We start from the raw sequence: 56,396 nt of genomic DNA on the forward strand, positions 1-56,396 counted from the left end.
GGCGATCGGCGCGCTTGCCGATGACGGCCGGATCACCGCGCACGGCAAGGCGCTCGCGGCGATCCCATTGCCGGTACCGCTCGCGCATATGCTGCTCGACGCGGCGCGCGCGGGCGAGGCCGAGATGGCGGGGCGGCTCGCGGTGCTGCTCACCGAGCCGGGCCTCGGCGGGCGCGGTGTCGATGTCGACACGCGGCTGTCGCGCTGGCGCGGACAGCGGAACGAGCGCAGCGAAGGCGCGTGGCGCCTCGCGCGGCGCCTCGCGACCATCGGCGAGAAGCTGGCGGCGGGGGCGGGCGAGGCCGCGCCGCGCTCGATCGGCGGCTGGATCGCGACCGCCTGGCCCGACCGCGTCGCGCGGCAGCGCGCGGGGCAGCGCGGCGAATATCTGAGCGTCGGCGGGCGCGCCTATCGGATCGATGCGGTCGACCCGCTCGCCGGCAGCGAATGGCTCGCGATCGCCGATGCGCAGGGCCACGCCGCGGGCGTGCGCATCCTCGCGGCGGCGCCGATCGGGCAGGAAGAGATCGAGAAGCTGTTCGCCGACCGCATCGCGGCGCGTTCGGCGAGCAGCTACGACAGCGCGAACGATCGCGTCGATCACCGCCGCGAGCGGCGTCTCGGCGCGATCGCGCTGACGAGTGGGCAGGCGGCGCGCAGCGAGAAGGCCGAGGATGATGTCGCGGTGCGAATGGCGGCGGTGCGCGACAAGGGGCTGGGGCTGATCGGTTGGGGCCCCGCGTCGCAGGCGCTGCGCCAGCGTGCGTCCTTCGCGGGGCTCGACATATTGTCGATCAACGCGCTCGGTGACAGCCTCGAAATCTGGCTCGAACCGTTGCTTTCCGGCTGCCGGGGCCTGCGCGACATCGGCGACCGCAAGCTGGCCGACGCGCTCATGGGGCTGCTCGACTGGCCGGCGCGCCAATTGCTCGAAAAACACGCCCCCGCCGACTATGCGACCCCCGCGGGCAGCCGCCACCCGATCGACTATGGCGCCGACGGCGGCCCGACGGCCAGCGTGCGGGTGCAGGAGCTGTTCGGGCTCGCGCGCCATCCGGTGATTGGCGATCCGCCCGTGCCGCTGATCCTCGCGCTGACCTCCCCCGCGCACCGGCCGATCCAGACGACGCGCGACATCGCATCCTTCTGGGGCGGCAGCTGGCACGATGTCGCGCGCGAGATGCGCGGGCGCTATCCCAAGCACAGCTGGCCCGACGATCCGGCGAACGCGCGCCCGACCTTGCTCACCAAAGCCGCGCAGGCGCGGCGCGATGCGCAATAGACCCCTTTCGGTGTCGCGAGCTTGGCGCTAAGGCGGCGGCACAGACCCCGATTGCACAGGACGACCCCGATGAAAGCGCGTATCTTCCAGAAGCCCAAGAATGCCATGCAGTCGGGGCGTGCGGGGACCGGCCGCTGGATGCTCGAATTCGCACCCGCCGAGGCGCGCAAGGCCGATCCGCTGATGGGCTGGGCGGGCAGCGGCGATACGCAGCGCCAGCTCCGCCTCGGCTTCGCGAGCCGCGAAGAGGCGGTCGCTTACGCCGAAAAGAACGGCATCGAGGTCGAGATCACCGCGACGCCCGTCCGGACGCTGAAAATCCAGGCTTACGCCGACAATTTCCGCTGACAGAAGGACGGCCCCGAAGGGCCGTCGAATTCATTTCATTCCGCGTCGGGCTGCAGCAGCTTGTGCAGGTGGACGACGACATATTTCATTTCGGCGTCGTCGACAGTCCGCTGCGCGGCGCTGCGCCATGCCTTTTCGGCCGATTTATAGTCGGGGTAGAGGCCGACGACATCGAGATTGCCGAGGTCGACGAAGTCGAGGCCCTGCGGATCGCTGACGCGTCCGCCGAAGACGAGATGCAATTTGCTCATGACTGCTTTCCTTGCGGATAAACGCTGGTAGGGGAGAAGGCGCGGCCCCTACCAGTGCTTTGCCGTCACGGCAAGTGCAGCTCACTCCTCGTCTTTGCGGACACCCTTGGGCAGCAGCGAGCCGAGCAGCGCGCCGATCGCGACCGCACCTGCAACCAGCGCGAGCGGCTGTTTTTCGGCGACGTCCTTGAGCTTGCTGTTGGCGCGCTTGGCCTGCGCCTTGCCCTTTTCAAAGGCTTCGCCCGCGGCTTCGCGCGCGACGCCGGCTTGTTCGCTGGCCTTGGCCGCGAAATCGCCGGTCGCCGCGCGCGCGCGGCCATAGCCGTCCTGAATCCGGGCCTTCGCCGCTTCGGCGGTCAGGCGCGCGTTTTCGGCGGTTTTCTCCGCAAGTTCACTCGCTTTGGCACGCGTTTCGCGAGCGGTTTCACCGAACGGCTTCATGATCATCTTCCTCCAGAGTTTCGATTTCATCCTCGTCCGCCGCTTCGTCCGGGGCACGAAAATGATCGGCGACCTCATTCGCCAGGTCCTGAATCTTGCGCGTCAGTTTCGGCGCATGTTCCTTGATCGGCTCGCGCAGCAACCACAGCGCCCCCGCCGCCGCGGCGATGGCGATCGGCCAGCGATTGTCGCGAACCTCTTGCCGCACGGCATGCGCGGCATCGTCGACCTTTTCGCCGATCCGGTATTTGCCGCGATCGACGAGCGCCGACGGCCGGAGCGCCTCCTTCGCGACGTCGAGCCGGCGGTAGAGTTCGCCGCGCTGGAGCATCGAGCGCCGCGCCGCGGCGATCAGGCGGTTACGCATCCGCGGCATCGTCGATCCTCTCGTTGGTCAGGTCGCTGCGGAGCGCGGTGCGAATGTCGGCGTAGCTCTTTTGCGCGCGCCAGCCGGCGAAGCCCGCCACGGCGAGCAATAGGGCCACGACGATCAGGGTCGCGACGAACGGCCCGACATGCGGCGCGAGCGCAAGGATCGCGCCGAAAGCGAGCGCGAGCATCGCGATTCCCAAAGCCGAGGCGGCAACCGCGCCCCAACCTGCGGTCCATGACGCGCCGTGCAGCGCCAGCTCGGTGCGCGCTTCGAGCAGGGCAAGCTCCGCCTTTGCCGTCGCCGACAGATTGTCGACGACGTCGCCGACAATCTTTTCGAGCGGAACGGGGGGTGGGGCGAGCGGGCGCTCGTCCGGCGCATAGCCATGACTTATGCCGTCGAAGCGGCGCTCATCGGACGTTGGCGGAATGTTCGGATCGGAAGATGACAAGCTGCTGTCAATCGTTGGAGTTGCCCTTGAGCATGCGCGCGAGCACGAAGCCGATCACCGTGGCGGCGCCGACGGCAATCGCCGGGTTCTTCTTGACCATGTCGCGCGTCGAGGCGGCGAGCTCGTCGAGATCCTTCTTGTCGAGCGTCGTCGCGAGGCCGGCAACGGTCGTCGCGGCCGAGCGGGCATAGTCGCCATATTGCTTGCCGAACTTGCTGTCGACGGTGCCGGCGCTGTCCTCGAGCATCTTGGCGAGGCTGCCGACGGCTTCGGCCGCCTTGTCCTTGCCCTTGGTCGCGGCGTCGCGCGCCTTGGCCGAGGCCTGGTTCTTGAACGCCGTCGCGTCATCCTTCAGCGAAGCGGCCTTTTTCGACGCTTCGGATTTGATGGTGTCGCGCGTCGCGGCGATCTGGTCGCGGATCGGATGTTCCTTGGCGGCCTTCACGGTTGCGGGCTTGCGGGCGGGCGCGGCCTTGGTGGCGGCGGCCTTCGCGGGGGCCTTGGGACGGGGAGCTGCGGCTTTCTTCGTCGCGGGAGTAGCGGCTTTGGCCATCATTTAGTCCTCTTCTGTCGTGTCGGGCGCCGCGCGAGCGGGCAGCCTCTCTTGGTCCTGCAAGATATATAGCAAGGCGCGCCCAATGGTTCCATCCCCGCGCAAAATTCCTATGCAGCGGTTGCACTAAGGGCAGGGCGCCGATAACAGGCGGGCGCTCTCTCAACCTGCTCCGTTCGGGGCGCCCTGCAGGACAGTTTCCATGACCGCCATCATCGACATCCACGGCCGCGAAATCCTCGACAGCCGCGGCAATCCCACCGTCGAAGTCGATGTGTTGCTGGAGGACGGCAGCTTCGGCCGCGCCGCGGTTCCCTCGGGCGCTTCGACCGGCGCGCACGAAGCGGTCGAGCTGCGCGACGGTGACAAGGCGCGCTATCTCGGCAAGGGCGTGACCAAGGCGGTCGCGGCGGTGAACGGCGACATCGCCGAGGCGCTGATCGGTCTCGATGCAGAGGATCAGCGCGAGATCGACATGGCGATGATCGACCTCGACGGCACACCGAACAAGAGCCGCCTCGGCGCCAACGCGATCCTCGGCGTCAGCCTCGCCGCCGCCAAGGCTGCCGCGGACGCGCGCGGGCTGCCGCTCTATCGCTATGTCGGCGGCGTCTCGGCGCGCACCTTGCCGGTGCCGATGATGAATATCATCAACGGCGGCGAACATGCCGACAATCCGATCGACGTGCAGGAATTCATGATCATGCCCGTCGGCGCCGGCAGCATCGCGGAAGCCGTGCGCTGGGGCAGCGAAATCTTCCACACGCTTAAGAAGGGGCTGTCGGCCAAGGGCCTCGCGACCGCGGTGGGCGATGAGGGCGGCTTCGCGCCGAACCTCGCCTCGACGCGCGCCGCGCTCGACTTCATCGCCGCCTCGGTCGACGAGGCGGGCTTCAAGCTCGGCACCGACGTCGTGCTCGCGCTCGATTGCGCCGCGACCGAATTCTTCAAGAAGGGCAAATATGAGATCAGCGGCGAGGGTCTTTCGCTGAGCCCCGAACAGATGGCCGAATATCTCGCCGCGCTCGTCAACGACTATCCGATCAAGTCGATCGAGGACGGCATGAGCGAAGATGATTTCACCGGCTGGAAGGCGCTCACCGACCTGGTCGGCGACAAGTGCCAGCTCGTCGGCGACGATCTGTTCGTCACCAACCCGGCGCGGCTGGAGCAGGGCATCAAGGACGGCCTCGCCAACTCGCTGCTCGTCAAGGTCAACCAGATCGGCACGCTCAGTGAAACGCTCGACGCGGTCGATATGGCGCACCGCGCCCGCTACACCGCCGTCATGTCGCACCGCTCGGGCGAAACCGAGGATTCGACGATCGCCGACCTCGCGGTCGCGACCAACTGCGGCCAGATCAAGACCGGCAGCCTCGCGCGCTCGGACCGGCTTGCCAAGTATAACCAGTTGATTCGTATCGAAGAAGAACTGGGCGATATGGCGCGCTATCCGGGGGTGGCGATTTTTTCTTAACATGGATCATAGCCGGACCCGAATTGCTTAGGTCGGTGGGCCGGAACCTGCTACACTGCCCCTGACGGTTGCGGTTTTCCACCAGATCGGCTTTTCGTGGTCCCGGCTCAATGCCCGCAGTCCCTCCGTTTCATACGGTCAGCCGATCGAATATGCCGAGAACCGGGTCGCACCGGCTCCTGTCATCCAAGGTATTCGATATGCGCTCCTTTCATATTTTGCTTGAGGGTGAGCCCTCGGGCGAACCCACGCGTATCGATTTCGAGGCGGAAAACCCCGATTTCGCATTGCAGATTGCGCAGGGCCAAGCGGCGGGCCGCAGTATCGAGCTGTGGGAAGGCGCGATGCGGCTCGGCACCTTCTGCAAATCGGCCCCGCATCTCTGGCGCTTGTCTTGATGCGACGAACGGTTGAAAACCGGCATCGGACGCCTTGACGCCACGAATCAACTCTGATTCAAGAGCCGGAATGACGCAGCGCCACAAATTCCGCAAATCGATGAGCCGGGCCACCGGTCCGGCCATTGCGGTGATGGTCGTGCTGGCGATGATCGGCTACATTATCTTCGGTCCGACCGGGCTTTACGCCTGGGGCGAATATGGCCAGTCGGTCGAAAAGAAGCGCGTCATATTGAGCGAGCTGACGAAGAAGCAGAAAGATCTTCAGAACCGCGTCAACCTGCTCGATCGCGGCCGGGTCGATCCCGACCTTGCCGAGGAATATGTGCGCGAGAAGCTGGGCGCCTATCACCCCGACGAATATATCATTCCGATGGAGCCCGACGCGAAGCCCTGAGCCGCTTTTTCTGCGGCTTTGTCATGTTTCTGCTGCATACGTAGGTTGAGGCCGACCCCTGCCATGGTGGGCGTTGCCAAGTGCTGCGCGGCTCTCCTATAGGGAGCCTTGCCGTAACGGCTAAATGCAAAGGAACCCGTCTTGGCCAAAGCACCTGCGCGCACCTCCCCCGCGCCGAAAAAGACTGCATCCACCCCGGCCCCCGCGACCAATCGCGAGATGCCGCGCGATCCCGTCCCCTATGACGCGTCGCCCGAGGAGCTGGAGAAATTCTACCGCGAAATGCTGCTCATCCGCCGCTTCGAAGAGAAGGCGGGCCAGCTTTACGGTCTCGGCCTGATCGGCGGTTTCTGCCACCTCTATATCGGCCAGGAAGCCGTGGCGGTCGGCCTGCAGTCGGCGCTCGACGGCGATAAGGACAGCGTGATCACCGGTTATCGCGACCATGGCCACATGCTTGCCTATGGCATCGATCCCAAGGTCATCATGGCCGAACTGACGGGGCGCCAGGCCGGCATTTCGAAGGGCAAGGGCGGCTCGATGCATATGTTCAGCGTCGAGCATAAATTCTATGGCGGCCACGGCATCGTCGGCGCGCAGGTGTCGCTCGGCACCGGCCTTGCCTTCGCGCACAAATATCGCGGCGACGGCGGCGTGGCGATGGCCTATTTCGGCGACGGCGCCGCGAACCAGGGCCAGGTTTACGAAAGCTTCAACATGGCCGAGCTGTGGAAGCTGCCGATCATCTTCGTGATCGAAAACAACCAGTACGCCATGGGCACGTCGGTCAACCGCGCGTCGGCCGAGGACCAGCTCTATCGCCGCGGCGAAAGCTTCCGCATTCCGGGCATGCAGGTCGACGGCATGGATGTGCTCGCGGTGCGCGGCGCGGCCGAAGCGGCGCTCGAATGGGTGCGCGCGGGCAAGGGCCCGGTGCTGATGGAACTCAAGACCTATCGCTATCGCGGCCACTCGATGTCCGACCCCGCCAAATATCGCAGTCGCGAGGAAGTGCAGGCGGTGCGCGACAAGTCGGACGCGATCGAGCACCTCAAGAAACTGATGACCGATGCCGGTGTCAGCGAGGACAAGATCAAGGATATCGACAAGGAAATCCGCCAGGTTGTTGCGGAATCGGCCGACTTTGCCGAAAGCGCGCCCGAACCCGAACTGTCCGAACTATATACCGACGTGCTGGTGGAGCAATATTGAGATGGCCATCGAATTGAAGATGCCGGCGCTGTCGCCGACGATGGAAGAAGGCACGCTCGCCAAGTGGCTCGTCAAGGAAGGCGACACGGTGAAGTCGGGCGACATCCTCGCCGAGATCGAAACCGACAAGGCGACGATGGAATTTGAAGCCATTGATGAGGGCACGATCGGCCAGATCCTGGTCGCCGAGGGCACCGACAATGTGAAAGTCGGCACCGTGATCGCGACGATCACCAGCGAGGGTGAGGAAGCGGCGGCGCCTGCCGCGGCTCCGGCGCCCGCCGCGGCCGAGGAACCCAAGGCCGAAGCTCCTGCTCCGGCTCCCGCTCCGACCCCCGCACTCGCTGCCGAGAAACCCGCCGCTACCGAACGCGCCTCCGACCCCGCGATTCCCGAGGGCACCGCGATGGTGAAGCTCACCGTCCGCGAAGCCTTGCGCGACGCGATGGCCGAGGAAATGCGGGCGGACGACCGCGTCTTCGTGATGGGCGAGGAAGTCGCCGAATATCAGGGCGCGTACAAGGTCACGCAGGGTCTGCTGCAGGAATTCGGCGCACAGCGCGTCGTCGACACCCCGATCACCGAATATGGTTTCGCCGGCCTCGGCGCGGGCGCGGCGATGGGCGGTCTGAAGCCGATCATCGAGTTCATGACCTTCAACTTCGCGATGCAGGCGATCGACCACATCATCAACTCGGCGGCGAAGACCAACTATATGTCGGGCGGCCAGATGCGCTGTCCGATCGTGTTCCGCGGTCCCAACGGCGCCGCGGCACGCGTCGGCGCGCAGCATAGCCAGAATTACGGCCCCTGGTATGCCAGCGTCCCGGGGCTGATCGTGATCGCGCCCTACGACGCCGCCGACGCCAAGGGGCTGATGAAGGCGGCGATCCGGACCGAGGATCCCGTCGTCTTCCTCGAAAACGAGCTGCTCTATGGCCGCAGTTTCGAGGTTCCCGAGATCGAGGATTTCGTCCTGCCGATCGGCAAGGCGCGGATCATGCGTCAGGGCAGCGACGTCACCGTCGTCAGTTACTCGATCGGCGCCGGGCTCGCGCTCGAAGCCGCCGACCAGCTGGCGGGCGAGGGCATCGACGCCGAGGTGATCGACCTGCGCACGCTGCGCCCGCTCGACACCGCGACGGTGCTCGCCAGCCTCAAGAAGACGAACCATCTCGTGGTCGTGGAGGAAGGCTGGCCGGTTTGCTCGATCGCCAGCGAACTCGCGATGATCGCGATGGAGCATGGCTTCGACGACCTCGACGCGCCCGTCATGCGCGTGTGCAACGAGGATGTGCCGCTGCCCTATGCGAACAATCTCGAAAAGGCCGCGCTCGTCGACACGCCGCGCGTCGTGAAGGCGGTGAAGGCGGTCCTCAATCGTTAATCCGTCGCCCCCGCGAAGGCGGGGGCCGTTATCGGCCTTGCCCTTCCATGCCGAGTAAACCGACATCGGCCCCCGCCTTCGCGGGGGCGACGGTTGAGCAGAGCGCCTACCCCGACATGCGCGATCCGCGCGTCATGGTTGCGGTGCCTCGCGAGAGGCGCGCGGCCATGGCGGCGCTGTGGGGCCTCGCCGCGCGGCTGACCAAGCTGCTGCTCGACGCGCGCGAGCCGCTGATCGGCCAGATCAAGCTCGCCTGGTGGCGCGACATGGCGGCGATGATCGCGAACGCCCCGGCGGCGTTGCCCAAGGGCGAGCCCCTGCTCGCCGAGCTTCAGGCAAGCTGGGCGGGGCAGGGCGGGCTCGACGCGCTCGTCGATGCGGCGGAGGCGATGCTGCTCGCCGAAAGCGATGCCGAGCGGCGTGGCGCGTCCGAAAGCTTTGGCGCACACCTGTTTGCGCTGTCCGGCGGCACGCAGGCCGGCGGCGGGCGCTGGGGCCTGCTTTGGGGCGCCGGCGTCGTCGAAGCCGAACCCGAAGCAAGGGAGTTGCTGGGCGATGCCCGTAATTCAGCAGCGCCGGCGCGCCGCGATTTCGGCGGAAGCCGCGCGCTTCTGATGCTCGATCGCTGGGCTGCGGCGATCGCCAGCCATGACGGCGAACGGAATCCGCGCGTCGAAGGACTTCTCCTCCTGCGCATCGGGCTTTTCGGCCGCTGACGACGAAAAACGCGCCGGGGGTGGAAATGATGTCCCCGACCCTCTATCTTGGCGGCAACAAATAGGGTCGCAGGGGACATTGCATGTTCAACGGGCTGGTCGCCTATCTCGATTCGATCAAAGCGCGCGATCCCGCACCGCGGTCGCGCTGGGAAATATTGCTCTACCCGGGGCTGCTCGCGGTCGGCATGCACCGCGTCGCGCATTGGCTTTTCGAGGCGCGGCTGTTCTTCCTCGCGCGTTTCATCAATCACCTGTCGCGCTTCCTGACCGCGATCGACATCCATCCGGGTGCGACGATCGGGCAGCATCTCTTTATCGATCACGGCTTCGGCGTCGTGATCGGCGAGACCGCCGAGATCGGCGACAATGTCTCCATCTATCAGGGCGTGACGCTCGGCGGGACCGATCCCGCGAACGGCATCGGCGGCAAGCGCCACCCGACGCTCGCCAATGACGTGATCGTCGGTTCGGGGGCGCAGATCCTGGGCCCCGTCACGGTCCACGCGCGCGCCCGCGTCGGCGCCAATGCGGTGGTGACCAAGGACGTGCCAGAGGGCGCGGTGATGGTCGGCATTCCGGCGCGCTCGACCCTGCTCGATGCGACCGAATATGCCCGCGAATTCGTGCCCTATGGCACGCCGTGCAGCGAGACCTTCGACCCCGCGACGCAAAAGGTCGAACTGCTGCAATGCCAGCTCGATCAGATGCAGAAGCAGCTCGCGGCGCTGCTCGAAGAACGCGAGCTTGCCGCCGCCGATGACGAAGCGCTGCGGCGCAAAGGGAGCCGGAACCGGGCCTGATGGGGACCGTTACGCCTTTGCCGCTCGGGAATGGTCGGACGGCACCGCTGCAGACAGGCTTCGAGCGCCCCGAATTGATGCGCATCCTCGACCTTTACGGCCGCATGGTCGCGGCGGGGCATTGGCGCGATTATGCGATGGATTTCCACCGCGACGCCGCCATTTTCTCGGCCTTCCGCCGCGCCGCCGAGCGGCCCGAATATCGCATCGAAAAGCGCCCCGCCTTGCGGAGCCGGCAGGGCATGTGGGCCCTTGTCTCCGAAGCCGGGGCGATATTGAAACGCGGGGACGAGCTTTCGAATGTGCTCGCTCCGGTCGAACGCAAGCTGATGAAGCTGGTCGGAGACTAAGCGCCGCTGTTCCGGAAACGGCGAGTGTGGATCAGGCCTCTCTCTGGTCGCCTGACCCACACCCGTTCCTCCCGTAGGGGAGCTCTGATCAGGCTGTCGCGAGGCGCCGCAGCCTTTTGTCGTCACCCAGCAGCACCGTCGGACTGCCATGCGCCTTGCGGCGTGCGACCCAGTCGCGCAGCAGTTCGGCGCAGCTATGATCGAGCCCCGACAGCTGGCCGCAGTCGATCGTGACCGCCCTGTCGCGCGGGATCGAACCCAGCGTGTCTTCCAGCTTGGGAAGCTGGACGAAGGTTGCCGAGCCCGACAGGCTGACGCGCGTCCCTTCCGCATTGTCCGAATGATCCACCTTGAGCCGCAGGCGGCGGACATGGGGGATGAGTTCGACGAGCGAGAAGAGGATGCCGACGATCACGCCGGTTAGCAGGTCGACCGCGACCACCAGCACGAGCGTCGTTGCCCAGATGACCACGGGCAGCACGCCATGATGCTTGAGCAGCTCGCGGGCATGGTCGAGCTTGACCAGCCGCCAGCCGGTCACGACAAGCACCGCGCCGAGCGTCGCCATCGGCATCGCACGCATCACCGACGGCAGCAGCGCGACGAAGGCGAGGATCCAGACACCGTGCATGATCGTCGAGCGACGCGACACGGCGCCGGCCTGGACGTTCGCCGAGCTGCGGACGATGACGCCCGTCATCGGCAGCGCGCCGACGCCGCCACACAGCATGTTGCCGACGCCCTGCGCGCGCAGTTCCTTGTTGAAATCGCTGCGCGGACCATCGTGCATCTTGTCGACCGCCGCCGCCGACAGCAAAGTCTCGGCACTGGCGATGAACGCGACCGCGATGGCGGCGGCAATGATTTCGGGCGTCAGCCAGCTGGCGAAGGCCGTCGGCGGGGTGATCGCGGAGAGGATCGAATCGGGCACTTCGACGCGCGCCACATTCATGTTCAGGACCAGCGCGATCACCGTGCCCGCGACGACGCCGAGCAGCGCGCCGGGGACGAGGTGCATCGAGGCCGGACGCCACTTTTCCCACGCGAGCATGACGCCGATCGTGATGCCGGCGATCAGTAGCGCGAGTTCGGCGCCGCCGGGACTGCTCGCGTTGATGCCCAGCAGGCGGCCCGGCATCGCGGCGATATTTTCAAGACCGCTTGCGAGAGGCTTGGCGTCGAACAGGACGTGGAACTGGCCGATGACGATCAACACGCCGATGCCCGCGAGCATGCCGTGGACGACCGCGGGCGAAATCGCGCGGAACCAGCCGCCGAGTTTCGCCACGCCCGCGATAAGCTGGACGGCGCCCGCGATGAGCAGGATGGGGCCGAGCGCCTCCATCCCCTGCGTGCGGACGAGTTCGAACACGATCACCGCGAGGCCAGCGGCGGGGCCGCTGACCTGGAGGGGAGAACCGGCGATCATGCCGACGACGATCCCGCCGATGATGCCTGTCATCAGGCCTTTTTCGGGCGGGAGGCCGGATGCGACGGCGATGCCCATGCACAGCGGCATCGCGACGAGAAACACGACGATCGACGCCGCGAAATCGCGCGAAAAGCCGCTGGCCGAGCTGGCGGGGAGAGCCTGGCTCGCCATGTTCAGGCCGCCTGCGCCGGGCGCTGGTGCATCGCGAGGCGCTGCGCCGCGGCGAGCGCGACGGGCAGGGGCTCGTTGGCGCGGATCGGAACGAACTGCCCGCTGGCGCCGTCGAGACCCATTACCTCGCCGAGGTGAATGTCGACGAACCAGCCGTGCAGCGAAATCTCGCCGCGCGCGATACCCGCGGCGACCGACGGATGGGTGCGCAGGTGCGCAAGCTGGACGACGATATTCTCGAGGCTCGCGGCGCGGACGAGGCCGGCATCGTCGAGGTCGGCATAGCCCGACCGCACGACATGTTCAGCGGCATGGCTATGGCGCAGCCAGGCGGCGACATTCGGCATGCCTTCCATCATGTGCGGGTTCATCAGCGCCTTCATCGCGCCGCAGTCCGAATGGCCGCAGACGATGATGTCGCGCACGCCGAGCGCCGCGACGGCATATTCGACCGTCGACGACACGCCGCCATTTTGCGTCGCAAAGGGCGGGACGATGTTGCCGGCGTTGCGGCAGACGAACATGTCTCCGGGTTCGGCCTGCATGACATGTTCGGGCGCCACGCGGCTGTCCGCGCAGGAGATCATCAGCGCCTTCGGGCTCTGGCCGTCGGCGACAAGCTTGGCGAACAGGTCGTTGCGGCTGGGGAAGACGCGCTTTTCGAAATCGAACACGCGTCCGATCAGATCGTTCATGAAACCACTCCTTGCTGGTTGGTTTCACGCACATGGCGATCGAACTTTGCTGCGGTGCAGCGTTAATGTAACGAAATGTTGCTCAGGCGGCGGGCAGACGCAGGCGTGCGGCCAAACCCCCGAGATGGCTCTGCCCAAGCTCCAGCGAGCCGCCGTGCATCCGGGCAATGCGGTCGACGATCGACAGGCCGAGCCCGAAACCCCCGGTGTCGCGCGCCCGCGCGCTGTCGAGCCGCGCGAACGGCTGCACCGCTTCTTCGCGCAGATGTTCGGGGATGCCGGGGCCGTCGTCGGCGACCTCAATTTCGATCCTTCGGTCGCCGCTGCGCAGCCGTACCTCGATCTCGTTCCCGAAGCGCAGCGCATTGCCGACGAGGTTGAGGAGCGCGCGCTTGATCGCGATGCCATGCACCGAAAGCACCAGATGATCGGGCCCGGCATAGCGGACGCGATGCCCACGGTCGCTCGCCTCGTCGGCGGCGGTCGCGCACATCACCGCGATGTCGGTCGGCGCCACGGGTTCGGTCGGATCGTCGATATCGCCCGAGAGATAAGCGAGCAGCGAGTCGATCATGCGCTCCATCTCGCCGATATCCTGCTCCATCGCGAGCGAGACCGACGGATCCGCGACGCTGTCGGCGCGCAGCCGCAGCCGCGCCAGCGGCGTGCGGAAGTCATGCCCGACCGCCGCCAGCGCCTGGGTGCGATCGGCGATCATCGCGGTGATACGGTGCTGCATGTCGTTGAAAGCGTCGATGACCTTCCGGACCTCCGCAGGACCGCGCAACGGGACGTCAACGAAATCGCGCTTGCCGAGCGTCTCGGCCGCGCGCGTCAAATCGCGCATAGGGCGGAGCGTATGGCGGATGAGCAAGCTGGCGAGCAGCACGAGCGCGATCGCCGGAACCAGCGTCTGCAAGGTGCGGAACAATGTCAGGTCGAGCTTGCGGACATGGTCGCGTGCGCTGAAACTCACCCAGCTCCCGTCGTTCAGCCGGATCGCGCCCGAAATCGTGCTGTGGAGTCCCGGCGACTGGAGATAGAGGCGCAGGTCGCGTTCCTGTATTTCGGGTTCCCAGTCGAGGATCTGCCGCGTGATCTGGTTGAGCTTGGGCGACACCGGCGGCGGATTGACCAGCCGTTCCTGCCAGACGAGATGATAGCGGGTGGTCGTCAGTTCGGACGCCACCGTGTCGCGCTGCGACCGCGGCGCTTCCTCGATCAGCTTGCCCGACAGGACGAGATGTTCGGCAAGCCGCCGCGCCTTGTCGCCGTTGATCGAAAACTGGCTCGCGCGTTCGTATAGGAACATGCTCGCGGCACTTTCGAGCAGCACCGCGGCGAACAGGATCGCGACGATCTGTCCGAACAGGCCGAACCCGCGCTTTTCGAACAGGCTCAAAGCCGCTCCACGGGGACGTTGAGCATATAGCCGATGCCGCGGACGGTCATGATCGGTGCCGGCTTGCCGGAGCTCGACAATTTGCGCCGCAGGCGGCTGATGAGCACGTCGATGCTGCGGTCCGAGCTGTCGCCCAGCCGGGTGCGCGACAATTCGATCAGCCGTTCGCGCGCGATGACGCGCTGGGCATTGTCGCACAGGCTGACGAGCAGGTCGAACTCGGCGCCGGTCAGTTCGACCGCGGCGCCATCGGGCGAGGTCAGCTGACGCCGGGGCAGATCGGCGGTCCAGTCGTTGAAGCGGATCAGGCCGCGCTCGCGGTCCGCCACCGGCCGCTCGATCGCGTGGCGCCGCAGCACGGCGCGTACGCGCGCGACGAGTTCGCGAACCCCGAACGGCTTCGCGAGATAATCGTCGGCGCCGAGCTCGAGCCCGACGATTCGGTCGGTCTCGGTCCCTTTCGCCGACAGGAAGATGATCGGAACGTCGCTCGTCCGCCGGACTTCGCGGCAGATGTCGATCCCCGACGTGCCGGGCAGCATGATGTCGAGGAGCAGCAGGTCGGCGGGCGCCGCCCGCAGTGCGTCCCACATCTGCGGCGCGGTGCCGGCGGTGCGGACGATATAACCATGTTCCTGGAGCGCGCGCGCGGTCAGGGTTCGGATCGGAGGATCATCCTCCACCATCAAGATATTCGGCGGTGTCATCGCTTCACCTGGGAGAGGGGCACATTCCTTGACCCGGACCCGCCCGTCCGTGCCGTGTTGCTGGGGTGCAGGAACGCCTTGCCGTTGCGGCGTAGGCGAAAGCACGGTCCACAGGATGCTGAGCCCTGCGGATCCGCGCTTCTCTTACCGTGCCTCACCGTTCAGGCAAGGGGGCGAATCGTTTCTCGGCACTGGCGACCGAAACGGGGACGATAAAAAGGGCCCCGGCCGTTTGGCCGGGGCCCTAGAAAACCGGCTCGCAAGGTGGAAGCCGGTGTGCTGCGGGTTCTTCCTATCCCTGCGCCGCGACGCCGGCGGTACGGACGGTCGCGGGCAGCTGGTTCGCCAGATCGTCGGGCAGCACGCCGACGACGACCGCGCGTGCATTCTGCCAGAAGGCCGAAAGCAGCAGCAGCGCCGATCCGATGACGAAGGCGGTCAGCGCGACATTGAGCTCGACCGCGCCGAAGGTGCGGAACAGCTGCGTCATCGCGAAGAGCACATAGGCGAGCGCCGAGACGAGCAGCGCGCGGCGGTCGATAGCGAGTGCGATGAGACCGAAGACGATATAGACGCCGATCACCAGCACCGCGGCGCCGCTGCCGATGTCGCTGCCGTCGGTGACGCCGAGCAGATGGAACACCGGATGCGCAATCATCGGCGCGGCGAGCAGGTGGAGCCAGAAGGCGACGTCGCTGCGGCGCGTCTGGCGCACCCGGTCGCTGCGGTCCCACCACATGGCGAGCGCGAAGACGCCGATCCCGGCGATGAGCACGAGGATCATCGGCAGCGTGCCATCGGGGCTGGGCATTCCGGTGATCGCGAGCACGAGGGCCACGGCCGTGGCGGCGAGCGCGGCGGTGCCGGCGGCGACGGTGATCGGCACCATGAAGCGTTTCCAGTGCGCCCAGGTCGCCGCGGCGGTGATCAGCGCCATCGCGCCGACCAGGATCGCGCCGACGGTTTCGCTGGGGCTATGCCCGAAAATAACCTCGCCATGGCGGACGAGGAAACCGACCATCGTCGCGAAGACCCCGCCCGAAAAGGCGAGGACGAGCACGATGCTGGGGAGCGCCATGCGGCGTTTGCGGGTAAAATATTCGGCGAGGAACCAGGCCGACGCCGCGACGAAGGCGCCGCCGAGCGCGGTGTGGATCGACGCGCCGATCCACCCGACCGCGACGAGCAGGATGACCGCCGCGATGCTGACGAAAATATCGTTGAAGCCGGTGATGAGGCGGAATGATTCCTCGTCCGCTCCGGGGGTGGCGCGAACCGACGCGATATGCGACCGGAACGCCGTTGCAGCCTCCGGTGTCAGAACCTTCGCATCGACCGCGGCTTGCAGGTCGCTTTCACTATACATCGGGGTCGTCCTTCTGTCCGATCCCCTTGCCCCAAAGTGCTTTTAGCAGGACTGTGTTAGTGTTGCAATACGATAAATCAGGCGAAGATATGCGCCGAGGTCAGCCGTTCCTGCTGCGCGCGCGTGGTTCGGTCGACCAGTCGATAGGCGAGCGGATAGAGCGCCAGGCTGACCACAGATGAAAGTATTTCGAGCTCAAGCACACTACGGAATTCCTCCGCCGTATCGGCCTTCAGGCTGAGCCGGAATACATAGTTGGCTACGATCGAGGTGATGATCCAGCAAGCCCACCAGAGGGTGAGAAAGCCGTTGCCGCGATCGAGGTCGCCCGTCTCGTTGCCGTGGCTGGCGTTCCAAATCTGGCGCATCGCGCCAAAGGGTTTGAAGAAGTTGGCGATCGGAACGAAATGCCAGCCGACGGCCCAGCCGGGCGTATAGCGGAAACCCGGAACCGACGCCGCGTCGACATTGGCCGCGGCGCGATAGATCCACATCCCGAAAACGACATAGGTAAGGATCAGGATCAGCCAGTTGGCGAGCAGAACCGCGGCGTAAAGACCCTCGGCATTGTCCAGATCGGCATTGTCCAGGTTGATCAGTCCCTGGAGTTCAGCGATCTCGCCGACGAGCATCGCGATCAGCGACAACAGGCCCGCTACCAGCAGCGCCTTCACGATCTTCGCCCGTCGCGCCAAAAGGTCGATGCCTTCGGCCAGCCCCATTTCGGCCATGTCATTCCCCCGCATGGGGCGCGCCGCCCCCGGCGCCCCTCATGCGGGAGTGTATCAGGCTCAGCCCAGCGCCATCAATGCCTTCATGACGTTCATCGACTGTTCGCTGCCTGACTGCGGCACGGTCTCGCCATTGCGGTCGATGATCTTCTCCCACGCGGCCGCGACGCCCTCGGGAGTGCGTTCGCCTTCGGGGAGCGCGACGCCGGGGGTCATGGTGACATAGGCGGCGTGGAACGCGCCCGCGCCCGCGCCGACGATCATGTTGGTCGGCGCATCCTCGCTGACCAGATAGAGCGCGGCGGGGACGACATTCTCGGGCGTGAACTTCTCGAACAGCTCGGCCGGGAAAATGTCTTCGGTCATGCGCGTGCCCGCGACGGGCGCGATCGTGTTGCAGCGGATATTATATTTCGCGCCTTCGAGGTGGAGTGTCTTGGTCAGCCCCGCGAGCCCCAGCTTCGCCGCGCCGTAATTCGCCTGCCCGAAATTGCCGTAAAGGCCGGTCGACGAGGCGGTCATCAGGATGCGGCCATAGGCCTGCTCACGCATCAGGTCCCAGCATGCCTTGGTGACGTTGGCGCTGCCGCTGACATGCACCTTCAGCACCAGGTCGAAATCGGCGGGCTCCATCTTGGCGAAGCTCTTGTCGCGCAGGATGCCGGCGTTGTTGATCAGGACGTGGACGCCGCCCCATTCTTCCTTCGCCTTGGCGACCATTTCGACCATCTGCTCATATTCGGTGACGCTGCCGCCGTTGGACATGGCGGTGCCGCCGGCGGCGCGGATTTCCTCGACGACCTGCAGCGCGGCGTCCGAATGGCCGGTGCCGTCGCGCGATCCGCCGAGGTCGTTGACGACGACTTTGGCGCCGCGCCGGGCGAGTTCGAGCGCATAGGCGCGGCCAAGGCCGCCGCCGGCGCCGGTGACAATGGCAACGCGGCCGTCAAATTTGATCGTCATGATGGTCTCCCGGAAAAGGGGTGAAGGGTTGTCAATGAAAACGCGACCGTCCTTAGCCGTTCGTTCGGGGCAGGCAAGGGGGATGACCACGCCGGAAAAAAGAGCTTTGTCGCCAAATTGTCATTTTGGTGACGCCGGATTGTCATATACCAGCAATATTAGCGCCACGAACCCGTGACCCTTTCCCAATGGAGCTTCGTTCATGCGCCGTGCCCTCACCACCGCCCTGCTGGCGACGTCGATGTTCAGCCTGCCGGGGGTGGCACATGCGCAGGCGATGACCGCCGAGGAAGCCGCGGCGCTGCGGGCCGAACTTGCGGCTTTGAAAGCGCAGGTCCAGACGCTCGAAGCGCGGCTCGATGCGGCGACCGCCGAGCCTGCGCCCGCTCCGCTTCCCACGCCGACGCCGCCATCGGTCACCGCCAAGCCCGCGACCGAGATAAGCTGGAAGGGGGCACCCGAATTGAAGACCGCCGATGGCTGGAGTTTCAAACCGCGCGGCCGCATGCAGTTCGACATGGCGGGCATCGACGCGCCCGCGGGCGTGCTGGGAACGCGTGGCGGTTTGACGAGCGAAATCCGCCGGGTGTTTCTGGGCGTCGATGGCAAGATTCCGGGCGGTTTTTCGTACCGGCTGGAAGCCGATTTCGCCGGTGGTTCGGCCGAACTGACCGACGTATACCTGACTTATGGCAAAGGACCATGGTCGGTCACGATGGGGCACGTCAGACACTTTACCTCGCTCGAAGACGTGACGAGCGATTTGTTCACCAGCTTTACCGAGCGTGCCGCCTTTGTGCCGGCCTTTGGTTTTGAACGCCGCGTTGGCGTGGGAGCCCAATATAAGGGAAAGCAGCTCCTCGCACAGGCGGGCGTCTTTGGTGACGATGCCAACAGTCTTCTGGACGATAAGAACAACAGCATCAGCGCCGACGGGCGCCTGGTGTGGATGCCCAAGTTCGGCAAAACCCAGCTTCATCTGGGCGGGTCGGTCCATTTTCGCGATTTCAACGACCTGTCGTCGACCGCGCGCTATCGCGCCCGGCCCTTTGTCCACACGACCGACGTGCGTCTGGTCGATACCGGCGACATCAGCGCCACGGGAGAGAACGGCTATGGGCTGGAGGCTGCGTTGGTGTCGGGGCCGTTCCATGCGTCGGGCGAAGCCTTCTGGCAGACGATGAAGCGCCCCGGCCTTGCCGACCCGACCTTCTTCGGCGGCTATGCGGAAGTCGGCATGTTGCTGACCCCCGGCGACAGCCGCAGTTACAAGGATGGATCGTTCGACCGGCTAAGGCCGTCGAAACCGATCACCGAAGGCGGGATTGGGGCGATCGAGATCAATGCGCGCTACGATTACCTCGACCTCAACGACGGTGCGATTGTCGGCGGACGCCAGCGCATCGCATTGCTGGGGGTGATGTGGGCGCCGATCGACTATGTCCGCGTGATCGCCAACTATGGCCGGGTCCAGATCGACGACGCCGCGATCGCCAGCGCAACGGGCGACCGCGATTATTCGGCAGACGTGTTCGGGCTGCGGACCCAACTCGACTTCTGAGCATCGGCGGCTTTGGGGTGGGAAGCTACCATCTTCCAATCTCGTCATCCCGCACTTGATCCGGGATCCACCGCCGCGCCGAAGTCATGGACCCCGGATCAAGTCCGGGGTGACGATGAAAGACAGGTCAGCCCGCTCCGATCAAACGCTCTTTCCCGCATCCAGCGCATAACCCGCCGAGCGCACCGTGCGGATGATGTCGCTCGTGCCCGGCAGGTTGATCGCCTTGCGCAGCCGCCGGATATGGACGTCGACGGTCCTGAGCTCGATGTCGCTGTCCTGACCCCAGACGCTGTCGAGCAATTGCCCGCGCGAGAAGACGCGGCCCGGATGCTCCATGAAATGGCGGAGCAGGCGGAATTCGGTCGGCCCCATCGCGACGATCTGGCCACCCCGCACCACCTTGTGCGCGACCGAGTCGAGTTCGATGTCGGCATAGGTCAGCATCTCGCCGGCGAGCGCGGGGCGCAGGCGGCGGAGCACCGCCGACACGCGCGCCACCAGCTCGCGCGGGCTGAACGGTTTGGTGACATAATCGTCGGCGCCGGTTTCGAGGCCGCGGATGCGGTCCTCTTCCTCGCCGCGTGCGGTGAGCATGATGATCGGGACATTCGCCGATTTGGGATTGCGGCGGAGGCGCCGGCAAACCTCGATCCCCGGCAGGCTCTCGATCATCCAGTCGAGCAGGACGATATCGGGAACGCGTTCCTCGACGAGGATCAGCGCCTGTTCGCCGTCGGGGGTCTGGCGGACCGAAAAGCCCTCGCGCGCGAAATGCCAGACGATGAGCTCGGCGATCGCCTCGTCATCCTCGATCAGCAGAAGGTCGGGCTGCGGCATCAGCCTTGCTCCTGCTCCGCGGCGCCATCTTCGGGCTGTTCGCCGCGCTCGCGTTCCTCCATCCGCTCGCCGGTGACGACATAATGGACCATCTCGGCGATGTTGGTCGCATGGTCGCCCATGCGTTCGAGGTTCTTGGCGACGAACAGCAAATGCGCGCTTTCCGAGATATATTTCGGATTTTCCATCATGAAGGTGACGAGCGTGCGAAAGATGCTGTTGTAGAAATCGTCGACATTCTTGTCGCGCACCGTCACGCGCACCGCGAGTTCGGCGTCGCGCGCGGCGAAGCTGTCGAGCGCGTCGTGGATCAGCTCGACGACGATCGACGACATCGAGGTGAGGAGCGGGATCGCCTCGATCGACCGCGTCTGGTCCATCAGCGCAACGCGCTTGGCGATGTTCTTCGCATAGTCGCCGATGCGTTCGACGACCGACACGATCTTCAGCGCCGCGATCATCTCGCGCAAATCGTCGGCCATCGGGGCGCGGAGCGCAATCGTCTGCACCGCGAGCTGCTCGACTTCGGCTTCCAGCGCGTCGATCTTCTTGTCGTCGCGCACGACTTGCGCCGCGAGGTCGAGGTCGCCCTTGCTGAGCGCGGTCATCGCCTGGAGCAGCGCCTGTTCGGCGCGCCCGCCCATCTCGCTGATCAGCCCGCGCAGGCGGTTGAGGTCCTCGTCGAAGGCTTTGACCGTATGATCATTCGTTAGTGCCATCGTTTTCGTCCTAATGCGCTACGGATCAACCGTAGCGGCCCGTGATATAGTCCTTGGTGCGTTCCTGCCGCGGGTTGGTGAAGATGTCGGTGGTCTTGCCGTACTCGACCAACGTCCCGAGGTGGAAAAAGGCGGTGCGCTGCGACACGCGGGCCGCCTGCTGCATATTGTGCGTGACGATCACGATCGCATATTTGCCGCGCAGCTCGTGGATCAGCTCCTCGATTTTCGCGGTGGCGATCGGGTCGAGCGCCGAACAGGGCTCGTCCATCAAAATGACTTCGGGGTCGACCGCGATCGCGCGCGCGATGCACAGGCGCTGCTGCTGGCCGCCCGACAGCGCGGTGCCGCTTTCGCCCAGCCGGTCCTTGACCTCGTCCCACAGGCCGGCGCGCACCAGCGCGCGCTCGACGATGACGTCGAGCTCGGCCTTCGACGGCGCGAGGCCGTGGATGCGCGGACCGTAACCGACATTGTCATAGATCGACTTGGGAAAGGGGTTCGGTTTCTGGAACACCATGCCGACGCGCGCGCGGAGCTGCACGACGTCCATCGACGGCGCGTAAATATCCTCGCCGTCAAGCTCGATCCGCCCCGTGACCTTCGCGCTCGCGACGGTGTCGTTCATGCGGTTCAGCGAGCGCAGAAAGGTCGACTTGCCGCAGCCCGACGGGCCGATGAACGCGGTGACGAGGTCGGTGCCGACGTCGATCGACACATCGTTGATCGCCTGTTTCTCGCCGTAAAAGACGTTGACGCCCTGCGCGCGCATCTTGGGGTCGGCGATAGTGAGATCGTCTTGGGTCATATTCACCAGCGTTTTTCGAATTTGTTGCGAAGATAGATCGCAAAGGCGTTCATCGACAGGAGCACGATAAGCAGCACGATGATCGCGGCGGAGGTTTTCTCGACAAAGCCCCGGTCGACTTCGTCCGACCAGAGGAAGATCTGCATCGGCAGCACGGTCGAGGGCGAGCAGATGCCGCCGGGCACGTCGCCGATAAAGGCGCGCATCCCGACGAGGAGCAGCGGCGCGGTCTCACCCAGCGCGCGCGCCATGCCGATGATCGTGCCGGTGAGGATTCCGGGCAGCGCGAGCGGCAAGACATGATGGAACACCACCTGCACGGGGCTCGCGCCCACGCCCAGCGCAGCATCGCGGATCGACGGCGGCACCGACTTGATCGCGTTGCGGCTGGCGATCACGATCACCGGCATCGTCATCAGCGCGAGCGTCAGCCCGCCGACGAGCGGGCTCGCCTGACACAGGCCGAACCAGTTGATGAACACCGCGAGCGCGAGCAGGCCGAAGATGATCGAGGGCACCGCGGCCAGGTTGTTGATCGACACTTCGATGAGGTCGGTCCAGCGGTTCTTCGGTGCATATTCTTCCAGATAGAGCGCCGCGAGCACGCCGGTCGGAAAGGCGATCAGAAAGGCGATGAAGATCGTCAGCACCGATCCCTTCAATGCACCCCAGATCCCCGCGACCGCGGGGTCGGTGGCGTCAGCATTCTTGAAGAAGGCCCAGTGGATGCCGGTCGACAGCTTGCCGTCCTTCTCCAGCGCATCGACCCGCGCGCCGAGCGCGCCCTTGCCGCCATCCTTCGCGGCCATATCGACTTCGCTCGACGCGGGCAGTTCGAACAGCGTCTCGCCGTCGAGCAATTCGGGATCGGCCTTGATCGCGCTGCGCACTTCCTTCCACGCATTTTCGCTGATCAGCGCCGACCCGCCGTCGCCCAGCGCCTCGTCGGCGGCAAAGGCGACGATGTCGGCCAGCCCCGCGTTCGCGATCACCTGATCGGCGTCGGCATCGCCCAGCCGCGCTTTGTCGATCGTCAGCGGCATCGCCTTGAAATCAACCGGCACCGCGACATGCGTATAGGTAAAGCCGCGCGCGCCGTTGCCGACCATCACGAACAGCAGGAAGGCGAGGAACGCCCCCGATAGCAGCACCGCGCCCAGCCCCATCAGCTTGAAGCGGCGCTCGGCGGCGTAGCGGCCCGCGATGCGCTTCTGCATCGCCGCGCCCTTCCAGTCGGTGGGGGAAGTTTCCCTATTCATATGCTTCCCGATATTTCTTGACGATGCGCAGCGCGACGATGTTGAGCAGCAGCGTGACGAGGAAGAGCACGAGCCCGAGCGCGAAGGCTGCGAGCGTCTTGGCGCTGTCGAACTCCTGATCGCCGGTGAGCAATTTCACGATCTGCGCGGTTACGGTGGTGACGCTGGCAAAGGGGTTGGCGGTCATATTCGCCGACAGGCCCGCCGCCATCACCACGATCATCGTCTCGCCGATCGCGCGGCTGACCGCGAGCAATATGCCACCCATCACGCCCGGAAGCGCGGCGGGGATCAGCACCTGACGGATCGTCTCGTTCGGCGTTGCCCCCAAGGCAAGGCTGCCGTCGCGCATCGCCTGCGGCACCGCGTTGATGCTGTCGTCGGCCATCGAGGAGACGAAGGGGATGATCATCACCCCCATCACGATCCCCGCGGCGAGCGCGCTTTCGGTCGAGGCGTTGGGAATGCCCAGCATCACCGCGAACTCGCGCAGCGCCGGCGCCACCGTCAGCGCGGCGAAATAGCCGTAAACGACCGTCGGTACGCCCGCGAGGATCTCGAGCAAGGGCTTCACCCATTTGCGCACCGCGGGCGCGGCATATTGGGTGAGGTAGACCGCGGTCATCATCCCGATCGGGATCGCGACGATCATCGCGATGATCGCGCCGATCAGCACGGTGCCCCAGAACAGCGGAATGCCGCCGAAGGTGTCGGGCTGCGGCGCGCCGCTCGTCGGCGCCCACGTCGTCCCGACCAGCAATTCGGCGGGCGAGACGAGGCGGAAGAAACGGATCGATTCAAAGAGCAGCGACAGCACGATGCCGAAGGTCGTCAGGATCGCGACGAGCGATGCGAGCAGCAACAGCATCATCACGATCTTTTCGACGCGGCTCCGCGCGCGGAAATCGGGGCGGATGCGCGTGAAGGCATAAAGCCCGCCCGCGAGCGCCAGCGCCAGCATCGCCGCGATGCCGATCCACGCATATTTGTGGCTCGCTTGCGAATAGGGCTTCACCAGCGGCGCCGCGGCGGGCAGCCGCACCTCGGCCTGCCGCCCTTGCGCGACATTGCGCGCGTCGGACAATATCGCGCCGCGCTCGAACCCGAATTCGGGCAGGCTCTGCGCCGCTTCGGTCGTCAGCACCTGATTGGTGATCAGCGCGGGCGACACCGACGACCAGACGGCAAGGAACAGCGCCGCGGGCGCGAACAGCCACAGCGCGACATACCAGCCATGATATTGCGGGCGCGAGTGCAGCTTCGCCTGCGCGCGCCCGGCGAGCAGGTTCGACCGCGCCCGGCCGGCGAGCCAGCCGATCAGGGCAAGGCCTGCGATCAAAAGCAAAAGGGCGGCGGCGTTGAAGGTCACATGCGTCTCTTAACCTGTCCCCAATTCCATTCGCCCTGAGCTTGTCGAAGCCTGTCCTGAGCGACTGACAAGTCAGTCGAAGGGGGCCGTTCTTGTCTTCAACCGAAGAGGAAAAAGGACGGTGCTTCGACAAGCTCAGCACGAACGGGGAAGGGGAGTCCAACGTCAGAAAAAACGGCGGCCGGACAGGGCGAACCCGCCCGGCCACCAGCGGGAGGAAACTTACTTCAGTTCCGCACCATCCAGCGCGGTCATATTCTTGCCGTTCGCCGCCGCGGTGTCGGCGATCGCTTTCGGCGACACGATCAGCCCCTTGGCGTTGAGGTAACCGCCGTCGGCCGCGCCCTTCAGGAACTCGGCGACATATTCGGCGAGCCCGGGGACGACACCGACATGCGCCTTCTTCACATAGATGTAGAGCGGGCGCGAACCGGGATAGCTGCCGTCGGCGATCGCCGCATAGGTCGGCGCGACGCCCTGCACCGGAACCGCCTTGATCTTGTCCTTGTTCGCATCGAGATAGCTGAAGCCAAAGATGCCGAGGCTGGTCGGGTTCTTGTCGAGCTTCGAGATGATGAGGTTATCATTCTCGCCCTGCTCGACATAATAGGGCGAACCGCGCAGCGTCGTGCACACCGCCTCATGCTTGTCCTTGTCGCTGTCCTTCAGCGCCTTCATTTCGGCATTGGCGTCGCAGCCGGTGCCGAGGATCAGCTCCTTGAACGCGTCATAAGTGCCGCTCGTCGACGGCGGACCAAAGACCGAGATCGCGACCGCGGGCAGCGCCGGGTTCACGTCCTTCCACGTCTTCGCGGTGTTGGGCTTGCCATAGGGGTTCGCCGCGAGCGCCTTATAGACGTCTTCCTCGGTCAGCTCGAAACCCGGACCGCGCGCCGCCTCACCCAGCGCGATGCCATCGATGCCGATCTGGACTTCGACGATGTCCTTCACGCCGTTCGCGACGCAGCTGTCATATTCCTTCTTCTTCATGCGGCGCGATGCGTTCGCGATGTCGGGCGTGTCGCCGCCAACGCCGGCGCAAAAGCGCTCGAAGCCGCCGCCGGTGCCTGTGCTGTCGATCTTCGGCGTCTTGTTGCCCGTCGCCTCGGCGAACTTCTCGCCAACCGTGGTGGCAAAGGGGTAGACGGTCGAGGACCCGACCGCGCTGATATAAGCGCGCGCACCGCCGCCCGAAGACGCCTGATCCTGACACGCGGACAGCGCCAGCGCGCATGTGGCGGCGCCAGCGACGCCGAGCATCTTGGTAGCGAATTTCTGCAGCATCGAAAAATCCTGTCGAGGGTCGTTACCGAACCAAGCCGCCACCCCCGCGGCGACTCGCTGGGTGCCCAATGGGGGTTTTGTGTGACGTGTTTGTGACAGGGGGTGTCATGGAAGTGTCATGATCCGGCCGTGTCGAATGCCCTAGCATCTTTTACGGGTGGACGATGTCTTCCAAGAGCGAATTGACGAAGGTGTTTCTTGATACTTTCGCGTTCTTGCCGAGTATCCCTGCTCTATACCAACGCTCCACATTGGCTACCGGGACTACGTAGATCGGCACACTTGGAAATAAAGTAATGTCGGAAAGAATGTAGCCTCGAATGTTCTGGAGCTTAGCGAGGAATCCTGCTTCCTCAAAATAGCGGCCTTTCCCAACCTGGGCCGATGGATTGAAATAGACACCACCCCTTGTGATCGAACGCACCTCCCAAAGTCCTCCGTCCGGCGCGCGCAAATCATATCCAGCGCCCTCGGTCGGTGCCAGATCCCAACCTTCATGTGCCCATTTCAATCTACGTTCTATGATGAATGACGCACGACGACCATCGGTCATGAATTCATGGACATCTTCTGGCTGCACGCCAAACGCCTGCGCGAGTTGTGCGCAGTCAAATTCGATTTCAAACATATTGTCCATATAGCCCTCCGCTCAGAAGGGCGGATTAGGACTGATCACGGGAAGAGTCGAATCACCTTTGTCTTTAATGACGCTGCAAAAGGACAATTCGGTTTGTGTTAGTCCCCTTATTGTTGTTTCCGACGCCCCAGCAATTCGCTGTCTTCGTAAACTCTTGCTGGTTGATCATCACGCCGAGCCGCTTAAATGGCAGCCCTTCGGCAGCCTCCCAAACGAGGCGCTCCAAGAGGACCTTTCCGTTTCGGACCTCACCAACCTCAAACGCGACCAAGCCTTTCGACTTCAAAACGCGCGCCTGTTCGATCAAAACGGATCGCACCATGTTGCGCCATGCCAATTCGCCTTTGTGCATCGAAATCGAAATAGCTTCGACGTCAATTCCCGCGAACCAGCACCGCAACCAGTTGTCATCAGCATATTGGACGACGTCAAGGAAAGGCGGTGACGTGACGGTCAGGGCGACCGACGCATCGGCGATGGTAGGCAAATATTCCGCTTGGCCACATAACAGATCAAAGTCGCAAATTGGGGATGGCGGGCAATCTCGTAGCAGCGATCGCGACTTTTTGAGAATCAACGCCGTAATGTCACGCACAACAGGCGTTTGGTTCCGTTTTTCATTGATCTTCAGTTGCGATGATATGCTGACCGCCTGATTAGGTGGCAACGAGTAAACAGAGAAAAATCCGTTGGAGTGACCGGTCAACCGATTGATCGCGACCATTCGAATCCAATCCCAAACTGGATCAGGGCAATGATTATCCAACGGAGCAACCTGCAATAAATGTTCCCTGAGAACGCAGATGTGCCGGAGAGTCTGGGGATGATAAAAGGCCAACAGATCGTCGCGAACTTCACAAGGGACGGACCAGTTGATTGATCGAAGCGCGGCCGCCACTTCGGAAAGCGGCGGCACTCGCAATCTGGGACGGGTCAGCAGCCTTGACAACGGATTCACATCGTTGCCGAGAGGTCGGCGGCCCATCAACGCGGCTTGAACCGGGGTGGTTCCGCGACCCATGAACGGATCTAGAACATGATCGCCGGCTGCCGTAGCGCGACTAATGAAGAATTCTGGTAGTTGGGGCTTGAAGCAGGCTCGATAGCTTACCTCATGGATCGAATGAGCCTTTCGTTGACCCGACGTCCAGAACTCGTTGATCAGATACGGGATGCCCGCTTCATCGATCCGCTCGGTTCGTGCACCAAAGTCGGCGAACGACGAAATCTGGTCGATGATATTGCCCGATCGTTGCGGTTCCTGAACGTCGATAGGAAACAGATCGTCAAAATGTGCGAGTGCTCTCAATGCGAGGGGATGCTCCATAGGCTCTCTCCATAACTGCTCCATGTCTAGAACATTGAGAGAACGAAACTTCAATCATTTTGAATGATATGCCATCCAAACTGGATGAATAAAACTAACATGCGACATCCGTTTACGTCCACCAACTTGTGAAAGAAAAGGCAAGACGATGATCCTCATCACCGGCCACGCCATCCTCACCCCCGAGCATCGCGAGCGCATGATCGCGCTCGGCGCCGAGCATAGCGCGCGGTCCCGCATCGAACCGGGGTGTCTGACGCATCATTGCCATGTCGATGTCGAAAACGACCTGCGCCTCGTCTTCGTCGAGGAATAGGAGAGTGTCGATGCGGTCCGCGCCCATTTCGCGCTGCCCGCATCGCGCGCCTTCGTCGCGGAGATGCGTGCGCTCTCGCCCGAGCCGCCCGCGATCCGCATCCATGCCGCCGAGGATATCACCGCGACGCTGATGGGGTAAATCTCCCCTCCCATTTATGGGAGGGGTCGGGGGAGGGCATGTCCCAATCGCGCGTGGGCGGAATGCTCTACAGCCCCTCCCCAAACCCCTCCCGCAAGCGGGAGGGCTTCGAGAAAAAAGCGCTGTCCTACATTATCGCGCCGTGCCAGCGTGCCCGCCGCTCTTTCGCATCGTCGGCAACCGCAAGTCCGTGCCAGCGTCCCTCGCGCACACACGGTCGGGGGCATCAACCTCGTCGATTTCCGCTCGGCGGGTATCATTATACCGGAGGGGAATGACAAGTTTGACAACTTTGGAATGATATTGCGTGCGCGCGCCATCGCGGGATGGAGCCGACCCGGCGAATGTTGATCGCGATCGACCCGCCGTCGGCGGTGTCGCGCCCGGTCCGGCGGGGATCACTGGACCGCGGTGGTCTTGGCGACGACGCGCCACCCGGCATCGGTGCGATAGAGCAGCAGCTGGTCGATATAGAGATCGCCGCCGAAATGCAGTTCATAGGTGACCGCGCTCATCGACGGCGTCGCGTCGTGGCGGTCGAGGATGCGCCCGGTGGCGGCCGGATCGGGCCGCGCCGCCCAGTCGCCGAGCACCTCGGCGAAGCGCCGGCACCCGATCGGTGCCGCGCCGTCGCGCGCCAGCGTGCAAAACTGCCCGTCGGGCAGGAACAGCGCCTCCAGCACCTCGACGCGCCCGCTGCGCAGTCCGCCGACATAAGCCTCAAGCGCCGCTTCGGGCGAAGCCGGTGCGGCGGGGGGCGGGGGCTCCGCCGCGGCCAGCGCCGCGAGGATGGGAAGGGCAAGGTGCACAGGATCGAGGGGCATCGCATGAAACTCCCGCTGTCGTGCGCCGTCTGTAACCTGCCGCGCGCTATTTCTCCAGCAGCGGCGCCAGATATTGCCCGGTGAAGCTGCGCTTCGCCTTCACCACCTGTTCGGGCGTCCCCGCGGCGACGATTTCGCCGCCCTTGACCCCGCCTTCGGGGCCGAGGTCGACGATCCAGTCGGCGGTCTTGATGACGTCGAGATTATGCTCGATCACCACGACGCTGTTGCCTTGCTCGACGAGTTGTTGCAGCACTTCGAGCAGCTTGCGCACATCCTCGAAATGCAGGCCCGTGGTCGGCTCGTCGAGGATGTAGAGCGTCTGTCCGGTCGAGCGCCGCGACAGCTCCTTGGCGAGCTTCACCCGCTGCGCCTCGCCGCCCGACAGCGTCGTCGCCTGTTGCCCGACCTTGATATAACCGAGCCCGACGCGGACGAGCATCGCCATCTTGTCGCGGATCGCGGGCACCGCCTTGAAGAAGTCCGCCGCATCCTCGACCGTCATGTCGAGCACGTCGGCGATGCTCATCCCCTTGAACTTCACCTCGAGCGTTTCGCGGTTGTAGCGTTTGCCGTGGCACGTCTCGCACGTCACATAGACGTCGGGCAGGAAGTGCATCTCGATCTTGATCAGCCCGTCGCCGGTGCAGGTTTCGCAGCGACCGCCCTTGACGTTGAAGCTGAAACGCCCGGGCTTGTACCCGCGCGCCTGGCTTTCGGGCAGCCCCGCGAACCAGTCGCGGATGATCGTGAAGGCGCCCGTGTATGTCGCGGGGTTCGAGCGCGGGGTGCGGCCGATCGGCGACTGGTCGATGTCGATCACCTTGTCGCAATGTTCGAGCCCGGTGAGGCTGTCGTGCGGCCCCGCGATCATGCGCGCGCCGTTGAGCGTCCGCGCCGCGCTGGCGTAGAGCGTGTCGATGATCAGGCTCGACTTGCCGCTGCCCGACAGGCCGGTGACGCAGGTGAAGGTGCCGAGCGGGATCTTCGCGGTGACATTCTGCAGATTGTTCGCCCGCGCGCCCTTGAGCACGAGGTCGAAGCCGTTGCCGGGGCGGCGGTGCTTGGGCACCTCGATCTTCTTTGCGCCGGTCAGATACGCCGCGGTCAGGCTCTTCGTGTTCGCGAGCACTTCGCCCAGCGTCCCCTCGGCGACGATCTCGCCGCCGTGAACGCCCGCGCCGGGGCCCATGTCGACGACATAATCGGCGTGGCGGATAGCATCCTCGTCGTGCTCGACGACGATGACGGTGTTGCCGAGGTCGCGGAGGCGCTTCAGCGTCGCGAGCAGCCGGTCGTTGTCGCGCTGGTGCAGCCCGATGCTCGGCTCGTCGAGGACGTAGAGCACGCCCGAAAGGCCGCTGCCGATCTGCGAGGCGAGGCGGATGCGCTGGCTCTCGCCGCCGCTGAGCGTGCCGCTGGTGCGGTTGAGATTGAGATAGTCGAGCCCGACATTGTTGAGGAAACCGAGGCGTTCGTTGATCTCTTTCAGGATCGCTTTCGCAATCTGTCGCTGCGTGTCGTTCAGCTTCGCGTCGAGCGTGCTGAACCAGCCGAGGGCGTCGGCGACCGACCGCTGCGCCGACAGGCTGATATTCTCGCCCGCGATCTTCACCGCGAGCGGTTCGGGGCGCAGCCGCGCGCCGTGGCACGTCTCGCAAGGATGCGGCGCCTGATATTTGCTCAGTTCCTCGCGCATCCACGCGCTTTCGGTCTGCAGCAGGCGGCGGTTGAGGTTGCCGATGACACCCTCGAACGCCTTGTGCGTCGTATAGGTGCGTTTGCCGTCCTTGAAGGTCAGCTCGACGGGCTTGCCGCCGCTGCCGTAGAGGATGATCAACTGCACCTCGCCGGGCAAATCCTGCCAGGGCGTCGTCAGATCGAAGCCATAGGCTTTGCCGAGGCTTTCGAGTACCTGCATATAGTAAGGCGAGGGCGGGTTCGATTTCGCCCACGGCACCACCGCGCCCTTTTTGAGGCTGAGCGCATGGTTCGGCACGACGAGATCGGGGTCGAACTCCTGCCGCTCGCCGAGCCCGTCGCACGCGGGGCAGGCGCCCTGCGGCGCGTTGAAGCTGAACAGCCGCGGCTCGATCTCGGCGATCGTGAAGCCCGAAACGGGGCAGGCGAATTTCTCGGAGAAAATCAGACGGTTGGCGGGAATGCCCGCGCCCTTCATCGCCCCGCCGGTATCCTCTTCCTCGCGCCCCGGCACCGGGCCGTCGGCGAGGTCGACATAGGCGAGACCTTCGGCAAGCTTCAGCGCGGTCTCGAAGCTGTCGGCGAGCCGCGTTTCGAGGCCTTCGCGCACCGCGACACGGTCGACGACCACCTCAATGTCATGCTTGTATTTCTTGTCGAGCGCCGGCGCGTCGCCGATCTCGTAAAACTCGCCGTCGAGGCGGACGCGCGTGAAGCCGTCCTTCTGCCACTGCGCGAGTTCCTTTTTATACTCGCCCTTGCGGCCCCGCACGACGGGCGCGAGCAGATAGGCGCGCGTGCCCTCGGGCAATTCCATCACGCGATCGACCATCTGGCTGACTGTCTGCGCCGAAATCGGCTCGCCCGTCGCGGGCGAATAGGGGATGCCGACGCGCGCCCAGAGCAGGCGCATATAGTCGTAGATTTCGGTCACCGTCGCGACGGTCGAGCGCGGATTCCGGCTCGTCGTCTTCTGCTCGATGCTGATCGCCGGCGACAGCCCGTCGATATGCTCGACATCGGGCTTCTGCATCATCTCGAGAAACTGGCGCGCATAGGCCGACAGGCTCTCGACGTAGCGCCTTTGGCCCTCGGCATAGATGGTGTCGAAGGCGAGCGACGATTTGCCGCTGCCTGACAGGCCGGTGATGACGATCAGCGCGTCGCGCGGCAGGTCGACATCGACGCCTTTGAGATTATGCTCGCGCGCGCCGCGAACCTTGATGTGGGTGAGACTCATGGGAGAGGTTTGTTCCAGATTTGTTCTGATGGCGCAAGAGCGGTTTACGCCCGTTCACCGCATAGATAGGGGGCCGGATGCGAGGCCGCAATGCGGTCGTTTCCACCAACCCCACAAAGGCTTCGACCAGCGTCGGGCCGCTCGCTTGACCCTCCGGCGTGGCGGGCGGACAAGGATGGCCATGCGCGCCGCGTCCACACGCGGCGCCGGGGAACGGGAGACTGGGGATATGAAGAATTTCACTTCGAGCGTCGCGGGACTGGCGATGGCGGTAGCGTTGATTACAACACCGGCGTTGGCGAACGATAGCAATGCGAGCGACGCACTCAAGGCGCCGGCTGACGTTGGCGAGGCAGGTTCGTCGGCGGAAAGCGCGCTGACGGCGCTGACGTTCGGTAAGTGGGGCGTCGATCTGGGCGCGCGCGACACCTCGGTGAAGCCGGGTGACGATTTCGATAAATATGCGAACGGCGGCTGGTTCGCTCGCACCGAAATCCCGGCCGACCAGGCCTCGGCGGGGGTCGATTATGACGTCTATAACCTTACCCAGCGCCAGCTTCGCCAGCTTGTCACGAGCGCGCCGGCCACGAGTCAGGTCGGCGGCCTTTACCAGAGCTTCATGGACGAGGCGCGGGTCGAGGCGCTGGGGACAAAGCCGCTGATGGCGGACATCGCCGCGGTCGCCGCGATCAAGGACAAGCACGCTATGGCGCGTTTCATGGGCGAAACGCAGGGCACCTTCGGCTCGACGATCGTCAGCGGCGGTCCTTACGCGGACACCGCCGACCCGACCGTCAACGTCCTGTGGCTGGGCCAAGCGGGGATCGGCCTGCCCGAGCGCGACTATTATCTCAATGACAGCTTCAAGCCGCAGCGCGACGCCTATCGCGCCTATATCGCGCGGACGATGAAGATGGCGGGCAATGCCGATCCCGAAAAGGCGGCCGACGCGATCATGGCGTTCGAGACCGAGATCGCGAAGGTCAGCTGGGCGATCGCCGATCGCCGCGACATCGGCAAGATCAACAACCCGATGTCGTCGGACGAGCTCGCCGCTTATGCGCCGGGGCTCGACTGGAAGGCGTGGTTCGATGGCGCCGGCATCGCGCCGCAGAAACGCATCATCGTTAATGAGAAGACCGCGATACGCGATATCGCGGCGCTCTATGCCAAGACGCCGCTCGACACCATCAAGCTGTGGCAGCAGTTCCACGTCGCCGACAATGCGGCGCCCTATCTCGACAAGGCGTTCGTCGACAGCCGCTTCGAATATACCAAGGCGCTGAGCGGGGTCGGCGAGCTGCGTCCGCGCTGGAAACGCGGGCTGACGATCGTCGACGGCGGCCTCGGCGAGTTGGTCGGCGAAACCTATTCGAAGCAATATTTTCCGGCGAGCGCCAAAGCCAAGATGGAGAGGCTCGTCGCGAACCTGAAGCTCGCGATGGGCGATCGTATCCGGGCCAATAGCTGGATGGCGCCCGCCACGAAGGATGCGGCGCTCGCGAAGCTCGCGAAGATGGACGTGATGGTCGGCTATCCCGACAAATGGCGTGACTATTCGGGGCTGAAGATCGACCCCGCCGACCTTTACGGCAATGTGAAGCGGAGCTCGGCCTTCGAATATGCCTATGCGCTGTCGGACCTGAACAAGCCGGTCGATCGCAAGAAATGGGCGATGAACCCGCAGACGGTGAACGCCTATAATGGCGGGCTCGAGAACAAGATCGTGTTTCCGGCTGGCATCCTGCAGGCGCCCTATTTCAGCGAGAGCGTCGATGATGCGGTCAATTACGGCGCGATCGGCGCGGTGATCGGCCATGAGATCACGCACGGCTTTGACGATCAGGGCCGCAAGATCGATGCCGAGGGCGCGGTGCGCGACTGGTGGACGGCGGAGGACGCCGCGCGCTTCGATGCGCAGGCGAAGGCGTTCGGCGCGCAATATGCGACTTATGAGGCGGCGCCCGGCGCCTTCATCAATCCCGAGCTGACGATGGGCGAGAATATCGCCGATCTGGCGGGGCTGGAGGTCGCCTATGACGCCTATCACCGCTCGCTGAACGGTAAGGAGGCCCCGGTGATCGATGGCCTGACCGGCGATCAGCGCTTCTTCCTCGCCTTTGCGCAGGCCTGGCGCGACAAGGCGCGCGAGGATGCGATCAAGCAACAGGTGGCGAGCGACCCGCACAGCCCCGCGCGCTGGCGCATCATCGGTCCCGTGCGCAACGTCGATGCGTGGTACAAGGCGTTCGGGGTCGACGCGGGCGCCAAATATTATCTGACGCCCGAGGCGCGCACGAAAATCTGGTAGTCCTGAGGCCCCTTTCTCAGGACCGGGCGGGGGCGGCTTCGTGCCGTCCCCGTACCGCCATCACAGTCAGCGAGAGCGCCGCGCCGGCGATGACGAACAGCGCGGGAAAGCCGCCGAGCACCGACATCATGCGGATGCCGTCGATGCCGCCGCCCGCGACGAGCACGAGCGCGACGAGCCCGACGGTAACGCCCCACACCGCCTGAACCCACAAGGGCGCCTCGGGGCGCTCGGGCGAGATGCCGTGCGTCGACAGCGCGCTCATCGCCGAGACATTGGCATCGGCGCCCGCGACATAGGAGAGGAAGATCGCGAACAGCACGATTCCCGCGACGACGGGGCCGCCGCCGAGCGCGCTGAACAGGCGGAACAGCACGGGATCGGGGCCCTGCGCGGTCAGGATCGCATAGAGGCCGGCGCCGCTTTGCTGGTCGAGTGCGATCGTCGCCCCGGCGATCGCGGTCATCCAGACTGCGCCGAACAGCGAGGGCAGGATCAGATTATAGAGGATGAAGGCGCGGACGCTGTATCCGACCGCGAGGCGGCCGAGGAAGAGCGCGGTGACCGGCGCCCAGGCGAACCAGTTGGCCCAGTTGAAGATCGTCCATTGGCGGTGCCAGCCGGTGTCGACGTCGAGGCCGAGGTTGCGGGGGAGGAAGGTCTGAAAGTAGTCGAAGGTGCCGCGTAGCGCGAGGTCGAGCATCGAGGCGGTCGGGCCGGCGAGGAGGACGAAGGCGATAATTGCGAAGAAAATCCAGGTATTTAGCACCGAAAGGCCGGCGATGCCCTTTTGCAGGCCGGTCGCCGCCGAGATGAGGAAGCTCGCGACGATCGCCGTCGCGATCGCCCAGCGCAGCGCGGTGCCGCCGTCGAAACCGCCGATCCCCTCGACCCCGCCCGCGAGCGCGAGCAGGCCGGCGCCGAGCGAGGCGGCCATTCCCGCGACGAGCGCGTAGAGGCAGACGATGTCGATGCCGGTGCCGACGGGCCCGTGCGCGCGCTGGCCGAGCAGCGGGACGAACAGCGACGACAGGCTGAACGGTTCGCGGCGGTTGTAATAGACGAGCGCGAAGGCGAGCCCGGCGACGGTGTAGATCGCGTAGGGCGTCAGCGTCCAGTGGAGGAACATCGTCGACATCGCGAAGGTCGCCGCGGCGTTGCTGCCGGGCGCGAGCCCCAGCATCGCGGGCGGATCGTTGAGATGGAACAAGGGCTCGGCCGCGCCCCAGAAGAGGATGCCCGTCGCGATCGTGGTGCAGAGCGTCACCGCGAACCAGCGCCAGCGCGAGAGAATGGGTGTCGCGCCCGGCCCGCCGATGATCCGTCCGCCGAGCGGCGAGAGCGCAATGGCGGCGAGCAGCGCCAGAAAGCCGATCCCCGCCCAAGCGAAGAGCGGCGAGAAGTTGCGGAGGATCCAGTCGTTGATCGCCGTTTCCGCCGCGACGACGGCGGCGCCTTGCCACAGGCTGAGGACGACGGCGGCGAGCAGCACGGCGAGCGGCGTGAAAAACACCGGACGATTGAGCGGATGTTTCGGGAGGGCGTGTTTCGGGGGTGCTGGCAAAGGGGCGGCCGATCGGACAGGGTGAACCCCAGCATGACGACTGCTCCGCCCGAGGTCAAATCGGCGGGAACGGTCCACCGGACCAAGCGTTCGACCGCCGGACAGGAATGATTTGAAGGAGTGACTTCGATGACCAGGATGATTTGGACGGCAACCGCCGCCTTCGCACTGCTCGCTTCGGGGCAGGCGATGGCCTGGCAGACGCCCGAGGCGGCCCCCGCCACCGAACCCGCAGCGACGCCCGCGCCCGCCGCCGAAGAGAAGGCGCCCGACGGCACGACGCCGGAGGAGCGCGCGAATACGGCGCGGCTCAACGCCGAACAGGCCGCGCGCGCGCGCTCCGACAACACGACCTATGCACAGGAAGTGTCGGCGGCGCAGCAGCAGGTGGCGCACGACCAGCAGGTCTATACCGATGAAACCGCGGCCTATGAGGCCGAAAAGGCGCGCGTCGCCGCCATGTCGGCCGAGGAACGGATCCAATGGGAAGCCGATGTCGCGGCGTGCAAGGCGGGCGATACGACGCGCTGCGCGCCGCCGGCGCCCGTGCCGCCGCGCTGAGTCGTCAATATTCCGCCGTCGGCGCGCCGGGTCTTTCGATCGGCGGTGCGTCGGCGGCGATCGCGGGCCCGATCATGTCGCCGCCTTCGGGTGCGAGCGTTTCGAATCGCGGGCCGGGGTCGGGAAAGCGGCCGCCATATTGGTAGCCGTCGTCGAGCGGTTCGGGGGCCGGTTCGTCCGGCAGCGGCGCGTCCATGTCGACCGCCCCCAGGTCGCGGAAAGCGTCCGCCATCCTCGCCTCGCGTTTGGCGCGAAGCCGGGCCGCGACGCCATAGCTGTCGGGGCACGCGAAGCACGGGGCGGCGGTTTCGCCCTGCGGGACGCGCGCGTCGGGATTGGCGCTGTACTGCGCATAGGAGGCGGGATCATCGCCGCCACGCGCACGCGCTGCGACGAGCGGTTCGGCACTCTCTTCGCCCAGCAGCACCCCGGCGAGCGTTCCGGCGAGCGCGAGCAGCAGGAAGCGGACCAGCAGTTCGCCGCGTCGACTCGCCGCGAAAGATAATTTCCTCGCCACCGGCCGATTTGGCCCCAAGCGTATGTTCAATGCAACCCCAGCGCCATGATATTGCCCCGCCGCCGGCCATTCGTCGACGGATGGACGCACTTCGTCCGTAAATCGAGCGGCCGTTCGCCCCGATCGATCCAAAGATGAATCCCATGACGTCCAGGGGGTATCACCCGTGTTGCGGGATATCGGAAGACGGTCTCCCCGGTCCGCGATCCGGTATCCCGCATCCCTTGTAGAGAGGACTCCCCCATGGCGAATTTTTCCCTGATGCTGCTGGCAGTGCCGCTGGCGACGGCCGGCCTCGCTGCCCCCGCTTTCGCGCAAGACGACACGCGGAGCGTGACCGTGTCGTATGACGATCTTAACCTGTCGAGCGAACGCGGGCGCGAACGGTTGACGACCCGCGTCAAGATGGCCGTTCAGAAGGTTTGCGGATTGCCCGGCCGCGTGACGCTGCGCGAACGCGTCGCCGAGCGCGAGTGCAAGGCGCACGCGACGCGCGATGCCGAAACGAAGCTTGCCGCGCTGTTCAATGGCGGCGGCACGCGGCTGGCCGGCCAAGGGCCGGTGGTCGTCGCCGCTCCCTGACCCTTAACGGCCGTATGTTGTCCCAAGAGGCGGCCATGCCCCGGCGGCATGGCCGTCTTTTTTTGGGCGGAAGCGTACATTGCGCCTTAAAATATCCGTTCGCATCGAGCGAAGTCGAGATGCCCCTCGGGCTAAGTGTTCTTTCGATGGGTGTCTCGACGTCGCTCGACACGAACGGAACATGGGAATATCCGCTGCCGACCGATTGCCGCCATGATGGCTCTCGTCACCCCGGGCTTGACCCGGGGCCTGCCTTGTCCTTTTCGACGTTGTGCAGGAGGAAGGCGGGTCCCGGGTCAAGCCCGGGATGACGAAGGTAGGAGACGTCCGCTTCCTACCCCAAAGCCGACCTTTTCCGGCAAGCTGGCGGCATGACGTCTTTTCGTCAGGCGTGCATGATCGCTTTTACGTCGTGCAGATAGGTGCGGCCGATGCGGTGGACGCCGCCTTCGCCCAGATCGACGCTCCACGCGCCGTCGCCATGATGTTTCAATCCGACGATCCCTTCGCGGCGGATCATCTTCGACCGGTGGATGCGCATGAACTGGTCGGGATTCATGCGGGCTTCGAGTGACTTGATCGTCTGGTGGATCAGCCAGCTGCGGCCGCCGACGTGCAGGCGCATATAGTCGCGCTCGGCCTCGATCAGGTCGACTTGGCCCACGTCGATGCGCAGCATCTCGCCGCGGTTCTGCACCCAGAATTCGTTGATCCACTTGCTCTTTTGTGCGGGCATGCGTTCGGTCGCGCGCCATTCGCGGACGCGCGACAGCGCGCGCGCGAGCCGATCGGGCGACACGGGTTTGAGCAGATAGTCGACCGCGGCCACGTCGAACGCCGCGACGGCATAGCGATCGAAGGCGGTGACGAAGACGACCGCGGGTGGATTGTCCATTCGCTCGATCGCCGCAGCGACCTCCAGCCCGTTGAGATCGGGCATCGCGATGTCGCACAGCACGAGGTCGGGCGCGAGCGCGTCGACCATGCGCAGCGCCGAGGCGCCGTCGCTGGCGGTGCCGACGAGCGCGATGCCGTCCTGCTGCCCGGTCAATATCTGGAGCCGCTCGATCGCGAGCGGTTCGTCGTCGACGATCAGGGTGCGAAGCGTCTGTATCATGAGGGTCAGCAAGCCTCCCTAGCCAGCGGCAGCCACAGCGATACCACAAAACCGCCATCGTCCGACGGGCCCCATTCGCAGCCGGCGGTGGGGCCATAGCGCGTCAGCAGGCGCTCGCGGACATTGCCGAGGCCGAGGCCGGTGCCCGAGGCGGGAACCGGCGCCCTGGGGTCGATGTCGTTTTCGATGCGCAGGATGAGCAGCCCATATTCGGCGCTGGCGGCGAGGCGGATCGCGATTTTTCCCTTGCTGGGCGCGACGCCATATTTGATCGCATTTTCGATGATCGGTTGCAGGATCAGCACCGGGACGCACGCGTTCTTCAGCTCGTCGGGCATCGTCACTTCGACCTGGAGCCGGTCGGGGAAGCGCGTCTGTTCGATGTCGAGATAGAGGCGCTGGAGCGCGATTTCCTCGTCGAGGCTGACGAGCTGTTCGGGATCGACCGCCAGGCTCGAGCGCAGGAAGGAAGAGAGGTTCATGATCATCGTCTCGGCCTCGCTCTTCGACCCCTTGAGCACGAGCGTCGACAGCGAGTTGAGCGTGTTGAACAGGAAGTGCGGATTGACCTGATAATGGAGCGCGCGCAGCTGCGCGGTCTGCGCTTCCATCCGGAAATGGTTGGCGCGCCGCTCGACCGCGCGCATTTCATTGGCATAGCCGAAAGCGACATAGAGCGCGGCCCAGACGGCGAAGAAGAAATACCAGCGGATCGAGCTGTCGAGGATCAGCATCATTTCCCACGCGACGGGGAATTTCGACTGCACTTCCTCGATGATCTTTGCGGTATCGGGCGCGGGAAACCAGTAGAAGAAGACCAACAGGTTGATCGTCGCATAGACGACGACGAGCGGGACCGCGGCGCCCATCGCGGCGGCGAGGCGCGCGCCGAAGCTTTGCGGCTGCGCGCGCTGGAGCAGCTGATAGAGGACGAAGGTGCACAATATGCCCGCGATGACGACGATCGCGCGGCGGCCGGCATAGGACCATTGTTCGGGCGCGCCGGTGAGCAGGGCGAGCCCCGTCGTGATCAGGAAATAGATCACCCACATCGCGATGATCGACCCGATCGCGACGCGCGGATTGACGCGGGCGTCGGAGGCACGCCAGTCGGGCGCCGCCGCCAGCATTTTCGCGCGCTGGTCGCGCAGCGCGTCTTTGCGGTTTGTCACATTCATTGACGTTGCTTTAGCGGCAAAAGCCGGTCGATGGCTAGCGGGCGCCGGGCCGCCAGTCGAAGCTGCGCGGGCCTTGGTCGAAAGCGGCCGCCGATCAGCCGGCGGGTTGCGGGAGCGTGCGGCGCCAGCCCCCGCGCCGGTAGATCGCCCACGCCATCGCGAGCGAGGCGAGCGACGACAAGGGAAAGCTCCACCAGAGGATGTCGCTGCCCACCATCGGGTAACCGAAATAATAGATGCCGAGGCGGATCGGGAACATCGACAGGAAAAGGATGACGAGTGGCGGGACGACCGAGCCGTTGGCGCGCAAGGTGCTGATCAGCACGATCGTCGTGCCGAAGGGCAGGAAGGTCCAGGTCGCGATCAGCTGGATATTGCGCGCGACGTCGATCGCCGGGCTTTCGCTGCCGAGGAAGAGCGCGAGCGCGGCGCGGTCGAAGATCAGGAGGAGGACGATCAGCACCCCGGTCATCGCGAGGTTGATCATGATCCCGCTGTTCGTCACCGACGCGACGCGGTCCCAGCGGTTCGCGCCGATATTCTGCGCCGCCATCGAGCTGACAGCGGCGCCGACCGCGAGCGCGGGCATCTGGATATAGTTCCAGAGCTGAAGCGTCGCGCCATAGGCGGCGGCGGTGACGAGCCCCTCGCGGTTTACGAGGCCGACCATCACGAGCCCGGCGCCCGAAATGACGAGCATCTGCGCGCCCATCGGCAGGCCGCGGCCGATGATGAAGCGCAGTTCGGACCATTTGGGATAGAGATAGGCGAGTTCGTGGCCGCGCAGGCGGAGGACGTGATTCTTCGCATAAAACCAGCCGATCATGCCCGCGAGGCTGATCGTGCCGGCGGCGGCGGTGGCGAGCGCGCTGCCCGCGATGCCGAGGCGCGGGAAGGGGCCGAGGCCGAGGATGAGCACCGGGTTGAAGACGATGTCGAGCACCACCGCGAGGATCATGAAGCGCAGGGGCGTCATCGCGTCGCCGGCGCCGCGCGACGCCATCATCAGCGTGACCGACAGCATCGAGGCGGGGACGGCGAGGAAGGTGACGCGCAGATAATCATGCGCGAGCGCGAAGGCTTCGGGCGGGGTTTCGAGCCAGCCGAGGATGCGGTCCGACGCGAACCAGCCGACCACCGCGATCACGACCGAGAAGATCAGCGCGAGGCCGATGACGCCGCCGGTCGCGCGGCGCGCCGCGTCGATATCGCCGCGGCCCATCGACTGACCGATGAGCACCGTCGCCGCCATGCCGAAGCCGAAAAAGGCACCGAACATCAGGAACATGATGATGTTCGCATTGGCGGTCGCGGCGAGCGCGCCCTCGCCGAGGAACTGGCCGACCCAGATCGCATTGACCGAGCCCGACAGCGTCTGGAGGATGTTCGACGCGAGCGTCGGCAGCGCGAAAAGGACCAGCGTCTTGGTGATCGGGCCTTGCGTCAGGTCCATCCGCCCGCCGCCGCGCGCGGTCTGGCGCGGCGGGACCGGGCTCGCGGCGGGGTCGGCCGCCGCCGCGACGGGCGTCGGCGTGACGGGCGCCTCGCCGTCCGTCACCCCAGGCGGGCCAGTGCGGCGGTCAGGCGGTCGGCCTCGGCCTCCTTGGCGGCATGGTCGGCGCGCGCCTTTTCGACCGCTTCGGGCTTGGCGCGTTCGACGAAGGAGGGATTGTTCAGGCGGCCGGCGAGGCCGTCGCGCTCTTTCGTCGCGGCGGCGAGCGCCTTGGTCAGCCGGTCGCGTTCGGCGGCGATGTCGATGACGCCTTCGAGGGGAATCAATAGTGATCCACCCATCAATGGCATTGCGATGCTGGGCCCGTCCGGGCTGGCTGGATGGTTCGGAAGGCCGAACTTTCCATGTAGTGGACGGTTGATTGTTTCCAGGCGGCCAAGGCGCCTCAGCAGCCCCTCGATGTGCGAAAGAGTTTCTTCGCCGAAGTCCGTCTCCGCCAAGAACCACGCCGTAAGCTTCTGGCCCGGTGGGATCGACAATTCTGTCTTGGCCGACCGAATTCTACTCACAGCGTCGATGAGCCATCCGATCTGTCGGCTCGCAGTTTCGTCGATCTTTGCGTTCGGCGCGGGCCATTTCGCGGTGATCAGCGGATAGTCCGCGCGGTCGCCGAGCCCCGTCCACAGCTCCTCGGTGATGAAGGGCATGAAGGGGTGGAGCATGACGAGGATCTGGTCGAGCACCCAGCCGGCGACGGCCTTGGTTTCGTCGTCGATCGCGCCTTTAATGAGTTCGAGATACCAGTCGCAGAAGCGGTCCCACGCGAAGCTGTAGATCGCGTTCGCGGCTTCGTCGAAGCGGTAGGCGGCGAAGGCGGTTTCCATCGCGGCGACGGTGGCGGCGACCTCGCCGATGATCCAGCGGTTGACGGGGAGCTTCGCGGCGGGCGCTTCGACGCTGGTCGAGGCCGAAATGCCATTGGCTTCGCAGAAGCGCGCGGCATTCCACAGCTTCGTCGCGAAGTTGCGGTAGCCCGCAAGGCGCGCGTCATCCATTTTGATGTCGCGGCCCTGGCTTTCCATCGCCGACATGAAGAAGCGGAGGGCATCGGCGCCGTACTGGTCGATCAGGCCGAGCGGGTCGACGACATTGCCCTTCGACTTCGACATCTTCGCGCCGTCGGGCGCGCGGACGAGGCCGTGGAGATAGAGCGTCTTCCACGGAACCTCGCCCATGAACTCCATCCCCTGCATCGCCATGCGCGCATCCCAGAAGAAGAGGATGTCGAAGCCCGAGATGAGGACGTCATTGGGGTAGTGGCGCTTGAGGAGCTCGGTGTTCTCGGGCCAGCCGAGCGTGGCGAAGGGCCAGAGGGCCGAGGAGAACCAGGTGTCGAGGACGTCCTCGTCGCGGGTGAGGACAACGCCCGCGCCTGCTTCGGCCCGCGCTTCCTCTTCGGTCTCGGCGACGAAGATGCGGCCGTCGTCGGCGTACCAGGCCGGGATGCGGTGGCCCCACCAGAGCTGGCGCGAGACGCACCAGGGCTGGATATTCTCCATCCAGTTGAAGAAGGTCTTTTCCCACGTTTTGGGCACGATGTTGATGCGGCCGTCGCGCACCGCCTGGATCGGCGGCTGCGCGAGCGTCTTGGCATCGACATACCATTGGTCGGTGAGCATCGGTTCGATCACCACGCCGCCGCGGTCGCCAAACGGCTGCATGATGAGCTTGTCCTCGACCTTGACCATCAGGCCCTCGGCGTCGATGTCGGCGACGACGCGCTTGCGTGCTTCGTAACGGTCGAGCCCGCGATATTCCTCGGGAACGAGGTTGAGCGCGTCGATCTCGGCCGGGGTCGCGGTCGCGCCCTTCGCGATCTCGACCGCGCGCGCCGCGGCTTCTGCATAGGGCGCACCGTCGGCGCGCATCGCCGCGACCTCATCCATCAGGCGGTACATCGGAATGTTGTTCCGCTGCGCGACGCCATAGTCATTCTCGTCGTGCGCGCCGGTGATCTTGACCGCGCCCGACCCGAAATGCGGATCGGGATATTCGTCGGTGATGATCGGGATCAGGCGGCGATGTTCCTTCGGCCCGACCGGAATTTCGCAATATTTGCCGACGATCGGGCGGTAGCGCTCGTCATCGGGGTGCACCGCGACCGCGCCATCGCCGAGCATCGTTTCGGGGCGCGTCGTCGCGATCGCGATATAGTCGCGCTCTTCCTGCAGCACGACGTTGCCGTCGGCGTCGCGTTCGACATAGGTGTAGGTTTCGCCGCCCGCGAGCGGATATTTGAAATGCCACATATGGCCCGGCACTTCGCGCGATTCGACTTCGAGGTCCGAGATCGCGGTCTTGAGCGCGGGGTCCCAGTTCACGAGGCGCTTGTCGCGGTAGATCAGGCCCTTTTTGTGCAGGTCGACGAAGACTTTGACCACGGCCTCGGTGAAATGCGGGTCCATCGTGAACTGCTCGCGCGACCAGTCCATCGAACAGCCGAGGCGGCGGAGCTGGCCGGTGATCTGGCCGCCGCTTTCGGCTTTCCACTGCCAGACCTTGTCGACGAATTCGTCGCGCGTGAAATCGGTGCGCTTTTGCTGGCGCTCGTTCAATTGACGCTCGACCACCATCTGCGTCGCGATGCCGGCATGGTCCATGCCGACGACCCACAAAGCATCCTTGCCGCGCAGCCGCTCGTAGCGGACGAGCACGTCCTGCAGAGTGTTGTCGAGCGCATGGCCGATGTGCAGCGCGCCGGTGACGTTCGGCGGCGGGTTGACGATCGTGAACGGCGTCGCGTCGGGGCGCGCGGGACGGAAGAGTCCACGGCTTTCCCACTCATGGGCCCATTTCGCCTCGATAGCGGCGGGATCGAATGTTTTTTCCATCGGCATAGCCGGGCGCCTTTGCCAGCCGGGGCGCGGGGCGGCAAGGGGGGATAGCTGGAACAGACCTATCTACCTCGTCATGCCGGGCTTGACCCGGCACCCGCCTTTCTTTTCGTCAAGAAGGCAGGCCCCGGATCAAGTCCGGGGTGGCGATGCAGAAAAGTCCGCCTATTTCTTTAGATGCTCACCCAGCCAATTGAACACCGTCTGGTGCCACTGGACGCTGTTCGCGCCCTTCAGGACCCAGTGATTCTCGTCGGGGAAGACGAGCAGCTGCGACGGAACATTCCGGCGCTGGAGCGCGGTGAAGGCGGCGAGGCCTTGGCTATAGGGGATGCGGAAATCCTTTTCGCCGGTGATCACCAGCATCGGGGTCTTCCACTTGTCGACATGATTGACCGGGTTCCATTTTTCGGGGTCGGTGCGTTCCCACCACGGGCCGCCATGATCCCATTCGTCGAACCAGAGTTCCTCGGTCTCGAACGCCATCGCGCGGAGATCAAAGACACCGTCGTGCTGGACGAGGCATTTGAAGCCGTCGGTCCACTGGCCCGCGATCCAGTTCATCATATAGCCGCCATAGGAGGCGCCGAGCGCGCAGGCGTTGTTGATGTCGAGCTGCGCATCCTGCTGGCCCGCCGCGGCGAGACCGAGCTTCAGATCCTCAAGCGGCTTGCCGCCCCAATCCTTGTTGATGCTGTCGGTGAAGGCCTGGCCGTAACCGGTCGAGCCGTGGAAATCGACGGTGACGACGCCATAACCCTGCTGCGCGAAGAGGCGCGGGTTCCAGCGGGTCGACCAGCTGTTGCCGAAGCTGCCCTGCGGCCCGCCATGGACGATGAAAGCGACCGGCAGCTTCTGCACCGGGCTGACGGGCTTCAGGATCATGCCCCACACCTTGTCGCCGTTCGCGCCCGCGAACTGGATGCGCTCGAGCTCGACCGGGTCGAATTCGGCGAGGCGGTCGGCGTTGACCGCGGTGAGTTGGCCGACCTTGCCCTTGGCATCGCGGACGAAGAGGTCGGTCGGCGCAAGCGCGCTGTTGCGCGAATAGAGGAGAGCGCCGCCGGGGAGCGGGGTGACATCGCCGATATTGCCCGCATATTCATCGGGCGACGCCTTCAATTTCTCGACCTTGCCCGTCGCGGCGTCGATGCGGAACACGGGATGTTCGAGCGTGTCCTGCGCGGTGACGTAAAGCGACTTGCCGTCGGGCGCCCAGGCGATCGAACCGACCGAGCGATCCCACGCGTCGGTGAGCTTCTTCGTCTCGCCGCTTTCGAGGTTGCGCAGCATCAGCACGAGCCGGTCGGCCTCATAGCCCGGACGCGCCATCGCGACGTAAGCGAGCCATTTGCCGTCGGGCGACGGCGTCGGCAGCGTGTCGGTCGCCTGATTGTCCTGCGTCAGATTGACCGGCGCCATCCGGCTGTCGACGAGCCAGCTGTAGATATCGAGGTTGGTCGACATCGGCTCGTTCCGGTCGGCCTTGCGCAAAGTGAAGAAGACCGTGCGGCTGTCGGCGCCCCACGCGAGTTCCTCGCCGCCGCCAAAGGGTTTGGAGGGGGTGTCGCCGATCAGCCCCGCGTCGGCCGGGCGCGCCGCGGTCGCCTTGCCGCCTTCAAGGTTGAAGACGAAGGGGCGGCTGTAGGTGCCGGGGGTTTCCCAATGATCCCAGTGACGCACGAAGCCCGCGCCATCCTTGTAGAGCCGGCCGGTGCCGGGACCGGGAAGCGCGCCCTTGTCCTTCGCCTCGCAGCCGAAATCGGTGCATTCCTTCGCGATGTCGCCCCAGGCGAGCAGCCTGGTCGCGTCGGGCGAGATTTTGAAACCCGCGACGTCGGCGTGGGTGTCGGTGACCTGCGTCGCGGCGCCGCCCGCCTTGGGATCGATCCGCCAGACCTGATCCTTGCCCGAGGCGTTCGAGAGGAAATAGAGGAAGCCGTCCTTGTCGAAGGCGGGCGAGGTTTCATTCTTGCCCGCGGTGTCGGCGATCGGGGCGGGCTTTGCGTCCTTGGCATTGCGATCGACGAGCCAGAGGCCGGTCGAGCGTTTGTAGGTCTCCGCCTCGGTCTCGGTCATCTGGAACACGACCCAGCGGCCATCGGGCGATGCCGTCGGCGCGGCGACGCGTTTCAGTGTCGCGAGGTCGACTTCGGTCATCGGACGGGCGAGGGCGGGGGTGGAAAGGGCGGCGGTGAGCGCGATCGCGCTGGTGAGGAGATGGTTTCGCATGAAAGCGGTTTAGCCGCGCGGCGTATGTGATCAAGTCGTTACGTCGCCAAGCTGTGGCCGCGATGTCTGTTTTGGGGTGGTTTCCAGTCGTTCGTCATCTCGGACTTGATCCGGGATCCACCGCAGCGTTGAAGTCATGGACCCCGGATCAAGTCCGGGGTGACGATGAAAGAAACATCCTCCCTGTGCCGAAGGCATGGGGAGGTGGCAGCGCGAAGTGCTGACGGAGGGGCCTATGGCGCACCCGTCGCGGCCCCTCCACCACCGCCTGCGGCGGCGGCCCCCCTCCCCATGGCCTGCGGCCACAGGGAGGATTAATAGCAGCTTTCGGTCGCTCGCAGTCTTTCGTGATCGAAGAGGGAGGGTGTTTCGATCCAAGATGATTGGTTTCCCGCAATTGCTCTCAATCGAGCTTCGCGCGGTCCAATCAAAGCTGTCTGGATCGCAGCGCCTTTCTGGTCCATCGGCGCGGCCCGAAAGAGGAGAATCGCTTGTTCCGCGCGCTGTCGACCACCACCATCCTTCTGTTCGTGCCGCTGCTGGCGGGCGCGAGCCTGCGCGACCGCGCGATCGGCAGCGTCGGCGCGCTGATCGGGATCGCGGTCGTCGGCGTGTTTTGCATATTGTTCTTCCCCGCGGCGACGCCGTGGATCGTCGCGCCCGTCGGAGCGTCGGCGGTGCTGCTGTTCGCGGTTCCCGCGAGCCCGCTCGCGCAGCCCTGGTCGATCGTCGGCGGCAATGTCCTGTCGGCGGCGTTCGGGGTGATCGTTATGGGGATGGTGCCGGAGCCGGCAGTCGCGGCGGCGCTGGCGGTCGGTGGCGCGATCCTGATCATGTCGCTGCTGCGCTGCCTGCATCCGCCGGGCGGCGCCGCGGCGCTGAGCGCGGTGATCGGCGGCCATACGCTGCAGTCGGGGCACGCCGCGCATTTGCTGCTGCCGATGCTCGTCAATTCGCTGCTCCTCGTCGCGGCGGGCTGGGCCTTTCACCGCTTTTCGGGCCACAGCTATCCGCACCGCGCGGCGCCGGTCGAAGGCAAGCCGGTGGTCGCGGCGGCGTCGGCGGGGGTGTTGATGGACGACATCGACGCGGCGCTCGCCGATCTGGGCGAGACGTTCGACATCGGCCGCGAGGATTTGGCGCTGCTGCTCGCGCGGGCGGAGGTCCATGCTGCGTCGCGGATCGGGCGGGCGCAGATTGCTGCGGTCAAAAAGGTGCGCGGCAAGAAGGCGGTGCGCGAGGTCGAGCATTCCTAAAAGTCGCCATCCCGGACTTGACCCGGGATCCACCCCGGCGTCGCGTGAATGGACCCCGGGTCAAGCCCGGGGTGACGATGTCGAAGAGGGGTGACGACTGGAAGGCGGCAACTGGCAGTCAGCGCACCAACACGCCGCCCTTCATCACATGGTCGATCTCTTCGAGCACGCCGATGTCGGCGAGCGGGTCGGCCTTGACCGCGACGAAATCGGCGTAGCGGCCCGGGACGATCGCGCCGATGTCGTCGCGGCCCATTTCCCCGGCGGCGCGGCCGGTCGCCGACTGGATCGCCTGCATCGGCGTCATCCCGTACTTGACCATATTGCGGAACTGGCGCGCGTTGAGCCCGTGCGGATAGACGCCGGCGTCGGTCGCATAGCCGATGTTGACGCCAAGCTCGACCGCTCGGCGGAAGGCGGCGCGCTGCGCGTCGGTCGTCTCGCGGTTCTTGCGCAGATATTCCTCGGGCCAGCCCTCTTTCGTGCCGACCTCGTCGATCCAGGTGCCGTTGTAGATGTCCATCGCGAGCCAGGTGCCGTGCTTTTTCGCAAGCTGCAGCGTCGCCTCGTCGGCGAGGCTGGCGTGTTCGATGCTGTCGACCCCGGCGTTGATCGCGTTCTGAATGCCGATCGCGCCGTGCGCGTGCGCGGTGACCCTTTTGCCGCGCGCATGCGCGACCTTCACGATCGCGCGGAGTTGTTCGGGCGTCAGTTCGGGCGCGCCGGGTTCGGTGCCGATCGCGAGCACCGCGCCGGTGGCGATCGTCTTGATGAAATCGGCGCCATGATCGAGCAGATATGTCGTCTTCGCCGCCGCTTCCTCGGGCGTTGCGGCGACGCCGAGGCGCATGTCGGGCGGCAATTGCTCGTTCGGGACGACGCCGTTGAGTTCGCCGCCGCCCTTGGGGATGGTGAGATAGGCGCCCGCGACCCACATGCGCGGGCCGGGAACGTCGCCGCGATCGATCGCATTGCGCAAAGCGACGTCGGTGAGGCCGCGATAGGTGCCGACGTCGCGGACGCTGGTGAAGCCCGCTTCGAGCGTGACGCGCGCGTTGCGCGCGCCGACGAGCGCGGTTTCGGCGGGCGAGGCCTTCATCGGCGCGGCGTGATCGGCGCTCTGGCCGAGGTCGGCGAGGTGGGTGTGAAGGTCGATCAGGCCGGGGAGGACGGTGAAGGCCGACCAGTCTAGCCGAGTTGCGCCGGCAGGCGCGTTTCCGCACGGCCCTACCGCCTTGATCCGCTCGGCCTCGACCGTGATGCACTGGCCGGTGCGGACGTCGTTCGAGACGCCGTCGATCAGCCGCCCCGCCGCGATATAGAGGGTTTCGGCCGACGCCGGCGATGCCGCCAGAAGGGACGCCGCGAGCGCGGCGGTCAGATGGCGGTATCGAAGGCGTTGCACTGGCGCGGGTCCCCCGATTGCAGGCCGCGGCGCAGCCAGCTCATGCGTTGTTCGCTCGTTCCGTGGGTGAAGCTTTCGGGGACGGGGCGCTGGCCCGCCGAGCGCATCAGCGTGTCGTCGCCGATCGCGTTGGCGGCGCGCATCGCTTCCTCCATGTCGCCCGCCTCCATCACCGGCTGGCCGGCGCTGTTGCGTGCGCGCGATGCCCAGACGCCGGCATAGCAGTCGGCCTGCAACTCCATGCGGACCTGCAACTGGTTGCCCTCGGCCTGCGAGCTTTGCCCCTGCGCGCGGCGGACCTGATCCGAAATGCCGCTGATCGTCTGGATATGATGTCCGACCTCGTGCGCGACGACATAGGCCTGCGCGGCGTCGCCCGCGGCGCCGAAACGCTGTTCGAGTTCGCGGAAGAAGGCGGTGTCGAGATAGACGCCCTGATCGGCGGGGCAATAGAACGGCCCCATCGCCGCTTGCGCCGCGCCGCATTCCGACCGGTTCTGGTCGGTGAAGAAGTTGAGCGTCGGCTTCTGATAGCCGCTGATCAGCTCGCCCCAGACCTGATGCGTCGAGCCGAAGACGTTGCACGCGAAGCGTTCGGCCTGGGTGTCGCAGGCGACATTGGCGCCGCTGCGGCTGTCGGCCATCGGGTCGCTGGTGCCGCCGCCCAGGCTCAGCATGTTGGCGCCGGGGCCGAGCACGAAGAACGCCACCGCGCCGAGCAGCAGGATCGTCCCGCAGCCCATCTTGCGCCCGAGCAGCATCGGCAGGAAGCCGATCAGCAGCCCGCCGAGGCCGCCGCCTCCGCCGCCGCCGAAACCGCCGCCGCCCCGGCCCAGATCGCGAATATCGTCTCCGGGATCATAATCGTCGAGGCGCATCGGGCTTCTCCACCATCAAGGTCGTTCCGGCGCGAGTGTTACAGCAGCGCCGGACAATTGGAAGGGGGTTCGCAGCCGACAAGCCATTGCAATGGCGCGTGCTGCGGTGCAACATGGGCGCCGCTCCAAGTCAGAGGATTGTCCCCCGAGTCCATGTCCCGCCGAGCCGCCCGCGCCGCCTTGCCGCTTCCCGACCTCGTCGTGCTCGTCCTGCAGGGCGGCGGCGCGCTTGGGGCGTTTCAGGCGGGGGTGTATGAGGCGCTGATCGACCTCGGCATCGAGCTCGACTGGGTCGCGGGGATTTCGATCGGCGCGGTCAACGCCGCGATCATCGCGGGGAACGAGCGCGATCAGGCGGTGGGCAAGATGCGCGAGTTCTGGGAGGGCGTGTCGTCGGCGCTCCCCTCGCTGCCGACCCCCGACAATGACTGGGCGCGCGAATGGTCGCATATGGCGGCGGCGGGGCAGGTGATGGCGTTAGGCGTGCCGGGCTTTTTCACCCCGCGCTTTCCGCCGCCGGCGCTCGCCGAGCGGCAGACGCCCGAGGCGGTGAGCTTCTATGACACCGCGCCGCTCGCGGCGACGCTCGACCGGCTGGTCGACTGGGACCGGGTGAATAAGGGCAAGGTGCGGCTGTCGGTCGGCGCGGTGGCGGTCGAGACCGGAAACTTCCGCTATTTCGACACGACATGCGACACGATCGACGCGCGGCACATCCTCGCCTCGGGCGCGCTGCCGCCGGGGCTGCCGCCGGTCGAGATCGACGGGACCTGGTATTGGGACGGCGGGCTGGTGTCGAACACCCCGCTCGAACATGTCGTTGCGGCGGCGAACGAGGATATGCTGGTGTTTCAGGTCGATCTGTTCCCCGCGCGCGGGGTGCGGCCGCACGATCTTGAGGAAGCCTGGTCGCGCGAGAAGGATATCCGCTTTTCGAGCCGGACGCGGCGGATTTCGGACGGGCTGGTGCGCCGCCGCAAGGAGCATAGGCTGATCGACCGGATGCTCGCGAAGCTGCCCGAGGAGTTCGCCGACCTTGCCGAAGTCAAGGCGGTCCGGCGCATGGTCGAGTGCAAGGCGCTCAACCTCGTGCAACTCATCCACGAGCCGCCTGCATGGCAGACCGGCGCGCGCGATTTCGAATTTTCGCGTTCGACGATGGAGGTCAACTGGGCGCTCGGCCGCGACGCGGTCGAGGCGGCGATGAAGGATGGCCATCTGCTCGCCGACAGCATCGCCGAAGGCCGGTCGGACAGCTTCGCCGTGCAATCGGACGGACTGAAACCCAAGTCCGGCACCGGCCCCGGCTGATTTCTCTCCCCCAAAGAAAAGGACCCCGCACCATGCGCCTCAAAGGAAAGACCGCCCTCGTCACCGGATCGACCTCGGGCATCGGGCTCGGCATCGCGAAAGCCTTCGCCGCCGACGGCGCCGACATCATCATCAACGGTTTCGGCGACGCCGATGCGGTCGAGGCCGAGCGCAAGGGGCTGGAGGCGATCAGCGGGGGCAAGGCGGGCTATGACGGCGCCGACCTGACCAAGCCCGAAGAGATCGAGGCGATGTTCGCGCGCGCGGACAAGGATTTCGGCGGGGTCGACATCCTCGTCAACAATGCGGGCATGCAGTTCGTCTCGCCGGTCGAGGACTTCCCGGTCGAGAAGTGGGACATGATCATCGCGCTCAACCTGACCGCGGCGTTCCACACGATCCGTCACGCCGTGCCGGGGATGCGCAGGAAGAAATGGGGGCGGATCATCGGCACCGCCTCTGCGCACTCGCTCGTCGCCTCGCCGTTCAAATCGGCCTATGTCACGGCAAAGCACGGGCTCGCGGGGCTCACCAAGACCGTCGCGCTCGAAGTCGCCGACGCCGGGATCACGGTCAATTGCATCAGCCCGGGCTATGTCTGGACGCCGCTCGTCGAGAACCAGATCCCCGACACGATGAAGGCGCGGGGTATGACGCGCGAGCAGGTGATCAACGACGTGCTGCTCGCGGGGCAGCCGACGAAACAGTTCGTCACGGTCGAACAGGTCGCGGCGCTCGCGAGCTTCCTCACGCGCGACGAGGCGGCGAACATCACGGGCGCGAACCTCAGCGTCGATGGCGGCTGGACCGCGGCTTGATCCGCTCCGCCCTTGAGCAATCTCCTTTGCGCTCCTAAGGTTAACCACAAGGGGTCGGGGAGAGAAGAGAATCATGGGTCGCTCCATTTGGGTTTTAACCGCGGCGCTCGGCATAGCCCTCAGCGCCTGCCGTACCGTGCCATCCGTTCCGCCGTCGTCGGCCGATGCGCCGCCGTCCGAGGCGACGGGCACCTGGCGCGCGACCGCGACCGATGCCGACAAGCAGCGGATCCGCGGCTGGTACAGCAGCTGGCAGGCGGCGCTCGCCGACGCGCGCGCCAAGGGCTTCGGCGCCGACATCGACCGCGAGGGTGCGCTGCTCCAGCCGATGGCGGCTTTGCCCAACCCGCATCTGCCCGCGGGCGAATATCGTTGCCGGACCATCAAGATCGGCGCGCAGGGACGCGGGGCGCTCGGCTATATCGCCTATGGCTGGTTCCGCTGCCGCGTCGCGCCCGAGCAGGGATTGTCGAGCCTGACCAAGCTGTCGGGGTCGCAGCGCCCGGTGGGCCTTATCTTTCCCGACAATCTGAAGCGCCAGGTCTTCCTCGGCACGCTCGAACTCGGCGACGAGGAGATGGCGATCAATTACGGCAGCGACCGGATGCGCGACATGGCGGGGCTGATCGAACGGATCGGCGACAATCGCTGGCGGCTCGTGCTGCCCGCGCCGGCGTATGAATCGCTGCTCGACGTGATCGAACTGGTCCCGGCGGGCTGACCGGCCGTCCGAACGGAAAAACCGACAAACAGGGGAAAGACGATGCGGAATTTGTGGACGGGCGCGGCGGCGCTGGCCTTGACGGTATCGGGCGCGATGCCCGCGGCGGCGCAGGCGCTGCGCGGCGAGGTCGAGCAGCAGATGCCGTCGCTGATGGCGATCTACAAGGATCTGCACGCCCACCCCGAACTCAGCTTCATGGAGGTCCGCTCGGCGGGCATCCTCGCCGCCGAGGCGCGCAAGCTGGGCTTCAAGGTCACCGAGAAGGTCGGCGGCACCGGCATCGTCGCGGTGATGGAGAACGGCCCCGGCCCGGTCGTGATGGTCCGTGCCGACATGGACGGCCTGCCCGTGACCGAGCAGACGGGCCTGCCCGGCGCGTCGAAGGTGCGTGTCACCACCAAGGAAGGCGTCGAAACCGGTGTGATGCACGCGTGCGGCCACGACACGCATATGACCGCGTGGATCGGTGTCGCGCGGCTGATGGCGGCGAACAAGGATAAGTGGTCGGGAACGCTGGTGATGATCGGCCAGCCCGCCGAAGAACGCGGCGCGGGCGCGCGGATGATGCTCGAGGACGGGCTTTATACGCGCTTCCCGAAACCCGAATATGTGCTCGCCTTCCACGACGCGGCGCAGTTTCCCGCGGGCAAGATCGGCTATACGCCGGGCTATGCGCTCGCCAATGTCGATAGCGTCGACATTTTGGTGAAGGGCGTCGGCGGCCACGGCGCCTATCCGCAGGCGACGAAGGACCCGATCGTGCTTGGGAGCCGCATCGTCGGCGCGCTCCAGACCTTGGTGTCGCGCGAAGTCAGCCCGCTCGACAGCGCGGTGGTGACGGTCGGCAGCTTTCACGCCGGCGCCAAGCATAATATCATTTCCGACGAAGCGCGGCTGCAGCTGACGGTGCGCAGCTATACCGATGCGGTGCGTGACCATCTGCTGGACGGTATCGCGCGAATCGCGAAGGGCGAGGCGATCGCGGCGGGCGTGCCCGAGGACCGGATGCCGGTGGTGACGGTGCAGCGCGACGAATATACGCCCGCGACCTTCAACACCCCCGAATTCACCGAGGAAATGGCGGCGTTCCTGACGACGAGCTTCGGCGAGGAACGCGTGGTCAAGATGCCGCCGGTGATGGGCGGCGAGGATTTCGGCCGCTTCGGGCGCGAGGACAAGAGCATCAAGAGCCTGATCGTGTGGGTCGGCGGGGTGCCGCAGGCCGAATATGACGCGGCGAAGAAGGAAGGCCGCACGCTGCCGAGCCTCCACTCGCCCTTCTGGGCGCCCGACGCGCCCGCGGTGATCTCGACCGCGACCGAGGCGCTGACCGCGATGACGATGAAACTGATGACGAAGGGGTAGGCGGAGACGCTTCTCTCCACGCTCGGTCTGGTCGCGCTGCCCTTTCCCAATTAAATTGGGATGGACCTGTTCGTGAGGCTGTGGTGAGCGAAAGACATGTCTGCCAATGAACCCGCTCCCGGCTTGTCCGCATGCCTCACCGACCGGGAAATGGAAATTTTGCGCCTGTTGGTCGCCGGGCACACCGTCAAGACCATCGCGGCGCGCCTGGGACGTTCGGAAACCTCGATTAACGAGCGTTTGCGCTCCGCCCGCCGGAAAACGGGCGTCGGCAGCAGCCGCGAATTGGCGCGGCTTCTGGACCGCCAAAAAACTTGTGACGAAAATATCGATCTTTCGAGCCGCCGCTCCACCGGGAAAGACTTGGCGCACACCGCGACCGTTGGGGTTCGTGGTTCGAAAGGAATGATCGCCATGCTCATTGCAATTCCCCTCGCCGCCGCCGGATTAATGTTCGCGGCCGCCCCTTCCGCCGATCAGGCGGGAACAGCCGACGCCGTCCACAGCGCGGCATCGCAGCAGCTCCCGCTGGCCGGAAGCTGGTCGCTGGACGCATCCGCCATGCCCGAGAATGAAAGGCCGCAACGGGTGACGATGACGTTTCGCGCATCGCAAGACGGCAAATGGACAACGCGGGTCGACATCGTCGCGCCCGACGGCTCCAGCAAGCATGCGGAATCGACCGCCGCGCTCGATGGCGTCGCCGTACCGGTCACCGGCAATATGGATTTCATCGACAGCGTTGCCTTGCGCCAGCCGGCACCGGACACATTGGTGATGACGCTGGGAAAGGCGGGCGCGCGAGTGTCGACGCGCGTTTACACCGTCGCCAAGGATCTGAAATCCATGACCGAAACGATCGTCTGGTCCAGCGACAAGCTTCAAAAACTGGAAACGACGCATTTTAATCGCGTTTCCTGATCGCTTACACCGGCATCGAGCGGGGCTTCGAAGAAATGCCGGACCTCACGCGTTCGCGGCCTGCGAAGTTGCAGACGCCGCGCGCGAAACGCCCCCCTCCCAACCTTCGGCACCTCGGGCTTGCCCCCGGGGGGCCGCCTTGTATGGCTTCTCCGTCATTCCCCCGTGAAAGCGGCGAAGCTGCCGCCGCGGCCTGCCCCTTCGGTAAAGCGTTTTGCGCCCATCGCGGCGCCTTCGCGCAAGGGGGCGACGCCGGCATGGGCTTCGTGCGCGAGCGCGCCCGTGATGTCGAAATCCCATTGGCGGTACGCGCTCAGCCGGTCGCTGTTCATGCAGATTTGCGGGAAGGCGGCGACCTGTTTGGCGAGCTCGACCGCGGCGGTGAGCGCGGTCCCGTCGGCGACGACGCGGTCGGCGAGGCCGATGCGGTGGGCTTCGTCGGCGGCAACGGGGCGGCCGGTCAGGATCATGTCGAGCGCGCGGCCCTGGCCGACGATACGTGGCAGGCGGACGGTGCCGCCGTCGATCAGTGGCACGCCCCAGCGGCGGCAATAGACGCCGAAGACCGCGCTTTGGGCGGCGACGCGCAGATCGCACCAGAGCGCGAGTTCGAGCCCGCCGGCGACGGCGTGGCCCTCGATCGCGGCGATCACCGGCTTTTCGAGCAGCATCCGCGTCGGACCCATCGGCCCGGGGCCGTCGGGGTCGTAGCGACTGGCGCCGACCGCGCCGAGGTCGAAGCCCGCACAGAAATGGCCGTCGCTGCCGGTGAGGATCGCGACCTTCGCATCCTTGTCGGCCGCGAAGGCGGTGAAGGCGTCGCGCAGGGCGTCGGCGGTCGCGGGATCGACCGCGTTGCGCTTCGCCGGGCGATCGATCGTGACGATCGTGACGGATCCGTCCTTTGCGATTTCGACGCTCATCATGCTTGCTCCTTCATCGGATAGAGCGTGGCGCGGCGCGGGGGGACTTGCAAGCGGCGGGCGGGCTTCCTAAATATAAGTCATGCGGGCCGGGCCCCTCTGGCGTCGGCGGGACATATCCCGCCACGTGATGTCGGACCGCATCGGGTGACACCGATGCTCTGGCCCTTTCTCCCCCCTGTTTTGAGGGTTTCGGCATCGGCGTCACCTGCTTGATTTTTCAATCAGGAGGCCCTTTTCGATGACATTTTCTCCCAATTTCTATCGCCTGACTTTGCTCCATCGCCAGCTCGACGATGCCGAGCGGCGCGAGACGCGCCGGCGCGGCGCCGACCCGTTTCGCCTGCTGCGGCTGAAGACGCTGAAGCTCGCGGTCAAGGAGCGGCTGGCGGCACTGACGCTCCGGCCATCGCTGCGCCCGGCGCTCGTCCGCTAATCCCCCAGAAATGACGAT

General features: G+C 65.5%; 54 protein-coding genes (1 of these 54 only partly in view). 22 read left to right on the forward strand and 32 right to left on the reverse strand.

Going from position 1 to position 56,396, the window contains the following annotated elements:
- Together hrpB and VFG17_RS14515 are read left to right on the forward strand one after the other, a co-directional pair.
- Positions 1-1,282, forward strand: partial view of an ATP-dependent helicase HrpB gene (hrpB, locus tag VFG17_RS14510; RefSeq protein ID WP_325030086.1) — the 3' portion only. Its footprint begins 1,181 nt before the window's first position; only the last 1,282 of its 2,463 coding nucleotides appear in the window; its start codon lies off the left edge, out of view; the stop codon is at positions 1,280-1,282.
- A 69-nt stretch (positions 1,283-1,351) separates the two neighbouring features.
- The gene (locus tag VFG17_RS14515) at positions 1,352-1,630 is read left to right on the forward strand and encodes an ETC complex I subunit (protein ID WP_325030087.1); all 279 of its coding nucleotides are present in this window, start codon (positions 1,352-1,354) and stop codon (positions 1,628-1,630) included.
- Positions 1,631-1,665: 35 nt separating this feature from the next.
- Here the strand turns inward: VFG17_RS14515 and VFG17_RS14520 are convergent, their stop codons facing one another.
- From VFG17_RS14520 to VFG17_RS14540, 5 genes are all read right to left on the reverse strand, one after another.
- Positions 1,666-1,881, reverse strand: coding sequence for a DUF4170 domain-containing protein (locus tag VFG17_RS14520; protein WP_037557917.1), 216 nt, complete (start codon positions 1,879-1,881; stop codon positions 1,666-1,668).
- 81 nt (positions 1,882-1,962) lie between these two features.
- Positions 1,963-2,322: a hypothetical protein gene (locus tag VFG17_RS14525; RefSeq protein WP_325030088.1), complete on the reverse strand. Its 360-nt coding sequence runs from the start codon at positions 2,320-2,322 to the stop codon at positions 1,963-1,965.
- Entirely contained in the window at positions 2,306-2,698 is a 393-nt protein-coding gene (locus VFG17_RS14530) for a hypothetical protein (RefSeq protein ID WP_325030089.1), read from the reverse strand. Before VFG17_RS14530 ends, VFG17_RS14525 begins: the two co-directional genes overlap by 17 nt.
- Complete coding sequence (locus VFG17_RS14535; RefSeq protein WP_325030090.1) at positions 2,682-3,146, reverse strand: phage holin family protein; 465 nt, start codon at positions 3,144-3,146, stop codon at positions 2,682-2,684. The genes VFG17_RS14530 and VFG17_RS14535 overlap by 17 nt, the downstream gene beginning before the upstream one ends.
- A 7-nt stretch (positions 3,147-3,153) precedes the next feature.
- Positions 3,154-3,702 (reverse strand): hypothetical protein, encoded by a 549-nt coding sequence (locus VFG17_RS14540; RefSeq protein WP_325030091.1) that lies wholly within the window; start codon positions 3,700-3,702, stop codon positions 3,154-3,156.
- Between the two features lie 199 nt (positions 3,703-3,901).
- Here VFG17_RS14540 and eno point away from each other — a divergent pair, with 199 nt between their 5' ends.
- The 8 genes from eno (at position 3,902) to VFG17_RS14580 (ending at position 10,439) form a co-directional block, all read left to right on the forward strand.
- Complete coding sequence (gene eno, locus VFG17_RS14545) at positions 3,902-5,176, forward strand: phosphopyruvate hydratase (RefSeq protein WP_325030092.1); 1,275 nt, start codon at positions 3,902-3,904, stop codon at positions 5,174-5,176.
- Between the two features lie 200 nt (positions 5,177-5,376).
- The gene (locus VFG17_RS14550; protein WP_325030093.1) at positions 5,377-5,574 is read left to right on the forward strand and encodes a hypothetical protein; all 198 of its coding nucleotides are present in this window, start codon (positions 5,377-5,379) and stop codon (positions 5,572-5,574) included.
- A gap of 70 nt (positions 5,575-5,644) precedes the next feature.
- Positions 5,645-5,971: an FtsB family cell division protein gene (locus tag VFG17_RS14555; protein WP_325030094.1), complete on the forward strand. Its 327-nt coding sequence runs from the start codon at positions 5,645-5,647 to the stop codon at positions 5,969-5,971.
- Positions 5,972-6,112: 141 nt separating this feature from the next.
- Positions 6,113-7,183, forward strand: coding sequence for a pyruvate dehydrogenase (acetyl-transferring) E1 component subunit alpha (gene pdhA, locus VFG17_RS14560; protein ID WP_414712958.1), 1,071 nt, complete (start codon positions 6,113-6,115; stop codon positions 7,181-7,183).
- A gap of 1 nt (position 7,184) precedes the next feature.
- On the forward strand, positions 7,185-8,570 hold the full coding sequence (locus VFG17_RS14565) for a pyruvate dehydrogenase complex E1 component subunit beta (RefSeq protein WP_325030095.1): 1,386 nt from the start codon (positions 7,185-7,187) through the stop codon (positions 8,568-8,570).
- Positions 8,571-8,737: 167 nt separating this feature from the next.
- Positions 8,738-9,286: a hypothetical protein gene (locus VFG17_RS14570; RefSeq protein ID WP_325030096.1), complete on the forward strand. Its 549-nt coding sequence runs from the start codon at positions 8,738-8,740 to the stop codon at positions 9,284-9,286.
- Positions 9,287-9,369: 83 nt separating this feature from the next.
- The gene (gene cysE / locus VFG17_RS14575; RefSeq protein WP_325030097.1) at positions 9,370-10,089 is read left to right on the forward strand and encodes a serine O-acetyltransferase; all 720 of its coding nucleotides are present in this window, start codon (positions 9,370-9,372) and stop codon (positions 10,087-10,089) included.
- Entirely contained in the window at positions 10,089-10,439 is a 351-nt protein-coding gene (locus VFG17_RS14580; RefSeq protein WP_325030098.1) for a DUF2794 domain-containing protein, read from the forward strand. The genes cysE and VFG17_RS14580 overlap by 1 nt, the downstream gene beginning before the upstream one ends.
- Positions 10,440-10,527: 88 nt before the next feature.
- Here VFG17_RS14580 and VFG17_RS14585 read toward each other — a convergent pair whose 3' ends face one another.
- The 7 genes from VFG17_RS14585 to VFG17_RS14615 form a co-directional block, all read right to left on the reverse strand.
- On the reverse strand, positions 10,528-12,042 hold the full coding sequence (locus tag VFG17_RS14585) for a SulP family inorganic anion transporter (RefSeq protein WP_325030099.1): 1,515 nt from the start codon (positions 12,040-12,042) through the stop codon (positions 10,528-10,530).
- Positions 12,043-12,044: 2 nt separating this feature from the next.
- On the reverse strand, positions 12,045-12,737 hold the full coding sequence (locus VFG17_RS14590) for a carbonic anhydrase (protein ID WP_325030100.1): 693 nt from the start codon (positions 12,735-12,737) through the stop codon (positions 12,045-12,047).
- Between the two features lie 82 nt (positions 12,738-12,819).
- On the reverse strand, positions 12,820-14,139 hold the full coding sequence (locus VFG17_RS14595) for an ATP-binding protein (protein WP_325030101.1): 1,320 nt from the start codon (positions 14,137-14,139) through the stop codon (positions 12,820-12,822).
- Positions 14,136-14,846 carry a response regulator transcription factor gene (locus tag VFG17_RS14600; RefSeq protein ID WP_325030102.1) on the reverse strand — a complete coding sequence of 237 codons (711 nt, stop codon included), beginning with the start codon at positions 14,844-14,846 and terminating at the stop codon, positions 14,136-14,138. Before VFG17_RS14600 ends, VFG17_RS14595 begins: the two co-directional genes overlap by 4 nt.
- A 292-nt stretch (positions 14,847-15,138) precedes the next feature.
- Positions 15,139-16,212, reverse strand: coding sequence for a hypothetical protein (locus VFG17_RS14605; protein ID WP_325030103.1), 1,074 nt, complete (start codon positions 16,210-16,212; stop codon positions 15,139-15,141).
- Between the two features lie 77 nt (positions 16,213-16,289).
- Positions 16,290-16,958 (reverse strand): DUF4328 domain-containing protein, encoded by a 669-nt coding sequence (locus VFG17_RS14610; protein WP_325030104.1) that lies wholly within the window; start codon positions 16,956-16,958, stop codon positions 16,290-16,292.
- 45 nt (positions 16,959-17,003) lie between these two features.
- Positions 17,004-17,906 (reverse strand): SDR family oxidoreductase, encoded by a 903-nt coding sequence (locus tag VFG17_RS14615; RefSeq protein WP_325030105.1) that lies wholly within the window; start codon positions 17,904-17,906, stop codon positions 17,004-17,006.
- A 202-nt stretch (positions 17,907-18,108) separates the two neighbouring features.
- On the opposite strand from VFG17_RS14615, the gene VFG17_RS14620 reads away from it, so the two are divergent.
- Positions 18,109-19,467 (forward strand): OprO/OprP family phosphate-selective porin, encoded by a 1,359-nt coding sequence (locus VFG17_RS14620; protein WP_325030106.1) that lies wholly within the window; start codon positions 18,109-18,111, stop codon positions 19,465-19,467.
- Between the two features lie 141 nt (positions 19,468-19,608).
- Here VFG17_RS14620 and phoB read toward each other — a convergent pair whose 3' ends face one another.
- The 8 genes from phoB to VFG17_RS14660 form a co-directional block, all read right to left on the reverse strand.
- On the reverse strand, positions 19,609-20,307 hold the full coding sequence (phoB, locus tag VFG17_RS14625; protein WP_325030107.1) for a phosphate regulon transcriptional regulator PhoB: 699 nt from the start codon (positions 20,305-20,307) through the stop codon (positions 19,609-19,611).
- The gene (gene phoU / locus VFG17_RS14630; RefSeq protein WP_325030108.1) at positions 20,307-21,026 is read right to left on the reverse strand and encodes a phosphate signaling complex protein PhoU; all 720 of its coding nucleotides are present in this window, start codon (positions 21,024-21,026) and stop codon (positions 20,307-20,309) included. Before phoU ends, phoB begins: the two co-directional genes overlap by 1 nt.
- A gap of 25 nt (positions 21,027-21,051) precedes the next feature.
- Complete coding sequence (gene pstB, locus VFG17_RS14635; protein ID WP_325030109.1) at positions 21,052-21,834, reverse strand: phosphate ABC transporter ATP-binding protein PstB; 783 nt, start codon at positions 21,832-21,834, stop codon at positions 21,052-21,054.
- A gap of 2 nt (positions 21,835-21,836) precedes the next feature.
- A complete protein-coding gene (gene pstA, locus VFG17_RS14640) occupies positions 21,837-23,093 on the reverse strand; it encodes a phosphate ABC transporter permease PstA (RefSeq protein WP_325030110.1) in 1,257 nt (418 codons plus the stop codon).
- Positions 23,086-24,462, reverse strand: a complete 1,377-nt coding sequence (gene pstC, locus VFG17_RS14645) for a phosphate ABC transporter permease subunit PstC (RefSeq protein WP_325030111.1) — start codon at positions 24,460-24,462, stop codon at positions 23,086-23,088. Before pstC ends, pstA begins: the two co-directional genes overlap by 8 nt.
- A 222-nt stretch (positions 24,463-24,684) precedes the next feature.
- Positions 24,685-25,746 (reverse strand): substrate-binding domain-containing protein, encoded by a 1,062-nt coding sequence (locus VFG17_RS14650; RefSeq protein WP_325030112.1) that lies wholly within the window; start codon positions 25,744-25,746, stop codon positions 24,685-24,687.
- Positions 25,747-25,897: 151 nt separating this feature from the next.
- A complete protein-coding gene (locus VFG17_RS14655) occupies positions 25,898-26,383 on the reverse strand; it encodes a hypothetical protein (RefSeq protein ID WP_325030113.1) in 486 nt (161 codons plus the stop codon).
- A 64-nt stretch (positions 26,384-26,447) separates the two neighbouring features.
- Positions 26,448-27,710, reverse strand: a complete 1,263-nt coding sequence (locus VFG17_RS14660; protein WP_325030114.1) for a DNA methyltransferase — start codon at positions 27,708-27,710, stop codon at positions 26,448-26,450.
- A 148-nt stretch (positions 27,711-27,858) separates the two neighbouring features.
- Here VFG17_RS14660 and VFG17_RS14665 point away from each other — a divergent pair, with 148 nt between their 5' ends.
- A complete protein-coding gene (locus tag VFG17_RS14665) occupies positions 27,859-28,026 on the forward strand; it encodes a hypothetical protein (protein WP_325030115.1) in 168 nt (55 codons plus the stop codon).
- 539 nt (positions 28,027-28,565) lie between these two features.
- Here VFG17_RS14665 and VFG17_RS14670 read toward each other — a convergent pair.
- Positions 28,566-28,991, reverse strand: coding sequence for a nuclear transport factor 2 family protein (locus VFG17_RS14670; protein ID WP_325030116.1), 426 nt, complete (start codon positions 28,989-28,991; stop codon positions 28,566-28,568).
- A 46-nt stretch (positions 28,992-29,037) separates the two neighbouring features.
- Positions 29,038-31,932 (reverse strand): excinuclease ABC subunit UvrA, encoded by a 2,895-nt coding sequence (gene uvrA, locus VFG17_RS14675; protein WP_325030117.1) that lies wholly within the window; start codon positions 31,930-31,932, stop codon positions 29,038-29,040.
- Positions 31,933-32,161: 229 nt separating this feature from the next.
- Between uvrA and VFG17_RS14680 the strand changes: the two genes are divergently transcribed.
- Positions 32,162-34,243 carry a M13 family metallopeptidase gene (locus tag VFG17_RS14680; protein WP_325030118.1) on the forward strand — a complete coding sequence of 694 codons (2,082 nt, stop codon included), beginning with the start codon at positions 32,162-32,164 and terminating at the stop codon, positions 34,241-34,243.
- 16 nt (positions 34,244-34,259) lie between these two features.
- Here the strand turns inward: VFG17_RS14680 and VFG17_RS14685 are convergent, their stop codons facing one another.
- Positions 34,260-35,756 carry a BCCT family transporter gene (locus tag VFG17_RS14685; RefSeq protein ID WP_325030119.1) on the reverse strand — a complete coding sequence of 499 codons (1,497 nt, stop codon included), beginning with the start codon at positions 35,754-35,756 and terminating at the stop codon, positions 34,260-34,262.
- A gap of 180 nt (positions 35,757-35,936) precedes the next feature.
- Between VFG17_RS14685 and VFG17_RS14690 the strand changes: the two genes are divergently transcribed.
- Positions 35,937-36,368 (forward strand): hypothetical protein, encoded by a 432-nt coding sequence (locus tag VFG17_RS14690; RefSeq protein ID WP_325030120.1) that lies wholly within the window; start codon positions 35,937-35,939, stop codon positions 36,366-36,368.
- 4 nt (positions 36,369-36,372) lie between these two features.
- Here VFG17_RS14690 and VFG17_RS14695 read toward each other — a convergent pair whose 3' ends face one another.
- Entirely contained in the window at positions 36,373-36,885 is a 513-nt protein-coding gene (locus VFG17_RS14695; RefSeq protein WP_325030121.1) for a hypothetical protein, read from the reverse strand.
- A gap of 243 nt (positions 36,886-37,128) precedes the next feature.
- On the opposite strand from VFG17_RS14695, the gene VFG17_RS14700 reads away from it, so the two are divergent.
- Positions 37,129-37,467: a UrcA family protein gene (locus VFG17_RS14700; protein WP_325030122.1), complete on the forward strand. Its 339-nt coding sequence runs from the start codon at positions 37,129-37,131 to the stop codon at positions 37,465-37,467.
- Between the two features lie 385 nt (positions 37,468-37,852).
- On the opposite strand, the gene VFG17_RS14705 is transcribed toward VFG17_RS14700, so the two are convergent.
- From VFG17_RS14705 to VFG17_RS14725, 5 genes are all read right to left on the reverse strand, one after another.
- Positions 37,853-38,584 carry a response regulator transcription factor gene (locus VFG17_RS14705; protein WP_325030123.1) on the reverse strand — a complete coding sequence of 244 codons (732 nt, stop codon included), beginning with the start codon at positions 38,582-38,584 and terminating at the stop codon, positions 37,853-37,855.
- A 5-nt stretch (positions 38,585-38,589) separates the two neighbouring features.
- The gene (locus tag VFG17_RS14710; protein ID WP_325030124.1) at positions 38,590-39,762 is read right to left on the reverse strand and encodes a sensor histidine kinase; all 1,173 of its coding nucleotides are present in this window, start codon (positions 39,760-39,762) and stop codon (positions 38,590-38,592) included.
- A gap of 94 nt (positions 39,763-39,856) precedes the next feature.
- Positions 39,857-41,320: an MATE family efflux transporter gene (locus tag VFG17_RS14715; RefSeq protein WP_325030125.1), complete on the reverse strand. Its 1,464-nt coding sequence runs from the start codon at positions 41,318-41,320 to the stop codon at positions 39,857-39,859.
- Positions 41,317-44,112: a valine--tRNA ligase gene (locus tag VFG17_RS14720; RefSeq protein ID WP_325030126.1), complete on the reverse strand. Its 2,796-nt coding sequence runs from the start codon at positions 44,110-44,112 to the stop codon at positions 41,317-41,319. Before VFG17_RS14720 ends, VFG17_RS14715 begins: the two co-directional genes overlap by 4 nt.
- Positions 44,113-44,274: 162 nt before the next feature.
- Positions 44,275-46,341: a S9 family peptidase gene (locus tag VFG17_RS14725; RefSeq protein ID WP_325030127.1), complete on the reverse strand. Its 2,067-nt coding sequence runs from the start codon at positions 46,339-46,341 to the stop codon at positions 44,275-44,277.
- 491 nt (positions 46,342-46,832) lie between these two features.
- On the opposite strand from VFG17_RS14725, the gene VFG17_RS14730 reads away from it, so the two are divergent.
- Positions 46,833-47,597: an HPP family protein gene (locus VFG17_RS14730; protein ID WP_325030128.1), complete on the forward strand. Its 765-nt coding sequence runs from the start codon at positions 46,833-46,835 to the stop codon at positions 47,595-47,597.
- Between the two features lie 118 nt (positions 47,598-47,715).
- Here VFG17_RS14730 and VFG17_RS14735 read toward each other — a convergent pair whose 3' ends face one another.
- The gene (locus VFG17_RS14735; protein WP_325030129.1) at positions 47,716-49,002 is read right to left on the reverse strand and encodes a metal-dependent hydrolase family protein; all 1,287 of its coding nucleotides are present in this window, start codon (positions 49,000-49,002) and stop codon (positions 47,716-47,718) included.
- Positions 48,975-49,880 (reverse strand): KPN_02809 family neutral zinc metallopeptidase, encoded by a 906-nt coding sequence (ypfJ, locus tag VFG17_RS14740; protein ID WP_325030130.1) that lies wholly within the window; start codon positions 49,878-49,880, stop codon positions 48,975-48,977. Before ypfJ ends, VFG17_RS14735 begins: the two co-directional genes overlap by 28 nt.
- Positions 49,881-50,033: 153 nt before the next feature.
- Here ypfJ and VFG17_RS14745 point away from each other — a divergent pair, with 153 nt between their 5' ends.
- From VFG17_RS14745 to VFG17_RS14765, 5 genes are all read left to right on the forward strand, one after another.
- A complete protein-coding gene (locus VFG17_RS14745; protein ID WP_325030131.1) occupies positions 50,034-51,191 on the forward strand; it encodes a patatin-like phospholipase family protein in 1,158 nt (385 codons plus the stop codon).
- Positions 51,192-51,223: 32 nt separating this feature from the next.
- Entirely contained in the window at positions 51,224-52,009 is a 786-nt protein-coding gene (locus VFG17_RS14750) for a 3-hydroxybutyrate dehydrogenase (RefSeq protein WP_325030132.1), read from the forward strand.
- Between the two features lie 73 nt (positions 52,010-52,082).
- Positions 52,083-52,730 (forward strand): DUF4893 domain-containing protein, encoded by a 648-nt coding sequence (locus VFG17_RS14755; RefSeq protein ID WP_325030133.1) that lies wholly within the window; start codon positions 52,083-52,085, stop codon positions 52,728-52,730.
- 42 nt (positions 52,731-52,772) lie between these two features.
- On the forward strand, positions 52,773-54,098 hold the full coding sequence (locus VFG17_RS14760) for an amidohydrolase (protein ID WP_325030134.1): 1,326 nt from the start codon (positions 52,773-52,775) through the stop codon (positions 54,096-54,098).
- 96 nt (positions 54,099-54,194) lie between these two features.
- Complete coding sequence (locus tag VFG17_RS14765; RefSeq protein WP_325030135.1) at positions 54,195-55,019, forward strand: helix-turn-helix transcriptional regulator; 825 nt, start codon at positions 54,195-54,197, stop codon at positions 55,017-55,019.
- 155 nt (positions 55,020-55,174) lie between these two features.
- Here the strand turns inward: VFG17_RS14765 and VFG17_RS14770 are convergent, their stop codons facing one another.
- Entirely contained in the window at positions 55,175-55,942 is a 768-nt protein-coding gene (locus tag VFG17_RS14770; RefSeq protein WP_325030136.1) for a crotonase/enoyl-CoA hydratase family protein, read from the reverse strand.
- A gap of 241 nt (positions 55,943-56,183) precedes the next feature.
- Here VFG17_RS14770 and VFG17_RS14775 point away from each other — a divergent pair, with 241 nt between their 5' ends.
- Positions 56,184-56,378 carry a DUF465 domain-containing protein gene (locus VFG17_RS14775; RefSeq protein WP_325030137.1) on the forward strand — a complete coding sequence of 65 codons (195 nt, stop codon included), beginning with the start codon at positions 56,184-56,186 and terminating at the stop codon, positions 56,376-56,378.
- Positions 56,379-56,396: the final 18 nt, after the last annotated feature.

Source organism: Sphingopyxis sp. (genome assembly GCF_035686825.1).
Classification (GTDB): Bacteria; Pseudomonadota; Alphaproteobacteria; order Sphingomonadales; family Sphingomonadaceae; genus Sphingopyxis.

Coding starts and splice junctions, on each gene's coding strand:
- VFG17_RS14570 (WP_325030096.1), top strand. CDS start 8,738: ATGGCGGCGCTGTGGGGCCTCGCCGCGCGGCTGACCAAGCTGCTGCTC.
- VFG17_RS14755 (WP_325030133.1), top strand. CDS start 52,083: ATGGGTCGCTCCATTTGGGTTTTAACCGCGGCGCTCGGCATAGCCCTC.
- ypfJ (WP_325030130.1), bottom strand. CDS start 49,880: ATGCGCCTCGACGATTATGATCCCGGAGACGATATTCGCGATCTGGGC.
- VFG17_RS14610 (WP_325030104.1), bottom strand. CDS start 16,958: ATGCGGGGGAATGACATGGCCGAAATGGGGCTGGCCGAAGGCATCGAC.
- VFG17_RS14700 (WP_325030122.1), top strand. CDS start 37,129: ATGGCGAATTTTTCCCTGATGCTGCTGGCAGTGCCGCTGGCGACGGCC.
- phoU (WP_325030108.1), bottom strand. CDS start 21,026: ATGGCACTAACGAATGATCATACGGTCAAAGCCTTCGACGAGGACCTC.
- VFG17_RS14650 (WP_325030112.1), bottom strand. CDS start 25,746: ATGCTGCAGAAATTCGCTACCAAGATGCTCGGCGTCGCTGGCGCCGCC.
- phoB (WP_325030107.1), bottom strand. CDS start 20,307: ATGCCGCAGCCCGACCTTCTGCTGATCGAGGATGACGAGGCGATCGCC.
- VFG17_RS14525 (WP_325030088.1), bottom strand. CDS start 2,322: ATGAAGCCGTTCGGTGAAACCGCTCGCGAAACGCGTGCCAAAGCGAGT.
- VFG17_RS14750 (WP_325030132.1), top strand. CDS start 51,224: ATGCGCCTCAAAGGAAAGACCGCCCTCGTCACCGGATCGACCTCGGGC.
- VFG17_RS14705 (WP_325030123.1), bottom strand. CDS start 38,584: ATGATACAGACGCTTCGCACCCTGATCGTCGACGACGAACCGCTCGCG.
- cysE (WP_325030097.1), top strand. CDS start 9,370: ATGTTCAACGGGCTGGTCGCCTATCTCGATTCGATCAAAGCGCGCGAT.
- VFG17_RS14615 (WP_325030105.1), bottom strand. CDS start 17,906: ATGACGATCAAATTTGACGGCCGCGTTGCCATTGTCACCGGCGCCGGC.
- eno (WP_325030092.1), top strand. CDS start 3,902: ATGACCGCCATCATCGACATCCACGGCCGCGAAATCCTCGACAGCCGC.
- VFG17_RS14620 (WP_325030106.1), top strand. CDS start 18,109: ATGCGCCGTGCCCTCACCACCGCCCTGCTGGCGACGTCGATGTTCAGC.
- VFG17_RS14600 (WP_325030102.1), bottom strand. CDS start 14,846: ATGACACCGCCGAATATCTTGATGGTGGAGGATGATCCTCCGATCCGA.
- VFG17_RS14530 (WP_325030089.1), bottom strand. CDS start 2,698: ATGCCGCGGATGCGTAACCGCCTGATCGCCGCGGCGCGGCGCTCGATG.
- VFG17_RS14670 (WP_325030116.1), bottom strand. CDS start 28,991: ATGCCCCTCGATCCTGTGCACCTTGCCCTTCCCATCCTCGCGGCGCTG.
- uvrA (WP_325030117.1), bottom strand. CDS start 31,932: ATGAGTCTCACCCACATCAAGGTTCGCGGCGCGCGCGAGCATAATCTC.
- VFG17_RS14745 (WP_325030131.1), top strand. CDS start 50,034: ATGTCCCGCCGAGCCGCCCGCGCCGCCTTGCCGCTTCCCGACCTCGTC.
- VFG17_RS14665 (WP_325030115.1), top strand. CDS start 27,859: ATGATCCTCATCACCGGCCACGCCATCCTCACCCCCGAGCATCGCGAG.
- VFG17_RS14565 (WP_325030095.1), top strand. CDS start 7,185: ATGGCCATCGAATTGAAGATGCCGGCGCTGTCGCCGACGATGGAAGAA.
- VFG17_RS14725 (WP_325030127.1), bottom strand. CDS start 46,341: ATGCGAAACCATCTCCTCACCAGCGCGATCGCGCTCACCGCCGCCCTT.
- VFG17_RS14655 (WP_325030113.1), bottom strand. CDS start 26,383: ATGGACAATATGTTTGAAATCGAATTTGACTGCGCACAACTCGCGCAG.
- VFG17_RS14775 (WP_325030137.1), top strand. CDS start 56,184: ATGACATTTTCTCCCAATTTCTATCGCCTGACTTTGCTCCATCGCCAG.
- VFG17_RS14540 (WP_325030091.1), bottom strand. CDS start 3,702: ATGATGGCCAAAGCCGCTACTCCCGCGACGAAGAAAGCCGCAGCTCCC.
- VFG17_RS14690 (WP_325030120.1), top strand. CDS start 35,937: ATGACCAGGATGATTTGGACGGCAACCGCCGCCTTCGCACTGCTCGCT.
- VFG17_RS14760 (WP_325030134.1), top strand. CDS start 52,773: ATGCGGAATTTGTGGACGGGCGCGGCGGCGCTGGCCTTGACGGTATCG.
- VFG17_RS14605 (WP_325030103.1), bottom strand. CDS start 16,212: ATGTATAGTGAAAGCGACCTGCAAGCCGCGGTCGATGCGAAGGTTCTG.
- VFG17_RS14515 (WP_325030087.1), top strand. CDS start 1,352: ATGAAAGCGCGTATCTTCCAGAAGCCCAAGAATGCCATGCAGTCGGGG.
- VFG17_RS14550 (WP_325030093.1), top strand. CDS start 5,377: ATGCGCTCCTTTCATATTTTGCTTGAGGGTGAGCCCTCGGGCGAACCC.
- VFG17_RS14710 (WP_325030124.1), bottom strand. CDS start 39,762: ATGAATGTGACAAACCGCAAAGACGCGCTGCGCGACCAGCGCGCGAAA.
- pstA (WP_325030110.1), bottom strand. CDS start 23,093: ATGAATAGGGAAACTTCCCCCACCGACTGGAAGGGCGCGGCGATGCAG.
- VFG17_RS14555 (WP_325030094.1), top strand. CDS start 5,645: ATGACGCAGCGCCACAAATTCCGCAAATCGATGAGCCGGGCCACCGGT.
- VFG17_RS14770 (WP_325030136.1), bottom strand. CDS start 55,942: ATGAGCGTCGAAATCGCAAAGGACGGATCCGTCACGATCGTCACGATC.
- VFG17_RS14590 (WP_325030100.1), bottom strand. CDS start 12,737: ATGAACGATCTGATCGGACGCGTGTTCGATTTCGAAAAGCGCGTCTTC.
- VFG17_RS14580 (WP_325030098.1), top strand. CDS start 10,089: ATGGGGACCGTTACGCCTTTGCCGCTCGGGAATGGTCGGACGGCACCG.
- VFG17_RS14660 (WP_325030114.1), bottom strand. CDS start 27,710: ATGGAGCATCCCCTCGCATTGAGAGCACTCGCACATTTTGACGATCTG.
- VFG17_RS14520 (WP_037557917.1), bottom strand. CDS start 1,881: ATGAGCAAATTGCATCTCGTCTTCGGCGGACGCGTCAGCGATCCGCAG.
- VFG17_RS14720 (WP_325030126.1), bottom strand. CDS start 44,112: ATGCCGATGGAAAAAACATTCGATCCCGCCGCTATCGAGGCGAAATGG.
- pstB (WP_325030109.1), bottom strand. CDS start 21,834: ATGACCCAAGACGATCTCACTATCGCCGACCCCAAGATGCGCGCGCAG.
- VFG17_RS14680 (WP_325030118.1), top strand. CDS start 32,162: ATGAAGAATTTCACTTCGAGCGTCGCGGGACTGGCGATGGCGGTAGCG.
- VFG17_RS14585 (WP_325030099.1), bottom strand. CDS start 12,042: ATGGCGAGCCAGGCTCTCCCCGCCAGCTCGGCCAGCGGCTTTTCGCGC.
- VFG17_RS14765 (WP_325030135.1), top strand. CDS start 54,195: ATGTCTGCCAATGAACCCGCTCCCGGCTTGTCCGCATGCCTCACCGAC.